The organism is Paenibacillus sp. USHLN196, from assembly GCF_037144955.1.
In the GTDB taxonomy this organism is placed as follows: Bacteria; Bacillota; Bacilli; order Paenibacillales; family Paenibacillaceae; genus Paenibacillus; species Paenibacillus xylanexedens_C.
Genome location: NZ_JBBCYH010000011.1, coordinates 115025 through 172695, shown reverse-complemented (window position 1 = coordinate 172695; position 57671 = coordinate 115025). Strand labels below are relative to the sequence as shown.

45 protein-coding genes and 1 pseudogene (1 of these 46 cut by a window edge) are annotated in these 57671 nt (G+C 46.0%); 14 read left to right on the top strand and 32 right to left on the bottom strand.

What is annotated here, in order from left to right:
* The 4 genes from WFI24_RS24325 to WFI24_RS24310 form a co-directional block, all read right to left on the bottom strand.
* Positions 1 to 317 carry the 5' portion of a metallophosphoesterase gene (locus tag WFI24_RS24325; RefSeq protein ID WP_336764656.1) on the bottom strand. The gene continues 658 nt to the left of window position 1, outside the view, so the window shows 317 of its 975 coding nt (coding positions 1-317); it begins with the start codon at positions 315 to 317; its stop codon lies off the left edge, out of view.
* A gap of 175 nt (positions 318 to 492) precedes the next feature.
* Entirely contained in the window at positions 493 to 1257 is a 765-nt protein-coding gene (sdhB, locus tag WFI24_RS24320; RefSeq protein WP_062837919.1) for a succinate dehydrogenase iron-sulfur subunit, read from the bottom strand.
* A 414-nt stretch (positions 1258 to 1671) separates the two neighbouring features.
* Positions 1672 to 3414 (bottom strand): succinate dehydrogenase flavoprotein subunit, encoded by a 1743-nt coding sequence (gene sdhA, locus WFI24_RS24315; protein ID WP_036673387.1) that lies wholly within the window; start codon positions 3412 to 3414, stop codon positions 1672 to 1674.
* Positions 3415 to 3457: 43 nt separating this feature from the next.
* Positions 3458 to 4126 carry a succinate dehydrogenase cytochrome b558 subunit gene (locus WFI24_RS24310; RefSeq protein ID WP_336764655.1) on the bottom strand — a complete coding sequence of 223 codons (669 nt, stop codon included), beginning with the start codon at positions 4124 to 4126 and terminating at the stop codon, positions 3458 to 3460.
* A gap of 295 nt (positions 4127 to 4421) precedes the next feature.
* Here WFI24_RS24310 and WFI24_RS24305 point away from each other — a divergent pair, with 295 nt between their 5' ends.
* A complete protein-coding gene (locus tag WFI24_RS24305; RefSeq protein WP_336764654.1) occupies positions 4422 to 5345 on the top strand; it encodes a LysR family transcriptional regulator in 924 nt (307 codons plus the stop codon).
* A gap of 49 nt (positions 5346 to 5394) precedes the next feature.
* On the opposite strand, the gene WFI24_RS24300 is transcribed toward WFI24_RS24305, so the two are convergent.
* Together WFI24_RS24300 and WFI24_RS24295 are read right to left on the bottom strand one after the other, a co-directional pair.
* Positions 5395 to 6066, bottom strand: a complete 672-nt coding sequence (locus WFI24_RS24300; protein WP_091020848.1) for a potassium channel family protein — start codon at positions 6064 to 6066, stop codon at positions 5395 to 5397.
* Positions 6067 to 6083: 17 nt separating this feature from the next.
* Positions 6084 to 7403 carry a TrkH family potassium uptake protein gene (locus tag WFI24_RS24295; protein WP_442956261.1) on the bottom strand — a complete coding sequence of 440 codons (1320 nt, stop codon included), beginning with the start codon at positions 7401 to 7403 and terminating at the stop codon, positions 6084 to 6086.
* Between the two features lie 627 nt (positions 7404 to 8030).
* Between WFI24_RS24295 and WFI24_RS24290 the strand changes: the two genes are divergently transcribed.
* Positions 8031 to 9728: a CPBP family intramembrane glutamic endopeptidase gene (locus WFI24_RS24290; protein ID WP_336764652.1), complete on the top strand. Its 1698-nt coding sequence runs from the start codon at positions 8031 to 8033 to the stop codon at positions 9726 to 9728.
* On the opposite strand, the gene uvrC is transcribed toward WFI24_RS24290, so the two are convergent.
* Positions 9697 to 11784: an excinuclease ABC subunit UvrC gene (gene uvrC, locus WFI24_RS24285; protein ID WP_336764651.1), complete on the bottom strand. Its 2088-nt coding sequence runs from the start codon at positions 11782 to 11784 to the stop codon at positions 9697 to 9699. The genes WFI24_RS24290 and uvrC overlap by 32 nt on opposite strands.
* A 471-nt stretch (positions 11785 to 12255) precedes the next feature.
* Positions 12256 to 12573, bottom strand: coding sequence for a thioredoxin (trxA, locus tag WFI24_RS24280; RefSeq protein WP_017692451.1), 318 nt, complete (start codon positions 12571 to 12573; stop codon positions 12256 to 12258).
* Positions 12574 to 12837: 264 nt separating this feature from the next.
* On the opposite strand from trxA, the gene WFI24_RS24275 reads away from it, so the two are divergent.
* On the top strand, positions 12838 to 12993 hold the full coding sequence (locus tag WFI24_RS24275) for a YqzM family protein (protein ID WP_105409852.1): 156 nt from the start codon (positions 12838 to 12840) through the stop codon (positions 12991 to 12993).
* A 179-nt stretch (positions 12994 to 13172) separates the two neighbouring features.
* Here the strand turns inward: WFI24_RS24275 and dnaI are convergent, their stop codons facing one another.
* From dnaI to WFI24_RS24220, 11 genes are all read right to left on the bottom strand, one after another.
* Positions 13173 to 14123, bottom strand: coding sequence for a primosomal protein DnaI (gene dnaI, locus WFI24_RS24270; protein ID WP_336764650.1), 951 nt, complete (start codon positions 14121 to 14123; stop codon positions 13173 to 13175).
* Positions 14124 to 14410: 287 nt separating this feature from the next.
* Entirely contained in the window at positions 14411 to 17206 is a 2796-nt protein-coding gene (locus tag WFI24_RS24265; RefSeq protein WP_336764649.1) for an alpha-mannosidase, read from the bottom strand.
* Positions 17203 to 20382 (bottom strand): beta-galactosidase, encoded by a 3180-nt coding sequence (locus tag WFI24_RS24260; protein WP_336764648.1) that lies wholly within the window; start codon positions 20380 to 20382, stop codon positions 17203 to 17205. The genes WFI24_RS24265 and WFI24_RS24260 overlap by 4 nt, the downstream gene beginning before the upstream one ends.
* A complete protein-coding gene (locus tag WFI24_RS24255; RefSeq protein ID WP_336764647.1) occupies positions 20379 to 21698 on the bottom strand; it encodes a glycoside hydrolase family 125 protein in 1320 nt (439 codons plus the stop codon). The genes WFI24_RS24260 and WFI24_RS24255 overlap by 4 nt, the downstream gene beginning before the upstream one ends.
* Positions 21699 to 21953: 255 nt before the next feature.
* Complete coding sequence (locus WFI24_RS24250) at positions 21954 to 25178, bottom strand: alpha-mannosidase (RefSeq protein WP_336764646.1); 3225 nt, start codon at positions 25176 to 25178, stop codon at positions 21954 to 21956.
* A gap of 4 nt (positions 25179 to 25182) precedes the next feature.
* Positions 25183 to 27483 (bottom strand): glycoside hydrolase family 3 N-terminal domain-containing protein, encoded by a 2301-nt coding sequence (locus WFI24_RS24245; RefSeq protein ID WP_336764709.1) that lies wholly within the window; start codon positions 27481 to 27483, stop codon positions 25183 to 25185.
* A 36-nt stretch (positions 27484 to 27519) separates the two neighbouring features.
* Entirely contained in the window at positions 27520 to 28440 is a 921-nt protein-coding gene (locus tag WFI24_RS24240) for a carbohydrate ABC transporter permease (protein WP_062837930.1), read from the bottom strand.
* A 24-nt stretch (positions 28441 to 28464) separates the two neighbouring features.
* On the bottom strand, positions 28465 to 29394 hold the full coding sequence (locus WFI24_RS24235) for an ABC transporter permease (RefSeq protein ID WP_145325134.1): 930 nt from the start codon (positions 29392 to 29394) through the stop codon (positions 28465 to 28467).
* 77 nt (positions 29395 to 29471) lie between these two features.
* Entirely contained in the window at positions 29472 to 30944 is a 1473-nt protein-coding gene (locus tag WFI24_RS24230; RefSeq protein ID WP_336764645.1) for an ABC transporter substrate-binding protein, read from the bottom strand.
* Positions 30945 to 31225: 281 nt separating this feature from the next.
* Positions 31226 to 32740, bottom strand: a complete 1515-nt coding sequence (locus WFI24_RS24225) for a response regulator transcription factor (protein WP_336764644.1) — start codon at positions 32738 to 32740, stop codon at positions 31226 to 31228.
* A gap of 1 nt (position 32741) precedes the next feature.
* Entirely contained in the window at positions 32742 to 34571 is a 1830-nt protein-coding gene (locus WFI24_RS24220; RefSeq protein WP_442956258.1) for a sensor histidine kinase, read from the bottom strand.
* Positions 34572 to 35010: 439 nt separating this feature from the next.
* Here WFI24_RS24220 and WFI24_RS24215 point away from each other — a divergent pair, with 439 nt between their 5' ends.
* Positions 35011 to 37791 (top strand): endo-beta-N-acetylglucosaminidase, encoded by a 2781-nt coding sequence (locus WFI24_RS24215; protein WP_336764643.1) that lies wholly within the window; start codon positions 35011 to 35013, stop codon positions 37789 to 37791.
* Between the two features lie 506 nt (positions 37792 to 38297).
* On the opposite strand, the gene WFI24_RS24210 is transcribed toward WFI24_RS24215, so the two are convergent.
* Positions 38298 to 39032 (bottom strand): MBL fold metallo-hydrolase, encoded by a 735-nt coding sequence (locus WFI24_RS24210; protein WP_336764642.1) that lies wholly within the window; start codon positions 39030 to 39032, stop codon positions 38298 to 38300.
* Between the two features lie 192 nt (positions 39033 to 39224).
* On the bottom strand, positions 39225 to 39908 hold the full coding sequence (locus WFI24_RS24205) for an NAD(P)-dependent oxidoreductase (protein ID WP_336764641.1): 684 nt from the start codon (positions 39906 to 39908) through the stop codon (positions 39225 to 39227).
* Between the two features lie 291 nt (positions 39909 to 40199).
* On the opposite strand from WFI24_RS24205, the gene WFI24_RS24200 reads away from it, so the two are divergent.
* The 6 genes and pseudogenes from WFI24_RS24200 (at position 40200) to WFI24_RS24175 (ending at position 44461) form a co-directional block, all read left to right on the top strand.
* Entirely contained in the window at positions 40200 to 40760 is a 561-nt protein-coding gene (locus WFI24_RS24200; RefSeq protein WP_336764640.1) for a TetR/AcrR family transcriptional regulator, read from the top strand.
* A 620-nt stretch (positions 40761 to 41380) separates the two neighbouring features.
* Entirely contained in the window at positions 41381 to 42268 is an 888-nt protein-coding gene (locus WFI24_RS24195) for an NAD-dependent epimerase/dehydratase family protein (protein ID WP_336764639.1), read from the top strand.
* Positions 42269 to 42302: 34 nt separating this feature from the next.
* Positions 42303 to 42542, top strand: a pseudogene (locus WFI24_RS24190) (FAD-dependent oxidoreductase); the annotation flags it as partial.
* 361 nt (positions 42543 to 42903) lie between these two features.
* The gene (locus tag WFI24_RS24185; protein WP_336764638.1) at positions 42904 to 43308 is read left to right on the top strand and encodes a VOC family protein; all 405 of its coding nucleotides are present in this window, start codon (positions 42904 to 42906) and stop codon (positions 43306 to 43308) included.
* Positions 43309 to 43600: 292 nt separating this feature from the next.
* A complete protein-coding gene (locus tag WFI24_RS24180) occupies positions 43601 to 43861 on the top strand; it encodes a hypothetical protein (protein WP_336764637.1) in 261 nt (86 codons plus the stop codon).
* Positions 43862 to 44077: 216 nt separating this feature from the next.
* Positions 44078 to 44461, top strand: a complete 384-nt coding sequence (locus WFI24_RS24175; RefSeq protein WP_336764636.1) for a RidA family protein — start codon at positions 44078 to 44080, stop codon at positions 44459 to 44461.
* A gap of 340 nt (positions 44462 to 44801) precedes the next feature.
* Here the strand turns inward: WFI24_RS24175 and WFI24_RS24170 are convergent, their stop codons facing one another.
* Complete coding sequence (locus WFI24_RS24170; protein ID WP_336764635.1) at positions 44802 to 45632, bottom strand: SDR family oxidoreductase; 831 nt, start codon at positions 45630 to 45632, stop codon at positions 44802 to 44804.
* 46 nt (positions 45633 to 45678) lie between these two features.
* Positions 45679 to 46431, bottom strand: a complete 753-nt coding sequence (locus tag WFI24_RS24165; protein ID WP_336764634.1) for an SDR family oxidoreductase — start codon at positions 46429 to 46431, stop codon at positions 45679 to 45681.
* A 117-nt stretch (positions 46432 to 46548) separates the two neighbouring features.
* Here WFI24_RS24165 and WFI24_RS24160 point away from each other — a divergent pair, with 117 nt between their 5' ends.
* Positions 46549 to 46992 (top strand): MarR family winged helix-turn-helix transcriptional regulator, encoded by a 444-nt coding sequence (locus WFI24_RS24160; protein WP_336764633.1) that lies wholly within the window; start codon positions 46549 to 46551, stop codon positions 46990 to 46992.
* A 377-nt stretch (positions 46993 to 47369) separates the two neighbouring features.
* On the opposite strand, the gene WFI24_RS24155 is transcribed toward WFI24_RS24160, so the two are convergent.
* The 5 genes from WFI24_RS24155 to WFI24_RS24135 all read right to left on the bottom strand — a co-directional run bounded on the left by WFI24_RS24155 (position 47370) and on the right by WFI24_RS24135 (position 52099).
* Positions 47370 to 48353, bottom strand: coding sequence for an alpha/beta fold hydrolase (locus tag WFI24_RS24155; RefSeq protein WP_336764632.1), 984 nt, complete (start codon positions 48351 to 48353; stop codon positions 47370 to 47372).
* Positions 48354 to 48815: 462 nt separating this feature from the next.
* Entirely contained in the window at positions 48816 to 49277 is a 462-nt protein-coding gene (locus tag WFI24_RS24150; protein ID WP_336764631.1) for a hypothetical protein, read from the bottom strand.
* A 566-nt stretch (positions 49278 to 49843) separates the two neighbouring features.
* The gene (locus WFI24_RS24145) at positions 49844 to 50164 is read right to left on the bottom strand and encodes a hypothetical protein (RefSeq protein ID WP_336764630.1); all 321 of its coding nucleotides are present in this window, start codon (positions 50162 to 50164) and stop codon (positions 49844 to 49846) included.
* The gene (locus tag WFI24_RS24140) at positions 50109 to 50780 is read right to left on the bottom strand and encodes an alpha/beta hydrolase (protein ID WP_336764629.1); all 672 of its coding nucleotides are present in this window, start codon (positions 50778 to 50780) and stop codon (positions 50109 to 50111) included. The genes WFI24_RS24145 and WFI24_RS24140 overlap by 56 nt, the downstream gene beginning before the upstream one ends.
* A gap of 401 nt (positions 50781 to 51181) precedes the next feature.
* Positions 51182 to 52099, bottom strand: coding sequence for an alpha/beta hydrolase (locus WFI24_RS24135; protein WP_336764628.1), 918 nt, complete (start codon positions 52097 to 52099; stop codon positions 51182 to 51184).
* A gap of 164 nt (positions 52100 to 52263) precedes the next feature.
* Between WFI24_RS24135 and WFI24_RS24130 the strand changes: the two genes are divergently transcribed.
* Complete coding sequence (locus WFI24_RS24130) at positions 52264 to 52812, top strand: TetR/AcrR family transcriptional regulator (protein ID WP_336764627.1); 549 nt, start codon at positions 52264 to 52266, stop codon at positions 52810 to 52812.
* 422 nt (positions 52813 to 53234) lie between these two features.
* On the opposite strand, the gene WFI24_RS24125 is transcribed toward WFI24_RS24130, so the two are convergent.
* Positions 53235 to 53399, bottom strand: coding sequence for a hypothetical protein (locus WFI24_RS24125; protein ID WP_157284412.1), 165 nt, complete (start codon positions 53397 to 53399; stop codon positions 53235 to 53237).
* Positions 53400 to 53906: 507 nt separating this feature from the next.
* Between WFI24_RS24125 and WFI24_RS24120 the strand changes: the two genes are divergently transcribed.
* Positions 53907 to 54482: a hypothetical protein gene (locus tag WFI24_RS24120; RefSeq protein ID WP_336764626.1), complete on the top strand. Its 576-nt coding sequence runs from the start codon at positions 53907 to 53909 to the stop codon at positions 54480 to 54482.
* A 505-nt stretch (positions 54483 to 54987) separates the two neighbouring features.
* Here the strand turns inward: WFI24_RS24120 and WFI24_RS24115 are convergent.
* The 3 genes from WFI24_RS24115 to WFI24_RS24105 all read right to left on the bottom strand — a co-directional run bounded on the left by WFI24_RS24115 (position 54988) and on the right by WFI24_RS24105 (position 56518).
* Positions 54988 to 55455, bottom strand: a complete 468-nt coding sequence (locus WFI24_RS24115) for a phage tail protein (protein ID WP_336764625.1) — start codon at positions 55453 to 55455, stop codon at positions 54988 to 54990.
* Between the two features lie 23 nt (positions 55456 to 55478).
* The gene (locus WFI24_RS24110; RefSeq protein ID WP_336764624.1) at positions 55479 to 55958 is read right to left on the bottom strand and encodes a GyrI-like domain-containing protein; all 480 of its coding nucleotides are present in this window, start codon (positions 55956 to 55958) and stop codon (positions 55479 to 55481) included.
* A gap of 137 nt (positions 55959 to 56095) precedes the next feature.
* On the bottom strand, positions 56096 to 56518 hold the full coding sequence (locus tag WFI24_RS24105) for a DoxX family protein (RefSeq protein ID WP_336764623.1): 423 nt from the start codon (positions 56516 to 56518) through the stop codon (positions 56096 to 56098).
* Positions 56519 to 56634: 116 nt separating this feature from the next.
* Between WFI24_RS24105 and WFI24_RS24100 the strand changes: the two genes are divergently transcribed.
* Positions 56635 to 57600, top strand: a complete 966-nt coding sequence (locus tag WFI24_RS24100; protein ID WP_336764622.1) for a helix-turn-helix transcriptional regulator — start codon at positions 56635 to 56637, stop codon at positions 57598 to 57600.
* The last annotated feature ends 71 nt before the right edge of the window (positions 57601 to 57671 follow it).

The window sequence follows — 57671 nt, the reverse complement described above, 5'->3', positions numbered from 1 at the left end:
TCTTTCACTCCGGTATGAAAACCAAGATGGGCATCACTGAACTGAACTACACGCAAGCCGTCAAATGCCTTTGGAAACTTCGGAAGTTTCAGCTCCACTTGCTTGATCTCCAGACGACGCGGTTCCCATAGCCAGGCATAACCTCCTGTAAGCAAACTGGCACCCGCTGTCATCAAAACCATGCGCAATAAGAAACTTCGACGAGAGGGATCATGATCCTTTTCTTCTCCAGGAAACACAGACTCTGTTGCACCTGGTGCTTTGTGCGAGTGCTGGGACGGCGAGTTGTTGCTGCCCTGACGCGGTGTCTCTGCCATATCTCCCCCTCCTTCTACGCTCTATATCCATCCCCTTAGTATACCATATTCTGCATGGATAGCCCGGTTCCTCTGCTTCCTCACAAAAAGAAGCCGGGATCTCCGGCATGTTGCTGCACGGGATCACGACTTCTTCTAAGTTGCAGATTACACTTCTGCACATGCTATGACGAGATTATACACCCAACCAGCGTTTGAACATATGCTTGGTCGTTTGTTTGTTCATTTCGGCAATGGAGGTTGTCAGTGGAATACCTTTTGGACAGGATTGCACACAGTTCTGCGAGTTACCACAGCCCTCAATGCCTCCATCTTCCATCAACGCTTCCAGACGATCGTCGGCGTTCATCTCCCCTGTTGGGTGAGCGTTGAACAGACGCACTTGGGACAGTGCTGCTGGACCGATAAAGTCTGTTTTCTCATTGACATTCGGGCATGCCTCCAGACATACACCACATGTCATGCACTTGGACAGCTCATATGCCCACTGACGCTTCTTCTCAGGCATCCGTGGACCTGGACCGAGGTCATAGGTACCATCGATCGGAATCCATGCTTTTACGCGTTTTAGAGCGCTGAACATACGGGTACGGTCGATGACCAGGTCACGTACCACCGGGAATGTCTTCATCGGTTCAATGCGAACGGGCTGTTCGAGCTTGTCGATCAGGGCTGCACATGCTTGACGTGGCTTGCCGTTGATGACCATAGAGCAGGCACCGCAGACTTCTTCGAGACAGTTGGAATCCCAGCACACGGGAGCAATGGATTTGCCATCTGTATTGACGGGGTTCCGCTGAATCTCCATCAGGGCGCTGATTACATTCATGTTGGGACGGTACGGAAGCTCAAATTCTTCGTTATACGAAGATGACTCCGGGCTATCCTGACGGGTGATGATAAACTTGACGGTTTTGTTGGCTGTAGCTTGTTCCGCCATATCGTTGTCCCCTCCTCTGGTGACGATGATTGTATTGCTGATGCGCAAAATGTTTTGGTGCACGGGAGACGCTTCGTCAGCGGAATGCCTCTCTGACCGCTGTTGCTCCCCCATTTTACGGAATGGATTTCTATTGAATAAAATGGGGGAGCAAAGGCGGACGCTTCGCTTCTTCAGGTCATTTCCGCTTCCTCCGCTACGTCGTGCAGGCAGAGTCACTTTGCTGGAAACTGCACTCCAATTCATTCTGGTGGCAGTATTACAGTTCTGAAGCATTGCTAGGCGCTTTGCTTCTTTTGGACATTTCCATCACGTTGATGGCAGTAACTTTGAAGAAGCTCTGCTTCTCCAAAGTTCTCCTGCCTTCTCGTTCAGGTGTTTAACTATTCATTCCATCAATATTGTGAGATTTACTTAATCCTTGGAGTAGTCCCGGATACGCGGTGGGATCAAGGATACGTCTACTGGCTCGTACGAGATTTTCGGGCCTTCTTTCGACCAGCTTGCGATGGTCGTTTTCAGGAACTCTTCGTCATTACGTTCCGTGAATTCCGGTTTGTAATGCGCGCCGCGGCTTTCATTACGCAACAGTGCGCCCAGCGTCATCGCTTCTGCCAATTCAATCATGTTCCATAGTTGGCGAGTGAACGCTGCGCTCGGGTTGTTCCAACCAGAGCTGTCATACATGTTGATTTTGCCATAACGCTCTTTCAATTCCTTGATCTTGCCAATCGTAGCTTCAAGCTTGTCGTTGTAACGCACAACCGTCATGTTGGCTGTCATCCACTCGCCAAGCTCTTTATGAATGACATAGGCATTTTCCGTGCCCTGCATTTTCAAGATGCCTTCGTATTTGTCGCTTTGTTGTTTGGTGTGTTTCTCGAATACGGAAGATGGGATATCGGCGGACGATTTTTTGAGTCCTTTGATATATTCAGCCGCTTTCGGTCCAGCCACCATACCACCATAGATCGCGGATACCAGTGAGTTTGCACCCAGACGGTTCGCACCATGGTATTGATATTCACATTCACCAGCTGCAAACAGCCCCGGAATGTTAGTCATTTGATTGTAATCTACCCACATGCCACCCATGGAATAATGGACTGCCGGGAAGATTTTCATCGGGATTTTACGCGGGTCATCACCCATGAACTTCTCATAGATCTCAATGATTCCGCCGAGTTTAACATCCAGTTCCTTCGGATCTTTGTGGGACAGGTCAAGATAAACCATGTTCTCACCATTCACACCCAGACCCATGTCTACGCAGACGCTGAAGATTTCACGAGTCGCGATATCACGCGGAACCAGGTTACCGTAGGATGGATATTTTTCTTCAAGGAAGTACCAAGGCTTGCCGTCTTTGTAAGTCCAGATCCGTCCACCTTCACCACGCGCGGATTCCGACATGAGACGCAGCTTGTCATCCCCTGGAATCGCTGTCGGGTGAATCTGGATGAACTCCCCGTTGGCGTAATTTACACCTTGCTGATACACGGCACTTGCCGCTGTACCTGTGTTGATGACCGAGTTGGTTGTTTTACCGAAGATGATACCCGGACCACCACTCGCCAGAATAACCGCTTCTGCCGGGAAGGTCTGTACTTTCATCGTTTTCAGATCCTGAGCTACGATCCCGCGACATACGCCTTCATCATCCAAAACTGCCTGCAGGAATTCCCAGTTCTCATATTTCGTAACCAGACCTGCTGCTTCCCAGCGACGTACCTGCTCGTCTAATGCATAGAGCAATTGTTGCCCTGTTGTCGCTCCGGCAAACGCCGTACGGTGATGCTTCGTTCCCCCGAAACGACGGAAATCAAGCAATCCTTCCGGTGTCCGGTTGAACATGACGCCCATCCGGTCCATCAGGTGAATGATGCCAGGTGCTGCTTCGCACATCGCTTTAACCGGAGGTTGGTTCGCGAGGAAGTCACCGCCGTATACCGTATCATCAAAGTGTACCCATGGGGAGTCACCCTCACCCTTGGTGTTTACCGCTCCGTTAATGCCGCCTTGTGCGCATACAGAGTGGGATCGTTTAACAGGAACCAGTGAAAATAAATGAACATGGACTCCGGCTTCAGCCGATTTGATCGCCGCCATCAAGCCTGCGAGACCGCCGCCCACAATAATTACATTCGTTGATGCCATTGCTGTTCACTCCCTTATAAGTCAGCATTTATACGCTAAATGCTTAAATTAGAACTGTTTTAACTGCGTCAATCATCGAAGTAGCTGTCTGGAAATCAATGCTCCGGAAAGCAAATAGTGAAGCAATAAACATGATGGAAACGATAGCGAACAAGCTCATACATACGTAAGAGGATACACGCTGCGCACGCGGACCAACTGTAATTCCCCAGCTAACGAGGAATGACCACAGACCATTGGCAAAATGATATGACGCCGCAACCACACTGATCATATATATTGCAAAGGTTATCGGATTCGTCACCGCATCATGTATGACGCCGCCAATCTCTTCATGTGATACATTACCCAGCGCAATCTGTACACGCGTCTCCCATACGTGCCAGATGACGAATACAAATGTAATGACACCGCTTACCCTCTGTAGCGTGTAGCGCCAGTTACGCTCATTGCCGAAACGGCCCACGTTAGGCTTGGCCTGATAGGCAATGTAAAGACCGTAAACACCGTGATAGAACAACGGCAGCCAGATAAGTAACGCCTCGATCACAATAACAAGAGGCAAACCGTTCAGAAATGCAACGGCACCGTAAAAAGCTTCTTTGCCGCCTTCAACTGCCGTGAAGTTCGTCACCAAATGCTCGGCAAAGAACAGACTGAGCGGAATGACGCCAAGCAAGGAGTGCAGCTTTCTGGAGTAAAACCCTTTCATAAAATGTCGATCCCCTTTCGCTAAATACAACGTTTTCATAAATGATTTCACTTATCATGACACGAATCCTTTTCCATGAAAAGGTTCGACAAATTGTTCCGTTTTCGCCAGGTGTGAACAACTTGTGTCACGATTCATGTTACTCCTTTTTTTCTTATAAGGGAATTGCAATATAATTATTAAATGTTATAACCTATAGGTATAAGCAGTGAAACATTGGGTTTACAGGCTATACAACATGGAAAACGATTAATCAAGGGCAAGAATCACACTCGCAGAAAAGAGGTTGTTGTTCATGTTCGAGGAGTTAAACGCATTTGCGGCGGTTGTAGAGCAGTCCAGCCTGAACCGCGCATCCAAGTTACTGAACTTGTCCCAACCCGCACTCTCACGCAAAATTGCCAAGTTGGAGGATGAACTCGGGGTTGCCTTGTTCCATCGCCGGGGTAAACGGCTCGAGTTAACCAGTGTGGGTCAGTTCGCCTATACGTTCGCAGTGGAACAAAAACAGCAGCAACAGAAATTCCTGACCTTGTTGGCCCAGTATAAAGACGAAGAACAGAGCACCATTACACTTGGCGCCAGCCTGACGACACTTCAAACCACATTACCACCTCTGGTTAATGCCTTTATGGAGAAACATCCGAATGCCGAACTGAAATTATTGACGGGGAAAACGCATGAGATTGTCTCTTTTGTGCGTGATAAAAAAGCCGATGTGGGCATTGTCGCCTCCTCCATCAGCGAAGTGGGTCTGAACTGCGTACCGCTATTTGACGATCATCTGGAGCTCGTTGTACCGCTCACGCACCCCTTATCCGGCAAGGAAGCCGGGATGGAGCATTTGCAGGATCTGCCGATGATCACGTTCTCCAAAGGCACCTGGTACCGTAAATTAACGGACGACCTCTTTCAGCGCTGTGCCGTGATGCCTGACATTCGTATGGAGATTGATTCGTTTGAAGCGATTATCCGACTCTTGCCTTCTGCCAAAGCCGCTGCTCTATTGCCCAAGTCGTATCTCCGTCCACAATTGCTCGCGGACAATGATCTGGTCTCCGTCTATTTGCCACAACTACAGGAGACCCGAAGAACAACCTGCATGATCTATGGGGACAAAGAAGATCTCAGCGAGACCTCCAGACAATGGGTCAAGGAGACAGCTGCACTCTTTACAGCAAAGGCGCCGTTGCCCTCACGGAGAACCACGTCGCCTTAGTCTATACCTTAATCCGCTAGACTACGTCGCCTAACTTCCTTGTAACTTATCAGCTTTCCTGGCTGATAACCTCTTCCTCAAACCGGTCAATGTCTGCATTATTACCGATAATGACCATGATATCCCCCATTTGAAGCGAATCCAGTGCAGTAGGAGCAATAATGACCCCGGCTTCCTTCTGTAACGCTACAATGCTGCAACCAAAACGTACACGTGCATTCAGGGTCGAAAGAGTTTTGTTGTGCAGACAGGCAGGAACCTTCATCTCGACAATACTGTAATCATTGGAAAGTTCAATGTAGTCCAGCAAATTCGGGGTAACCAGCTGATGGGCAACCCGAATGCCCATATCCCGCTCGGGATAGACGACACGATCGATGCCCAGCTTATCCAGCGCTCGACCGTGAAGCACGGATATGGCCTTGGCCACGACCGTCTTGACGCCCAGCTCTTTTAACAGGATCGCGGTGAGAATGCTCGTCTGGATATCATCCCCGATGGCTACGATACCACAATCGAAATTTCGAATACCCAGTGAACGCAGCACTTCTTCATCTGTGGCATCGGCTACAACGGCATGGGTGACCAGTTCACTCATGTCTTCGACGACTTCTTCATTTTTATCGATCCCGAGCACCTCGTAGCCAAGTTCCATTAATTCCTGTGCCAGACTTGAGCCAAACCGTCCAAGCCCAATCACCGCAAACTGCTGTGTTTTCATTGTTCTTCACGAACCCCTTATCCAATAATCATTTTGCCTTCCGGATACCTGTATAACTCTTTACCCTTTTTCTGCCCAAGTGCATACGCTAATGTGATCGGCCCAAGCCTTCCTGCAAACATCGTAAAACAGATCAGGAGCTTACCCAATGTAGTCAGCTTCAGCGTCAGTCCGAGCGATAATCCGACAGTACCAAAGGCCGATGTCGTTTCAAATAAGATCATCATAAAACTGGCTTCTTCTGTGGTACTCAGTGCCATCGTTACAGCTATGATGAACAAAAGCGCCAGCAATGTAATGGTAAGCGCCTTGAAAATCCGTTCCTGTACGAGCCGATAGCGGAAAAACACGATATCTTCACGTCCACGCATCATGGCGATGACCGCTCCAGCCATAATCATAAATGTCGTTGTTTTGATCCCGCCCCCGGTAGAACCCGGGGAAGCACCAATGAACATCAAAATGATCATAAAGAACTGTGTTGCCTGTCTCAGCCCGGCAATATCTACCGTATTGGCTCCTGCTGTTCGCGGCGTAATGGATTGGAAGAATGAACCGAGAATTTTGCCACCCCAGTTCAGACCGCCGAGCGTACGCGGATTGCTGAATTCGAATACGAAAATAACAAGTGCACCAAATATAATTAGTAGTCCTGTTGTCAGCAACACCACTTTGGAGTGCAGGGAAAGCTTCCGCGTTTTGCGGTAATCCACCAGATCGGACAGCACTACAAACCCGATTCCCCCAGAGACAATCAGGAACATGGCTGTAAAATTCACCAGCGGGTCATACACATATCCGGTCAGACTGCGGAATTCCCCAAACATATCAAAGCCCGCATTGTTGAACATGGAGATCGCATGCCAGTATCCATAATAGATCGCCTGTCCGATTGGCATGTCGAACGACCACCGAATGGCAAACAGTGTGCCACATATGCCTTCGAGAATGAGTGAGTAGATCACAACTTTGCGGATCAGCCGGACAATGCCCTCCATCGTACTCTGGTTCATTGCTTCCTGTAGAATCAACCGTTCCCTAAGCGAGATCCGCCGTTTGAACGCAATCGCAACCAATGTGGACATCGTCATGAAGCCCAGTCCGCCAATCTGAATCAGAATGGCGATCACAACCTGACCCAGCATCGAAAAGTGAGTCCCTGTATCCACCACTACCAAACCCGTGACACAGACCGCAGAAGTTGCGGTAAAAAGCGCATCAATAAATGCAAGACTGTCACCGTTTCGACTGGATGCCGGAAGCATTAACAGCAGTGTGCCTACGAATATAATGCCGGCAAACCCTAACACAAGAATGCGGGGTGGCGATAATCGCATCCATTGAACATTCAGTCTCACTTGAGTATCATCCACCTCTGCTAAAATGAAAATAACTCCACACCCCGTGAAGCCTTCTTTACTTGAAATGCTGTTTCCAAACGTTAAACATGTATGATTCAGATAAAAACGACATATATAATGAAGTTGGAATATTCTATTCGTTCCCTTGTTGGGCGAAAGACATGCGAATCGTTGCACATTTGCTTCAAAATTATAAGCGCTGCGGCGATTACAGACAAAACGTTTTTTGTGTAAATCGGATCGAATTCAGCCAAAAAGGGAAAAACTCAGATATGGCGACGGATGGATCAGATTCTTTCGGTCCTTTTCATTCATTTTCAAGGATTTACACCTGTTTTCGTTACATGATTGGCATTCGGTGCTTGCCCTGTGCTATGTTTACTTTAATATCCATATGAGTGCGTGTTCAAAAAGGTGGGTTTTCAGTACCAAGAAGATGGGATGAAGCTAGAAATGGAGTAGCGGAGCGTAGATAGAGCTACGTGAGCAACGGACATTTCGGCTGAATCCCATATTCGATGCTGATGATGCCGCTAGGCACCATTCGTAATCAAAAGCGGACTTTTTGAACAACCTCTATTAATAAAGGAGGAACACCATTACATGAATCCCTTAGGGCAGCCTTTGCTACTCAAGGCTAACTTCAAGCGTCTGGGGTTGCTTGCGGCGATCGGCCTGATTCTATTTTTTGTATTTCAGATCTTTCCTGCTACCTCATCGCAAACAACTGAAATTTCGTCCACGTCTTTCATAACCAAGGAGCAGGCGACGCAATCCGCACGGTCTTTCGCAGCTTCTGTGGATGACTATACACTGCCAAATGATGGCGGAAACACCCTGGTAACCTACCAGACACATTCCGATATCTACGGGTATATGGCCAAAACCAAACAACTCGACACGTATAATCAGAAGTGGGAAACAAACTATCCTTACGATGTATACCGCGTTCGTTTGCCTGATCAACACAAAGGCGGTTATCTTAATGTTGACGTACATATGAAAACAGGAAAAGTCGTCGCTTTCAAACGAGAACTTCCTTCTTCGCTCTATACTGCCATTGAGGCGGAGCAGGTCAGTGGACGAGTGACCACATCGCAAGTACTTGCTGAAGGCAATATATCTCTGGACGAGAAACAACAGCTCGCGGCTGGCGTTCTGACCGAATTCGGTTATGAAGTACCGGCACTTCAACTGGAGACTCGCGATGGTGAAGCGGGACTGAAGTATGTGGATTCTGCAAAAGCCATTGGAGACTCCAAGCTTGAACTGAGCTTTACTTTTGAAGAGGGTGCGGTACGATCATTCGATCCTGGCTTCTCGGTCCCTGAATCCCATACCGATTATGTGAAGGCTCAAACGCGCCAAGCCAACTGGATGACTTATGGCGGCTATGCATTCCTGACCTTTGTTCTGGGTGTACTGGCCATCATCTATAGCATCCTGACCCGAGCACATACATCTTTCAAACGTGGAATCATTCTCTCGCTGGTGTATTTCGCAGCTTCGGTAATTGGTACGTTGAACATGATTCCACTCTTTCAGGCACAGGGACTCTCCAGCTTCATGCTAGCGTTCCTGATGTTAATGCAGACGGGAATTACGCTCGTTATGAGTGCAACCATCTATCTATCCCTGGTTGCCGGTGACGGCATGTGGCGGAAGATTGGTCTGAACCCATGGCCTCGTGCCAAAGAAGCTGGATACGGGAAATATGTACTTCACAGTATGGTTGCTGGTTACCTGTGGGCCTTCATTCTGCTGGGTGTGCAATCCGTCCTGTTCTTCATTCTGGAGCGAAGCATCGGCACATGGTCAACAACGTCAGCAGATCAATCTACATTTAATATGACCTATGCCTGGCTCTTCCCGATTATGGCCTGGATGGCCGGTATTGGTGAAGAAACCGTGTATCGACTGTTCGGTATTCGCATGATGCAGAAGATTGTGCGTAACACGTTTATTGCCTGTCTGATCCCAACCATCATTTGGGCACTTGGACACACATTGTATCCGATCTATCCAGTAATCACCCGTCCCATTGAGCTGATGGTGATTGGATTGCTGTTCAGTCTGATCATGCTGCGTCACGGCTTCATTGCCGTTGTATTCGCGCATGTGATCTTCGACAGCTTGTTGATGGGACTCAGCTTGGTCTTTATGGGCGATGCCCTGAATATGGCTGCCGGACTCTTCTGGATTGTACTCCCGGCGATCGTTGGATATGTGGTCTACAGATTCAATCCAAAACAAAAAGAGAAGCCGTATGTTACGACTCCTCATCCCGAAGTGCTGCAATAATTTGATTTGCCAATTTGTCACCAATAGAGAGAGGCCGGAAGTCTTCGACGCTGGCCTCTTTTATTTTGCGCAAAGAGCCAAAATGCTTCAACAGCAGCTTACGCCGCTTCTCTCCGATACCTGGAATGGCATCCAAACGTGAAGTCACCATCGATTTGCCGCGCTGCTCGCGGTGGAACGAGATGGCAAAACGGTGGACCTCTTCCTGTATCCGCTGCAACAGGTAGAATTCCTGACTATCCCGAGGCAGGGAGATGACTTCCGGTGGATTACCGATCATCAACTGTGAAGTCTTATGCTTCGCATCCTTCACCAGACCACATACCGGAATATATAGCCCCAACTCATTTTCCAGAATATCAACAGCAGCCGAGATCTGTCCTTTACCGCCATCGACCACAATCAGGTCAGGCTGAGTCAGGTTTTCTTTTAATACCCGCTCGTAACGGCGACGGATGACCTCTCTCATCGTTTCATAATCATCCGGTCCTTCGACCGAACGGACCTTGTACTTCCGATATTCCTTCTTATCCGGTTTACCATCCGTAAATACGATCATGGCAGATACCGGGTTGGTTCCCTGGATGTTCGAGTTATCAAACGCTTCGATACGGTGAAGCTGATCCAGTCCAATAAAACGTCCCAGTCCTTCGGCAGCTTTCGATGTCCGTTCTTCATTTCGCTCAATCAGGCGGAACTTCTCTTCCAGTGCCACACGTGCGTTATCCACGGCCATGGTGATCATCTGACGTTTCAATCCACGTTGCGGAACAAGCACTTTGATCTCCAACCACTCCTGTAATGCAGCAGCAACCTGAGTTGGGTCTTCCAACCCTGCAGAGAGTTTCTCAGCTGATACAGATGGATTAGTTACGAGAGCGTCCTCTTGCATACTTTCAGGTTGTTCACCTTCTACCTCAGCAGAACTTCCATAAGCTGCACGAGTCTCGGCAACCAGTGGCTGGGAAGCAGTATTTTGCTCCACTTGTTCCGTCTGTTCGAATTCCGCTGTAACAGCCGCAGGTACTGTTCCGTCAGTAACAGATTCCAAATTCTCACTGTCACGATCTGTTGCGAGGTCTTTAGGCATTTCCGGCAACAGAATCTCTTGAGGCAATGCTGGATTATCGCTGTAATACTGCGTCACGTAGGACATGAAGTCACTGTACGCCTCACCGTAAAACGGAAAAGTAGAGACGTGGCGTTCGATCATTTTTCCCTGACGCATATATAGAATCTGGACACACATCCAGCCTTTATCAATGGCAAAACCAAACACATCGCGGTCTCTGGCATCGGCCATCGTAATTTTCTGTTTTTCCATCATCGCATCGATGGCGATCACCTGATCGCGCAATTCCTTGGCACGTTCAAAATAAAGGTCCTCCGCAGCCTCTTGCATTTTACGCTGCAAATCCTTCTTAATCTCTTCGTGACCACCGCTCAGAAATGAACCAATCTCTTGTGAAATCTGGTCGTACTGTTCCTTCTCCACTTCCTTCACACAAGGGGCAAGACACTGTCCCATGTGATAATACAGGCACACTTCTTTGGGCATTACACCACATTTGCGCAGTGGATACATGCGATCGAGCAATTTTTTCGTTTGGTGTGCCGCATACGAGTTCGGATAAGGTCCGAAATATTTGGCTTTATCTTTCAGCACGCGCCGGGTTACTTCCAGCCGGGGGTGCTTTTCATTTGTAATTTTAAGATATGGGAATGTCTTGTCATCCTTAAGCAACACGTTATACCGCGGCATATGTTTTTTGATCAGGTTACACTCCAGAATGAGTGCTTCCATGTTACTGCCCGTCACGATATATTCAAAATCACGGATTTCGGAGACCAGACGCTGGGTCTTTCCGTTATGACTGCCGATAAAATAAGAGCGTACGCGGTTCTTCAGAACTTTAGCCTTACCTACATAGATAATGGTGCCTTCACTGTTCTTCATCAGGTAACAACCAGACATGTCTGGCAGCAAAGCGAGCTTGTGACGAATCTGCTCCAATGCCTTCTCCTGATCCTGCAAATCATTCATGAATTGATCCATAATTCGGTGAATCCTCCTTCCCGAAAAAAGTATAAATAAAAGGTTACACTAAGCCATTCTGATTACAGTACCGTCTTCCAATCCGTTATCGTATTGTCTCTGAGTCACCTTTTCTATAAGAAGAAACTAAAGATAATTCACACTGACACTACGATGACAGAACAACCTTCCAATCCCTGTTATCCCCAGATTTTTTTCATTCCCTTTTCTCAAGGGAAAAATCTGTTGATAAAGGGGAACGCTTCGCTTCTTCAGGTTTTTTCTGTCCTCTCCGTTACTGTGTAAATACATAGTTCCAACTATATCAGAGATGAATCCGGGATAAACGCGAGCACTTCGCTTCTCCAGATCGGTTCTGTACTCTACATTCAAGTGTAAAAAATATTTTTACTTTATATTGTCCTATATAAAGGTATTCGACGCAAAACGCCCCCGGCATGTAAACCGGAGGCGTATGTGTAAGCCTGTAAATTATTGGTGTTTTGCAATGATTCCTTTGAGCGCATCTTTCGAGTTCAAACCAACCACTTTATCTACCGGTTGACCGTCTTTGAAGAAGATCAAAGTTGGAATGCTCATTACGCCAAAGCGGGAAGCAGATTCCGGATTTTCATCCACGTTAACTTTAGCAATTTTCACTGCATCGCCAACCTCTGTGGACAGCTCTTCCAGGATTGGAGCGAGCATTTTACAAGGACCACACCAAGGCGCCCAGAAATCAACAAGAACCGTTCCTTCGCCTTCTACTTCAGCGTTGAAGGATTGATCGGATACGTTAACAATAGCCATGAAATTGTCCTCCTTATATATACTTACGGTTTATTTTAACCTGTAACGTCGTGAACGACACTTCCAGTATAACACAGGTACGTCAAACTTGTGAATTCAACGTTACAATGTTCATCTTCCCAACATCAAATCTTCACAATTACAGGATGTGGCATGCCAACTGCAAAATCTTTACAAACGCTTTCTTTTCCAAGTATACTAAAATTACTCCGGGTTTCAGCCCCCACATGGGCAAGCTGTCATACCCTATAAGGAGGCAATAACATGGACGCAAATGTGCGGATCAGCGACCCGCGTGAACATGTGAACGAGGAACCCCGCAACGATCTTTTTGATCTGATCGCGGGTGTTGCCGGCATGGCCGGCCTGATGACAGTGATCTTTTTCGGTATGGTGATCTTCAAATTCATCACCGAATAGGATGCTTCCAGGCTCACGCAGGACCAGAAAAGCCCGGTTTTCGCGACAATGCGAAAGCCAGGCTTTTTTTGGGACTACTTTAGCTTTTAGTTGCAATCAGCTCAGCTTCTAAATCGTAAGCTTCACCGATAATTTGAAGATTAACCTTGTCCAGAACCATTTCGTTCAATTAAATCGGTTCAACGCTTGCCGCGCTGATTCTCACCCCGAACGGAGATAACATCCACGAATGGACGAATACGGTCCATGAGACGCTGGCCTTTATTCATTTCCTCGCCGTCCCGATTGGTAAAGCTAAGGTGTTTTTCAAGCCCATCCAAATTGTAATTGGACGTATAGAACGTTGGTTTGCGATTCATCCGATAGTTCAGAATGGATCCCATTACATGATCCCGAACCCATGGGTTCAGATTCTCTGCACCGATATCGTCAAAGATGAGCAGATCACAACTTTTGAGAATATCCGTCATTTCCTTCAGCTTCTGCCCTTCACTAATCATGGATTTCAGATCCTCCACAAAGTCAGGCATATAGATAATGACACCCGTATGGCCTGCAACCGCCAGTTCATGCAGCAGATAACACATCAGGAACGTCTTGCCTGTCCCGAAAGTTCCTTCGAGAAACAGTCCTTGAGGAGATAATCCGTTCTCCTTGGTCTCCCTAATATACCGAAGCACCTGATTCACTGCCGGAGCACGCATGCGATCCTTGCCCATAATCTCCACATCGTTATATCCGGCACTGAGTGCACGCTCGTCCACATAGAAACTGCGAATTCGTTGCTTGATCACATGTTCATTTTGCCGGGCGGTATGTTTGGAACAAGGTGCTTTTATATCTATGATTTCGGGTTTACCGTTAAAATGTTCTACTTCCAGTTTGCAAAAGTGGCCCTGAAAATCGTTAGGGCAGTTGTCGAGTCCCGGACAATTCGCACAGTTCTTTGAGTCTTTGGCGTACTGAAACAGCTTGCTCAGATCGGTCATGAGCTGTGCATCTTTCAGTTCAGGATGACCTGCGCGGAATTCGCGTACGTACGGATCTTCCATCAAATCCGCCGCAATCCGCCGCGATTGCTCACGAAAGGCAGGGTTCAGCTGCTGAAGCAGTCCTCCCAAGGATTCCATGGCTTCAAGCCCCCTTAATGTTTCAATATAGAATGAACAATTGAAGTCGACCTGTGACCATCAGGATGGGATGGCACTTTCGATCTCTTGCAATTCTACTGTTCATTCTATAGAAAAACAACCAATAACTCAACAGATACATCTGGTAAATAGCGTAACCCTTCTACCATAGTACCTAATGCATAATGCCTACTTTGATAGTACACTTGCAGTCCTGTACATATTCGTGCGTGTTCAAAAAGTCTGTTTTTCAGTACCTAGAAAATGGAATTTTTGAACAACCTCTATTAGCGCCGTAAGCCGATCGTAATGATTTCGCATGAGCCAGTCTGTATGTTCCATTCCTTGCTGGCAAATGATAATGTTGATGCCTCTTCTATGCTGTGGGAATGAAGTTTTTCGCCCTCTTCCTCCAGGATGTTGCTCTTGTACGCCGTTTCGAATGGCTGTGGATTCGCTTGCGATGCAGCAAGCTTCAACGTGGCGGATTCGGTGGTCATATTGTACCAGCGAAGCATCACATCACCGGAATCTTCATTCACTTTGAGTGATGAAAACGCCAAGCCGTCCCCTTGCCATGCAAACGGTGTGTTACTAGGTGTCAGATAACCCGTGTGTACTTCGGTCTGTACCAACGTCCAAGGAACCTGGAACTGATAGGCCTCGATATATGCACCTGACGCTGCATCATTGCCATCATGCGGAATGATCTCGATCTGAAACGAATGTTCACCAAGACATTGTGCTTCCGGTGTCGGGAACAAGCCCCAATCTCCAAGTTCACCCACAGCACGAAGCAGCGTTACGGCGATGGTGTTACGCCCATCTTGAAGCACTTCATATTCATTCAGGCCCAGATTGGCAACGACCAATCCGGCGTCTTGTTCACTCACATCCACAAAATTCTGTTGATGCTGTGTATTGCTTGGATTTTGCCACTCCGGTGCAGGTTTGTTATCACGTGTTGCAATTTCGAACATGGAATCCACATGATGAACAGCAGATACGAGGTCCGTTGGGAAAAGAGCACGTACCCGATGATCCTTCGCCTGATTGTTGAAGGTTGTCTCCATTTGTACTCCTTTTCCACTACGACTGAGGGATACAACCGTGCGGATCTGGAGCGGAATCATTTTAGTTGAACGCTGGGCTTTGCGATGCGGATAATAAATCAGTTCCCGCTGTTCCTGATCCAGCATCTCATCTGCTGACTCCGGTATTTCCCATTGATGAATCACTTCGAACGAGGCCAAGTATGATGTATCTTCAAGGACCCGAATCTCAGCCTGAAGCGCTTGTGTTGTCCGTGCCACTTCATTCTCTGGCTGTTTGAACATGTATTCATTGCCGATATCGCCCACATTTTCGTACACGCCAAGCTCTTTATAAGTCCTGCCTGTTCGTTTATCTGTAAGTGTGAATGAACCATTGTCTGCAATCGTGACAATCAAATATTGATTTTCCATGCCACGTTCACCACGCAACAACGTAGTCGTTTTCGACGGAGTACCACTCTTAGCATGATCCACTGATTTCACCAAAGCATACGTCTTCAGGCCCAATGCAGCTACATGCTCTGTTTCAAAACGAATGCGAACTCGTCGACAGCTATATGGCTGACGGAAGCGATCATCTGGCAGATCATAGCCGAATTGCAGACCCAGATCCTCCACAGTACATGGAATGTGATTACCATCTTCATCTACCAGTATGCGATCTGACAGGTCAACGGCTTTCATCTGTGCCGCCATTTCCTCCAATGTATATCCATCCCGGAAATACAACCGAGCCGCGTCCAGTTCCATCTGAACTACACCGCTGCGTTCCCAACCCGTTGTATTAAACACCACAACAGGCCGGGCACCTTCGCCGTAACGCTCAAATATGGAGGTATCGACAGCTGTAGCAATCTGGCTGGTGCTCTCTTCAATTAAAGCCTCTGCTACATGACGGCTCTTATCAAACCGTGTTACCATCTCGCGGTGAACCTCATCCACACTGCATCCACAGATGCTGTCATGCGGGTGATTTTGCATCAGCGTTTTCCAGGCATAGGTCAGTTGATCATGTGGATAGGCATTTCCCAGCAGATAAGCGTAGGATGCCAGTGGTTCAGCCACTTTTTCCAGCATGGTCTGGCCCAGCTGGTTCATCTGTTTCAGATACACACGAGCCGAAGCAGTGTTCACCAGAGTTCCCCAGCCATCGGTACGTTGGCTGCGCAGTTCGCCTTTGACCGTGGACAGCTCATGTTCAGCCGATGCCCTCAGGGCAGTCAGATAATCTGGAAAGTTCGAGTGAACAAACTCGATATCGGGATATAATTGTTCAGCCATACGAATCGCTTCTGGCAGGTCTCGCTGAATCGGCTGGTGGTCACATCCGTTCATGTAGAGCAGCTCATTCGTTGATGCATATTTCTCAGCGTCTGCCAGCTTGGTTTCCCAGAACTTGCGGGCCGAAGCCTCGTCTACCGGAACTTCATTTCCGTTGGAGTACCAGTTCGCAAACAATACGCCGAGCACTTTCGATCCGTCTGGTCCTTCCCACATCAGCTCCGAGAAGCTTGATTCATATCCGGCATCCGATACCGTATTATTGAAACCTGTAGGCTTCACACCACGTCCAAAGAACACATTATCAATGCCTGATTGCTGCATCAGCTGCGGGGTCTGTCCGACCAATCCAAATGTATCGGGAAAATAACCAATTTTCGAAGGGGTGCCGTAACGTTTGGCGTCCTTATGTCCAACCTGCATATTGCGCACATTAGCTTCTCCGCTCGTCAGAAAAGCATCCTGCAAAATGTACCATGGACCAATCACAATCCGTCCATTGCGAATATGTTTTTCCAGTCGTTCCTTTTGTTCCGGGCGAACCTGAAGATAATCATCGATGATAATCGTTTGTCCATCCAAATAAAAGCTTTTGTAGTCTGATCCCTCATCAAGCTGATCCAACAGTGAATCGACGATCTGAATAAGACGCATATGATGCTTCTCATACGGCAAGTACCATTCCCGATCCCAGTGGGTATGCGAAATAATATGTGCTCTTTTCGACTTGTTTGTCCGTTTGGTCATCGTGTTATCCCACCTCTTTCGTCTTGTTGTACAATCTCAACCTCATCCGGGCGATACACCGCAGTCAGCTTTCCAGAAGCATCAGTGGCAAACAGCACCGAACGATTTTTCTCCAATTGGAACGAGTACGATACATCTGTACGTTGATCTCTCACATGAACTTCATGGTTCAAAGCAAATTCCGATACAAATACATACAGATTTCCTTTTGGAAAACTCAGCTTCCGGCCGTAGATCCCAGCGATATCTCCGCCAGATATCCATTCCAACTCCTGTTCGATGCCCGAAATCTCGGTTGCATAACGATATAATTCAGCTAGTGGCTCGTCCCGTCCGTTTAACTCCACCGGCAGCGGGGTCCAGATTAATTTCCCTTTACCCAAAGGCACTACGGTTACTTCATCTGCTGTACCATTATCCCCATGAAGCAACGTCTCCTTTGCCACCTCAGCGATCCGACGCCGTCCATAGGTCACCCGGTGATTCACGCCATTAATACTCAGCAGTTCTTCCCGCTGTACGTTACCCAGACTGCGTTTGCCTACGATATGATCTGCCCGGTCAGTTGCCTTCCAGTATGCATCCAGCCCCAGTGGTCCAGTGATGAGCAGACTTGTACCTTCCTTCTCCGCGAACGTGAGCAATTGTTGAAGTGCATCGCTGTCCATATTGTGCGGACTCGGCACGATAATCAGCTTCGGTGGCTGCTGCTCCAGCGCTTCCAGATGATATTCGGATAATGCACGGAATGGCAATTTCAGATCATAGGACATCACACGAGTAAGCTTTGTTGTGGCATCATAGGCCAGGGCACGGTTGGAGAAGTCATTGGAATACGGGAATACCACTGCAATATCCTCCAGCTCGCGGTCTTCAAAGAGATCACGAATGCCATGCATGAATCGGCCAAAATCATAAGACACATCCGCCTCTGGCTTCTCCGTACCATCTGCACGAAGGGCTCCGATATGAGACTCATTGGCATTATCCATATAGAAATTGGTGTTCCAGATCCATTGCACCGCTCCTGCGCCCCCTGTCGAGAAAGCATAGGCGTACTTGCGTTCGAGAATGCCACGAAGCTCTTCTTCCGTACGTTTGGCTCGCCCATCCGGGGTTTCCACATACATGATGCCTGTCTCCTGAATGAGATTCGGTTTGTATGGTGTTTTGGCGAAAATGCCATCCCAGATCAGATCATCATTCAACCACCAGGAATGCACGGTTGTATAATCCACTTCACGTTCATAGAAGAACGGCGAAGGACGCTGTGCACCAAGAGCTTCGTCCTGTCCCACGGTAACCAGATGATCGGGAACTAGATCCTTAATCGTCCCTACAAGCTCTCTTGCCCATACATTGTGCATCTCCATGGAGAAGAGACAGTAATCGAGCCAGCGTGTTCCTTTTTTGGCCTTGTGCATGTCCTGTACATCAAAATTAATCTCTTCAGGCTCCGGGATGACCGCGGCTGCAAAGTTCGGAAGCTGCTTCGGTGACATGTTCCATGCCTCCTGCAACGCTTCAATCGTCTCATGACCCTGCTGAAGCCAATCGACAAAGGCCTGCTGTTCATGCAAATCCCTCGCTGAGCGCGGACCAGCTGAGAAGATACGCACCGGATCAAACATTGATGGCTCATTAATTAGATCCCAGTCCACATGGGTTGTGTGTATGTGACGACTGACGATACTGCGAATAAAACGCTTCTGTGCTTCCACACTCTGCGGGTCCAGATACGGATTCGTTCCTTCCCATGTCTCCGGTGTAAAGGAGAAAAAGGTGAACGTGACCTGTAAGCCGTGCCGTTTCGCCGTTAAAATAAATGCATCAATGGCACGAAGCACATCCTCTGACATATGACCATCCACCTGCATCATGTTGCGATAGGCGGTCCAGATTCCTGTCCGAATCCAGTTAATTCCGGCTTTCGCCATCTGAGCCATGTCTCGATCCCAGACATCCGCATTTGGCAGAAACAGAAATTTCCTTGCCACATCGGAGGTCATGTAGGTCATGCCCACAACAGGCAGAGGACGTCCGTCTTTTACAAAATAGTCTCTGCTGCGGCTAATCACTTCTCCTTCTGCCAGCAATGCGGCATCCTGTCCCCAGAAGCCTTGACGCAAGGTCCGCACTTCCCCGTCAGGTGCCTGCGCGCGGCATACGATCCGATATAGCCCACTTTCAATGGAAACCGGAAGAAGTATGCGTTCGAAACGCTGCTCACCAGAAAGTTCCATCTCCAGTCGATGGTTCCATACCTTCTCCGTAATGCCGCTAGTACGGTTCTCTCGCTCAACGCTCAGATCAAACGTCCACAGTTCGGACTTCGCAAGTCTGTTGCCTGCTCGCTGTAAAATCTGGCCTTGCAGTGTGAGTACAGCCCGCTCATCTGGCTCATATGAAGCATAATTTGTTTTCAGGGATAACTCGGTTACACCTTGCGCACAGAATTGCGCCCACTTCACAATCTCGTCAGCGCCATCCTGCGTCCAGAATGAGGTGGTCAACGGCAGATGCACGAACATCCAGCGTGAACCCCTAAATGTACTCCGTGAATTCTCCCACAGGACGACCGGAGCAGCGATGCTGCGTCCATCCTTGCTCATGCCACGAAGTAACGGATGAATCTGTGTACTCATGGGTCCTGATGAACCCATTTGGTGAGGCAGATCACTTGTTTTGGTCGTATGTGGAACCAGATTCCATGTATCTGCTTTTTCGAATAAATCCTCTTTGCCCGCAAGGAGCGGGATATATTCAGATGAAGTGTAGGATTGCACGCCCGCAGAAGATACATTCAACGCCTCATGAATATACAGTTCCTGATGGTAAGCGGTCTGCTCTGACTCTACAACCCATGCCCCATTCTCATATCGAACCGGACGTTTAAAGGGCGCACCACCAACACTGATCAGGCTTCCGCCCTGGTGCAAGTAAGCTGCAATCTCCGTCCAGGCGGATTTTGGGAAATAAGGTGCATGCAGATTGACCAGACATCCCTCACCTGCTGTAGCTTTCAAAGCATCCGCAAGTTCATCGGCGCTTACTACGATCATCTCTTCGACTTCTCTCCATGCATTCAGAGCCTGTGGAGTTGGCAAAGTGCCTTCCAACGGAAACGCAGGATCAGTGAAGATAATCAGCTTGTTAACACGAGTTTGAGTACTCATAACAGGCCATCCTTCATCGATCTGTAGACCAACTGGGAGAACAGACTATTAGACCATGCAAACCATTTTCGTGTAAAAATCGTCGGATCATCGGCGTGGAAACCTTCATGCATGTAACCGGTATCCGCATCTGTCGCTTCGAGCATGCGAATAATCTCCATTTTCTCCTCGGCAGACTGCGCAGTGAGTCCTTGCATGGACAACCCCATATGCCAGATATAATCCGGTGGTGTGTGCGGGCTACCGATTCCTTTGGCAACCTTGCCCTCATAATAGAACGGGTTCTCTTTGCTCAGAGCGAAGCGGCGGGTATTTTGGTAGATCGGATCATCCGCTGTGACATAACCAAGATACGGGATGGACATGAGTCCCGGTGTCCCCGCATCGTCCATGAGACAGTGGTTGCCATAACCGTCCGTCTCATACGCGTAGATCGGTCCAAATTCCGGATGACGATATATACCGTACAACTGAATGCCGTGATCCACGTCCTGCTCCAAATCCTTCAGTTCCTGCAAAAATTCCATATCCCGGAACACCCACTCGGCAAACTCCTGCATCTGACGCAAAGCGACAACCGCGAACATATTGCCTGGAATATTGTAGTGGAAATCACACGCATCATCACTGGAACGGAAGCCGGACCAGATCATACCCGTATAATTGACTGGCATGCCCTTTCCGTGATTGCGAAGGGAATCTGTTGGGATACCGTTATTGCGAGTGAAGCGATACGGAGATCGTTCCATGTGATGCTGTTCGACTTTGAACAGGTCCACAATTTTACGCATCGCTGCCTTGAAACTGGAATCGAAAATGTCGGTTAGCTCGGTTTCCTTCCAATATAAATAGGCCAACCGTACAACAAAACATAATGAGTCGATCTCAAACTTGCGTTCCCACACCCAAGGTGACATCTCGGTCTCGTCCGTGGTATTCCAATGCCAGTCATTCGCCGTCTCATTGAAGGCATTGGCATATGGATCGATATGGACATACTGGATATGACGTTTGATCAGCCCGCCAATAATGCGCTGCAGGTCCTCGTCTTCTTTTGCAAATGGAATGTAATGTACCACCTGCTCCACGGAATCACGCAGCCAGGAAGCTGGAATATCTCCGGTGATGACAAAAGTGGTGCCATCCTCCATCAACTTCGTTGTCGTTTCAATGGTATTGGGGAAGCAGTTTTTGAATAGCTGAAGCAGCTTCGGCCGGTGAGCCAGCTTCTGTTCTGCTTCTTCGAGCACGGCCTGAATGGATTGTGGTAACGCGACAGGCGGCATGGGTATTTTGGGTAATCTGAATTGTTCCATGGATGAGTGCAACTCCTTAAACAAATTGAATGGTGTAGCTATAGAAGATCAGCTGAGAACATTCACACTAGCCACTACGATGACAGAATAACCTTCCGATCGCTGTTATCCCCAGATTTTTTGATTCCCTTTTCTAAAGGGTAAAATCCGGGGATAAAGGCGAACGCTTGCGCTTCTTCAGGTTATTTCTGTCCTCTCCGTTAACGTGTGAATAAAGAACTGGACTTATATAGCTCAAAAATATTTCAAAAAGGTTTACCGCAGTAGCACGGTTTGTATTTCGTAAGGTTTAAAAGATAATGTAATCTGGCCATTGGTGTGGGCCAGTGGTTTGATCGGTTCTTCCAGGGCGTTGGAGTGATAGGCTTGCTCAAAGGCATGCGGCCATTGCAACATGATGTTTTCGCGTTTGCCTGAGGATTCATAGAAACGCAGCACGGTGCCCTGTCCATCCTCTGCCATTTTGACGGTATCCAGAATGACATGATTACTATTAAAGTTAATCCAGGAGCCTGTTGCTGGACGTACAGGTGCCGCATTTGCAGTTGCATCTGCAATTGGATCGACTCCAGTCCCTGTGCTTTGCTGTACTTCTTCCCTCTGCTGTACCTGCTTTATCTGCTGCTCTTGTTGTATCTGACCCTTTTGTTGCATTTGGTTCACCTGCTGTACTGTCACTTCATGATTCAGTTCGGCAGCCTGACGTACGGTGTGTGCAGTTCGCCAGTCACCGTCGTGTGGGTACAGAGAATAAGTGAATTCATGTTCTCCCAGATCAGCGGTGCGATCAGGCCATTTGGGTGCACGCAATAAGGACAAACGAATGGTGCTTTCCTGTACGTCGTACCCGTATTTGCAATCATTCAGTAGGCTCACGCCGTATCCATATTCGGATACATCCGCGAACCGATGTCCACAGACCTCATACTGAGCTTGTTCCCAGCTTGTGTTGCGATGCGTTGGGCGTTCCAGAGCGCCAAATGGAATCTCAAATGTGGCCTTGGAGGTCACCACATCAATTGGAAAACCAACTTTCAGGAGCTTGTGATCTTCATTCCAGTTTACCTGTGTCTGGAAATCAATACGGCGTGAATCGTGGTAAAAGACGATATCTTGCGTGATCACTGATTGATGAAGCTTCCAGCGGAAGCGCAGGACATCCTTCGTTGTACCGGCCAGCACCAGCTTTTTCTCCAACAGCTCCACTTCGCCAGCAATCTGTTCTTCATAACGACTGTCGATATCCCATGCATCCCAGAGTGTCGGACGATCGTGGAAGAAGTGAAGCTGATTGCCACGTTCACCCCGCTTCAGCATCTCACGCTCCGCGCTCTTATCCCACAGACGAGTGATCTCTCCCCGTTCGTTAAACTGCACATGATAAAATCCGGTATCCCATGTATCATTGAAGGTTGGTTTCGCGGCAAGGTTGGCCGTTTCCCGCACATTCGTTTCCCTTGTATTTTCCGGTACCAGCCAAATTGTCTTATATCCAAACGCCGGAATGTCCGTCACGAGAATAGACATGCTGCCATCCTCCCGATCCATCCGCAGGCGCTGGCCTTCTTCATCGATGCCGTAGCGATCCAAGCCATCATGCAAAGGCAACTGAACGACTGCACTGCGTTTCCACCCCAGGCTGTTGAACACAACATAAGCCACTGAACCTTCTGGGCCTTGCGTGTTGATGCCCGTTGTCAGTGTTGCTACACCTTGATCCAGTCCAGTTCTGCCCAATTCAAATACCTGTACATATTCCTCATTCGAAGTGACGTAGGACTCCGTAATCGCCGATCCCGGTATAATATCGTGGAATTGATTCAGCAAAATCAGTTTCCAGCCGTCATGCAGATTCGACCGCACGCCAGCTTCTGCATCCGCGCCCATCTCAGGCAGAGCGAGTGTGTTCCACAACTCAGCTTCACGATATAGAACTTCCGCTTTCCGATTGTTACGTTTGTTGCGTGCATGTGTCGTGTAGGTTCCCCGATGTAACTCCAGGTACAGATCACCATGCCACTTCGGAAGTACAGGCTGCTCCTTTTCAATTCCGGCAAAGAAAGCTCCCGCCGTACTATAACGGCTCGCAGGCTGTCCTACCATCAGGTCTGCGCGATCCACATACTCCAGCATCTCTCGTGTTACTCCACCGCCGCCATCTCCGTGCCCGTACAGAAGCATGTGCTCCGGATGAGCCGCCTTCTCACGATAGGACTGCCAGTGATCATGAATGTCCTTCGGCAGCGTATGCTCGTTGACACCATGATTGAGGTAGGACAGGATCGGTGTTCCATCAATGCCCACCCAGTGGAAGAGATCATATGGAAATACATTCGTGTCATTCCATCCCAGCTTCGTCGTCATGAAATATTCCACATTGCCATGCTTCAAAATCTGCGGCAGGGAAGCACAGTACCCGAATGTATCCGGCAACCATTCAATCTGTGATGTCTTGCCGAACTCCTCCATATAGAAACGCTGACCATACAACATCTGGCGAATCAGGGACTCCCCGCTCGGGATGTTCAGATCCGGCTCCACCCACATGCCGCCAACCAGTTCCCAGCGGCCTTCTGCAATCCGCTGCTTCACTCGTTCATAAAGCTCAGGATCATGCTCCTTCAGAAATGCATATAATAAGGGCTGACTCTGAGAATAGACATAGTCGGGATATTCATTCATGAGTGCATCCACGGTGGAGAAGGTACGGCTCGTCTTACGTACAGTCTCACGCACAGGCCATAGCCAGGCAATATCGATATGGGACTGTCCCACCATATGCTCCAGACCTTCTGCGTTGCCGCCAATCTCACGCACATGGTGCTTCAGATTATTCTCAATTTGTCGAATACCCTCTCCCTGCTTAATCTCTTCTGCTGACATGCCTACGAATTGGTCCATCGCACGATACACCAGTTCTAACAGGCGAACCCGCCTGAAGTCACTTTCCGGCAGCAGCACAGCCGAATCACGCACAATAATGACCGTATACATCAGACTACGAACCGCTTCATTTGGTCTGACCAGCAGGCTCGTAATTGATGTGATCGGTGGCTGAATAACGGCCTGTTGATTCAACGGGTCCACGGGTTCAGGCACCGGATCGAACATCTCGATCTCCAGTTCCGGATGGGTTCCAACTTTGGACGGATCAAGCGTGACGTACGTGTGATTGCGGTCCAGACCCTGATAAGAGTGTCCATTTACCCGCAGCAAACCTTCTCCGCCTGTTTCAAATACAAGCCCATAAGGCGCTTGCTGCCATGTAGCAGGCACTTCCAAACGCGTTCGAAAGAAGTAGGTTGTTCCCTGTTTGCTCGGAAAACGTTCAAAATCCTGCCCTTCGGGGTATTCACCCTGATCCTCATAATGTCCTGGCACGTTATAATAAGCGCGGGTAATGTCCCAGCTGCGCAGCTGCAATTGCTCCAGCCACTGATGTTCGGACAACTCGCGAATAAATCGTCTAATACGTTCCAAGCTCTTACGCCTCCCTTACGGTCAGTTCGGCCATTTGCGTATCGTTTACGCTGCTGCCGATATGAATATGGAATTGTCCTGGTTCAACGACAGGCTTCAAGTTACGTCCGATATACTGCAGCTGCTCTGCCCCGATCTGGAACTCCACGGTCTTTGTCTCTCCTGGCTCCAGGCTCACTTTCGCAAAACCCTTCAGCTCCTTGGCGGGACGAGTTAGCGAGCTGACCACGTCGGAGATATACATCTGTACAACTTCTGCACCTGCATAACGGCCGGTATTGGTCACAGTCAATGATACCGTTACTGAATCACCAGTTGTCATGGACGCAGCACTCAACTTCGGTTCACTGTACTCAAATGTGGTATAACTCAATCCGTATCCAAATGCATAACGTGGCTCCAAGTCCTCTTCGAGGTAACGCTTGCCTCGGGAACGTTTTCCGTTATAATAGATCGGTAATTGGCCTACATGCTTCGGAATGGAGATCGTCAATTTACCTGACGGATTCACATCACCGAATAGAATATCTGCAATGGCATGACCGCCTTCTTGACCCGGATACCACGCCTCCAGAATTGCATCGACATGTTCATCTACCCAAGGTTCAGTGATGGGACGACCATTGATGTAAACAACGATAAGTGTTTTGCCAAGCTTGTGAATCTCCTGAATGAGTTCCAACTGTACTCCGGCAAGCCCCAATGTCATACGGTCAATCCCTTCGCCGCACTCCATATCATTCCAAGAGCTATCCGACACATTGGAAGCACCCGTCTTCAGATCGATCGCTCCTTCTCCAAAGTCACGTGCACTGGAACCGCCAACCACCATAATGACTGTATCTGCCTGGCTGGCAACTTCGATTGCACGCTCGAATCCTTCTTTGGAATCACCTTTAATTCGGCAGCCTGGTGCATAGAGTACCTGCTCCACTTGGTTAGCCAGTTTACTGCGAATGCCATCCAGCACCGTTGCCACTTTGGATTTAGGTTGTGGTGACGTGTAATCGCCGAGCTGATTGTATGCTTGATCCGCATTTGGACCGATTACGGCAATCTGGCCCACATCTGTTATCGATAGAGGTAGCGTATGAGCCTCATTTTTGAGAAGCACAACCCCTTCAGCAGCCAACTGGCGTGCCAACTGAACATGCGCCTCACTGCCAATCACTTCTGCTGTACGATCCGCATCCACATAAGGCTGTTCGAATAAGCCCAATCTGAACTTCAACGCCAGCACGCGAGAAGCAGCCTGATCCAGCACCTGCACATCAAGCTTGCCTTCTGCCACTGCCTGCACCAGATATTGCCCGAACATTTCACCGGACATCTCCATATCAATCCCTGCCTCAATGGCCTGTACGGAAGCTTCCAGTCCATCTGATGCGACATCATGCCCACTTGCCAGCATATTGATCGCGCCACAATCCGTAATGACCAGACCGTCAAAGCCCCAATTCTTACGCAGTACATCTTCCAGCAATTCCGTATTCACGGTGCAAGGCGTGCCATCAATTTCGTTATATGCCGGCATGATCGATGCCGCGCCAGCTTCCACCGCTTTGCGGAATGGATACAGATCCACTTCCAGCAGCTCACGCCAGCCCATGTGCACAGGTCCTGCATTGCGTCCACCTTCCGAGCTGCCGTAACCAACAAAATGTTTCAGCGTTGCCGCTACTGTATCGTCCCGATCAAGACTTTCACCCTGAAGTCCTTCCACGGAGGCAACTGCCAATTCTCCAATAAGAAAAGGATCTTCACCAAAACATTCCTCCGTACGTCCCCAGCGCGGATCACGCACAACATCCAGTACCGGAGAATAGGTGACCGCACCACCTTGGGCACGTGTCTCCCTTGCTACTGCTTGGCACATCTCCCGATACAGATCCACATTCCAGGTGCTCCCCAGTAAAAGGGGGACAGGATAGACCGTTCCGTCAATGGCCATATGACCATGCGAGCACTCCTCCCCAATCAGAATGGGAATCCCAAGTCTGGAATGCTCCACCGCATAGCGTTGAATCAGATTAACTGCCTCAGCACCTTCTCTCGCGGATAGTCCATTTTCTAGCGTAACGCCAGTCCAGGGATCTGCCCGAAGCGCACCGTAGAGGGAGCCGATGCCCCCATTTTCCACTTGCTGCTTAAATGAATCGTTTAACGTGATATTCCCTTGATCATTCGTATATGTCTGCCAGCCAAAAGGCTGAGTAAGTTGGCCTACCTTTTCTTCCGTAGTCATCAGGCTCAGCAGATGCTGCACCCGTTCCTCTACGGATTTGCTCTTGTCCTTGTAAGTCATCAATCTGCATCTCTCCAATCCTATAGCGTGATCCGGTTATTCTTTGACCGCTCCCACCGTCAGACCCTGTACGAAATAACGCTGGAAGAATGGATAAGCGAATATAATCGGCAACGTGGCAAGCACGACCATCGCCATTCGGGACGTATCCTGCGGAATGGACTGCATGGCTGCCAGACTCATTGAACTGTTAGCAGAGTTCTGTTGAATAAACTGGATGCTCGATTCAATCCGCATTAACATGGATTGCAGGGGCACCAGATTGGGATTATCAATATATAAGAGTGCGTTGAACCAATCGTTCCAGTAACCGAGTGTGCTGAACAACCCGATGGTTGCAAGTCCCGGCAAGGAGAGTGGAATCACGATTTTCATAAAGGTATAGAACTCACCGGCGCCATCAATTTTCGCCGATTCAATGACTGCATCCGGTACACTGGTGGAGTAGAATGTACGCAGGATCATAATATAGAAGGCATTCATCGCCAGCGGCAGAATCAGTGCCCATAACGTATCTTTCAATCCAAGCAGCTGGGATACGACCATATAGGTCGGAATCATCCCGCCGTTAAACAACATGGTCAGAATGGCAAAGATGGAGAAAAATCTCCGATATCTGAAGCTTTTGCGAGAAATGGCATACGCGTACAGCGACATGAGAATCAAACTGATGATGGTACCGAGTACCGTCACCAGGATGGTAACCCCGTACGCACGGAGCAGCGTGTCTCCACTCTGCCAGACAAACTGATATGCCGCCAGGCTCCATTCTGCCGGAATCAATCGATACCCATCACGGGCCAGTGCTTTCTCGTCCGTAAACGAGATGATGACTACAAATATAAAAGGAAATACACAGATCAGAGCGAATAGACCGGCAATGATGTTCATGATCACGTTCCAGCCGCTGGATACATGGTGGAAGTCGCGTTTTTTAACGAGCCCTGCTTGAGCCATAGTGGTTCACTCCTTTCCCTTGTCCTAGAATAGGCTGCTGTCTTTATCGACTTTGCGCACAACATAGTTGGAGATAATGACGAGCACAAAGCCCACCACGGATTGATACAATCCGGCTGCTGTACTCATGCCAATCTCACCGCTTGTTTTCAAACCACGATATACATACGTATCAATAACATTCGTAACGGAATAGAGCGTACCCGAATCCCTTGGTACCTGATAGAACAGTCCAAAGTCGGCATAGAAAATGCGGCCTACAGCCAGCAAGGTCATGATTGTAATGATGGGCGATAACAAGGGAATTGTAATATTGCGAATTTGCTGCCATTTGCTTGCTCCATCGATCATGGCTGCTTCATACAGCGATTTATCAATCCCCAGAATGGAAGCCAGATAGACGATACTGTTGTAACCAATTGTTTTCCATAGTGCGACAAAAATCAGAATATACGGCCAATATTTCGCCTCGGAGTACCACTGAATTGGTTCCATCCCGAACCAGCCAATGATCTGATTCAACATACCGCGATCCATACTCAGGAAGCTGAATGCGAAGTATCCAACGATAACCCAGGATAGGAAATACGGCAGGAACATGCCCGTTTGATATATTTTGGCGAGTCGTTTATTGATCAGTTCCGAGAGTAAGATCGCCAATGCTACAGCGAATACCAGGCCCAGGAAAATAATAGCGATGTTATAGAAAAGCGTATTGCGTGTAATTAGCCATGCATCACTTGTGCTGAACAGGAATTTGAAATTGTCCCAGCCTACCCATTCACTCTTCATCAGACTTGCCCAGAACCCTTCGCGGCTGAATCGATATTCCTTAAAGGCAGCCACGGTGCCCACGAGTGGCAAGTAGGAGAAGAAGAAGAACCAGATGGCGCCTGGTAGCACCATAAGCAGCATGACTCGGTTTCTAATCAGGTTTTTCAAAAATGTAGTCATTGTGGAGATCCTCCTTCAGGCTTGAATGAAAAAGGACCGGACGCGATAAACAGCCGCCCGATCCTTACGATGTATCGTTACTTGTTTTCCGCTCTCCAGGCATCCAGTTGGCTTTGGGCTTCAGCCATTACTTTCTCCAGTCCGGCTTGATTGAACTTCTCAATCACTTGATCCAGATTGGTCGCCGGGTCCAGTGTACCTGTCATCAGTGCTGCCCAATATTGCTCTTTCACGTTCTGTACCGCCGTCAGTTCGGAAGATACATTGCTTGCATCGAAGTTGAAGCTGAGGATTGGAGAATTGACACCTTCAGCGTTAAACTTCTTGAACTCATCCCATTTGTTGTCCGGGTCATTGCTGTTCAGGAAGAGCAGCATGTTGTTCCCCAGGGAGTATGAAGGCATATCGTAGTTTTTCGATTCAGGCAGATTTTCCATATGCGTGTCATCCACTTTTTTGTAGTGTGTGCCCTCGATACCAGAATCCACCATATTGCGCAGCACAGGATCTGTATTCAGCAGGTTCAGGAATTCCATCGCTTTCTCCGGATATTCGGAGTTGGCAGAGATCGCCATGATGGAGCCTTGTACAGAAGTATTTGTGATGATCGCATCACTGGCTGGAGTTGAAACGACCTCATAACCGTAACTTGCAGACCATTGATTATCCGCGAGCGGCTGGGTCTGTGCACGATCCAGGAACCAGTTGCCCGATGTTGTCAGGTCGTTCGTGGAACCTGTTGTTGCCGCTTCTGCCGATACATAACCGGCTTTGTAGTATTTGTGCATCGTGGTGAGTGCTTCTTTCATTTCAGGCGTTTCCAGTATGTTCACGAGCTTATAGTCTGTCGTATCCAGTTTGATTGCCATCGGCAGGTTCTGGATGACATAGTCATAAGGCACGTAAGGAACATAGTTCTTATCCATGGCAAATGGCGTTACACTCGCCTCGTTTTCCTTGATCGTTTTCAGTAAAGGCTCCAGACTGTCTAACGTACGGACGCCAGAGATGTCCAACTTGTATTTATCAACCAGCATTTGGTTAAACCGCCATACCTCTTGTTGAGGCAGTTCTTTGTTGGCTGGAATTCCGTAATTGTGTCCGTCTACCTTCGAACCACTGAGGAATGCAGGATCAATGGTCTTGGTGAGATCCTGACCGTATTCAGCAAGCAAGTCATCCAGTTCGAGGAATGCGCCTTTTCTGGCATTTTGTACATAGTCGAATCCACCAGATGAAGTGAATAGAATATCCATTGGCTCACCGGAAGCTACGTTAACCTGCATCTTCTGTGGGTAATCACCCCAGTCAACCATCTTCATCGTTACCGTGGCATTAATTTTCTCTTTGGTATACTTGCTGACTTCTTCCATTACTTTATTGACGTCTTTCTGAGGGGTACCGATGGTATACCAGATCAACTCGACCGCGTCATCTCCCGCTCCCCCGGATTCTGAAGCATCTTTGCTTCCTCCACAGGCACTAAGAACAAGTGTAACGGCCATTAACAATGCAAGAACGAGTGAGAAGCGTTTTCTTTGTTTACTCATTTCTTTGATCCTCCCTTTTCGTGTTCCCTTAGGCTCTACTTACTAACTGCTTTAACCTTATCGAATGAAAGCATTTACAAAAAGAAGATAAACTTAAGTTTTCGAGGTACAAATTAAAGAGAAATCGTCCTAGGACAACTATTTTGTACCTATTTAATTAAATCGCTTACATGAAAGAGACATTCCGGGTAACGTATGCCATGATTTTCATCCATGCCATTCCTGTTCCCGATATGTCTCTTGGCTCGCTGTCCGCATAGTTGGATCTCCCCGTCACCGAATTAACCAAACACCTTGAAATCCGTCGGTGAAATGCCCACATATTTGCGGAACTGTTTATAGAAATACCCTGTCTCCCAATACCCCACATTTCGGGCGATCTCATGTACCTTCAGATTGGAATTACGTAGTTGCTCCTTTGCACGTTCAATCCGGTATTTGTTGATATATTCGGCAAACGTCTCCCCGGTCTCCTTATGGAACAATTGTCCCAAATACACCGGATGAAGATGATAATGGGTACCCAGCAGCTTCAGGGAAAGCTCTTCTGCGTAGTGTTTGTCGATATGCTGAAGCACCTGGTTCACAATCGGATTTTTCAGATCCTGCAATAGGGATTGGATCGTCTGCGACCCAACCTGCTGAAGTGCCCGCACGAGTTCATCAAAAGTGCCACTGTCCAGTACAAGTTGAAGCCCTTGTTGGTATATGGCAGACTCATCCGAATGTTTGATGCTCTCCAGTTCCATTTTGAAGCGAATCACAACTTCCAATGCGGTATTCTGTAACTCCCCAGGTGTAAGCCCATCGCGATGCTGTTCAAAATCCATGCGAATCCGGTCGGCAAGTTGTTCTGTATTGCGGGATAGAATGAGTTTGGCATACTCCCTCCATTCAATGAAAAAGGTCGCCGTTGAATTTCCGCACCTTTCCAGCATGGCATGGTCGATGACTTTAAGGTCGGGATAAATCATCACATACTGGAGTGCTTTTTTGGCCTCCGCATAACTGGTCGGCGCATGGTATAACCCTTTCATCAATCTGCCTGCTCCAATGCGTGCCGCCGGATGGGTTAGGGTTATCGCATCAGATAATACCTGAAGGCCATCCATTAGCTCCTGTTCCTCGTCACTCGTACCCTGAATATTGGCAATAATGACGATGTCTCCATCGATATCATGAAATACGTTCAAATGGCGTTTGTCTCTCATCATTTCCTCAACGCGTTCAAACATGCCAGCTGTCTGCCCTTTGTCCCGCAAGACAGCCACAGCAACGTAAGGTGCATCTAGCGAAAGGTTCATAAACTGGGCACGTTCTTCGAATTCAGTAGCTGCAATCTGTCCCGTAAGCCATCGATGAAGAATGTTATCTTTCAGAATCTGGATGCCATACGCATCATCGGCTTGAGGTGATACTGTATGATCCAGCTTGGACGCCGTGTTGCTCAGCGTGGATTCCAGTTCCTCCACATTAATCGGTTTGAGAAGATAATTTTCGATACCCAGCTGCATGCCTTCCTTCAAATATTCGAACTCGTTGAAACCACTCAGGATAATGACCTTAATCTCGGGCTGCAACCGCCTCGCTTCTCGAATCAGGTCGAGACCATTCATGAGTGGCATCGATATATCCGTAATCAGAATGTCCACAGGCTGAGAAGAGAGCGCATGTAAAGCCGCCTGCCCATTGCCCGCATGACTCACAATTTCCATTCCAAACGATGACCAGTCCACAATATCGTATAAGCCTTCAATGATGAATGGCTCATCGTCCACAATAAACACCTTGTACATGTTAAACACCTGTCCCTTCTGTATGTGGATAACGCACCCTGATCCGTGTTCCTTCACCAAGGGTGCTCTCTATGGTAATGCCGAACTCTGGTCCGTACAGGAAACGTAATCGACTATGAACACTGCGCAGCCCGAACATCTGACCGGACTCTTCGGGACGTTCCAGTTCTTCAAGGATTTCCGTCAGGCGTGCCGGTTCAATGCCTTTACCATTATCTCTGACCTCCACCTGTACCACATCATCTGTCTCTTCCACAACAATGGATAATCGGTTATCTGAACGTTCTGTCTGAATGCCATGTACGACATAATTCTCAATGATGGGTTGCAGCGAAAGCTTCACCACAGGGTGTTGATAATGGGCAGCCTCGATCTGGATCGTATAGATGAAAATGTCCTTATAGCGGATTCGGAATAACTCCAGATATAGCCGGCAAGCTTCCATCTCATCCCTCAGTGTATAGTTTTTCTTCTGTTGCACCAGGCTCTTGAACAATACGGATAGACTATAGATCATCTCACCGACATCCCTCGCCCCTTGAGATATCGCTCTCATCCGAATTACTTCAAGCGTATTATAGAGAAAATGCGGATTGATCCGAGCCTGTAATGCGACCAGTTCGGTCTCCTTCTGTTTGATCTCAGCTTTGTAGACCCGTTCAATATACAGATTCAGCTCGTCCAGCATATCGTTGAAGCTATGGGAGATCTGCCCCAGTTCATCATCACGCGGATCGTCGATGCGAGCCGTTAAGTTGCCGTACTTCACTTTTTGGGTGAAGCGAATAATTCGGCGGGTTCGTTTGGCAAAGTTAATAATGAAAAACGCCGGAACCAGCACGGCAAACAAAATACATACGATACTGATGGAGATGATGGTATTGCGAATGCCCGCATAGGTTTCAGCCATCTCTTCTACCGGAACGGTCCCAATGACCACATAACCCTGATCCGCGGAAACAAACTTGTTCACGTACATGTTCTGCTCCTTTTTCATCGAATCCATATCGGTCTGATCAAACAGGGAATCGGCCACATTCACGTAGGGATACTTATTCCCGTAATAATGATTGTTGGAGTCAAATAACACTGTCCCTTTCGCCGATAACACCACGATTTCTCCCTTGATATTACTCTCGTAGTTATCCAGGGCATTGCCGATCCCCTCCGAGTCAAAGAAGACAAGAAATTGGCCCAGATTCCGAAGAGTCTGTGTATTGTTAATCGGTACGCGGATGGAGTAAAGCGCAGGGTCCCATTGATTAATCTCTTTGCGTATCCAATAGTTGGGTGCACTGATATTGGGCGTTTCCATCGCCATCACGTCCGGAATATAGGAATGAGCTACATTGGCGTCCAGCTTGCGGAACTGCTTGTGTTGATTGAAGGTAGACAAATCCTGCTGCTCAGCGCTATATAACATGAGTTGGTTAATCTGCGAATTGCGATCCATAATGTTCTGAAAATGTTTCAATACATCGGCCGAATAATCGTCCTGATTGGCGTAATATCCATTCGTCATGTGCTGAACATATTCAGCGTACGAGTGATTCATCAGATACGTAATGTTCGCCGAGAGCGCCTCATTCTGATGCATGTCCCTCACCATGTTTTGCACCGATTCATACTGCTGATGAATGTATCGGTCCACATGTTCCATCGCCGCTTTCTGGATCGCCAGTTCCCGGCGAATCGTGGAGTCGGACACTGACAGGAAGATAATATAAGACAACGTAATGATCGTGACAATCGAGATCATCGAGAAGATCAGGAGCATTTTCATAAACATATTATTTTTGAAGAAATTATTGTAAACGCTAACAATTTTCAAGTTGCATGTTCCCTCCGATGCTGTTTTCCTGACTATATAAGTTGAACTAAAGATTATTTACACTGACACTACGATGACAGAATAACCTTCCAATCGCTGTTATCCCCATATTTTTTCGATTCCCTTTTCTTAAGGGAAATCCGGTGATAAAGTATGCTTCCGATGCAGCTTTCTTTCAGAAAGCTTTTAGGCGAACGCTTCGCTTCTTCAGGTTTTTTCTGTCCTCTCCGTTTTCGTTTAAATGATTAGTTTAACTTATATAGAATTATATCATTAGGCTTCTGACATTAACTTGTCACCTACAACTTTTCTTTAGTTTATATCTGTGTTTCTTTAATTTCACCCTATTTAAAAACGCTTTCATCCACTATCGTTAACCATAAGTTTAGCTTTGTGTAAAAGAATACCTTACATTCATTCCACTTGAAGGAGGAACAGCATGACACGCAAACTCAAACCGAAAGGCCTCATTCCCAAGGTCACTGCCATGGTCCTGACCACGGCTTTGCTTGGACAAGTTGTTGCATCATCCGTTTATGCCGGAGACACGCTCCCTTACACCGGTGAAAGTGCCAAAGGGGTGAATCAGCCCTATCAACACGGATACACCTCGGCCCAGATTCTGAACTGGACACCGGAAAGTGATATCCATGGTGACCTGCTTCGTGCCCATGTTCCCTTGCAACCCCGTAATGAAGCGTTCGCTGCTACACAGGCTTATCCTGAGCTTAGTCCGAACACCCAGCTATTCACGATGAGTGGCGATTACGGCAATGCATTCTTCGATAGCACACCTTATACCAATGAATTCAGCCAGTACCTCTTTAATTATTGGCAATATACAGACTACTACAGCTATTGGCACGGTATGGCCTCTGCAGGAGTACCTGAGGAGCTGTATGACCCGAGTAAAGAGTGGACGGAGAAATACTTCGAGTTCGGCATTCTGAACATTCCGAATCCTGCCTACACCAATGCAGCCCACAAAAATGGCGTTAAGTCCATTGCCAATATCTTTTTCTCGGACAATGACCGTGGACCACAGACTTATAAACAAATGCTGATACAGGATGAGAACGGCAACTTCCCTGTAGCCGAGAAACTGGCCGAGATGGCGAAGTACTACAACTTCGATGGATACTTTTTCAATCAGGAAGAGGTTGCCCGGGGTGTAGCCCCTGAGGATATCGCTTCCTACAAGAAATTCATGAAATATCTAAGAGATGAAGGCCTGTACGTTCAGTGGTATGACTCCACCATCAATACAACGGGCAAGATTCAATATCAGAACCAATTTAATGGGCTCAACAGCCCCTTTGTACAGGATTCCGTTCTCGGCAGAGTCTCCGATTCCATCTTCCTGAACTATGTATGGAACCACAAGATGCTCCGCGATTCCCGTGATCATGCCCTTAGCCTGGGACTGGATCCACTGGAAACCGTATTTGCTGGTGTCGAAGGTGGACATGACAAATTCGGCCGCTGGAAGCAATCCTATGACCTGCGCCATAATCTGGATGAGAACGGTCAACCTATGAACAGCATCGCGACATTGGGTGCCGACTTCACCCACAACGCTCTGGATGAAGAGATGGGCGATGGCAGCACCAATCACCGAGCTGAGGATGAGTACCAGTGGATGACCTTTGTACGTGATCGTGCCTGGTGGTCTGGTCCAAATCAGGACCCGACAGATGCACGTCGTAATGCGTCTGCCGATCTGTCAGATGTGTATGCTTCCGGTGCGAATTGGGATGGAATCGCCGCTTATCTGACCGAACGCTCCGTCATCAACGGCTCTAATTTTGCGACCAGCTTCAATACGGGCCACGGTCTGAAATATTATGAAGACGGCGCTGTCTCGAACGATAAAGAATGGTCGAATATCAACATTCAGGATATCCCTGTCACTTGGCAATGGTGGATGGATAGCGAAGGCGACAAGCTCAGTGTTGATTTTGACTACGGTCCATCTTATGAGAAAGGCGCAAGGTACAACTATGACTCCATTGGCGCGTTCAATGGCGGCAGCTCTCTCGTGGTGAACGGTACACTGAACGCGGACAACTTCCTGCGCCTGTACAAGACCGATCTGTCCGTCAACGGACAATCCAAACTGGAACTGACCTATAACAAACCGTCGACTAGTGACGCTTCCTCCCTGCATGTTGGGTTAATCTTCGAAGATGATCCATCCAACGTGGTCAACGTAAATGTGCCTAATTCAGGCCAGCATACGGAAGGCTGGAAGACAGCTACACTGGATTTAAGTGCTTATCAAGGAAAGAACATTGCTGCTATAGGATTATCCTTTGACCCTAATGGCGAGTCTATCGAGAATTATCAGATAAATATTGGCGAGATCCGCATGTTCGACGGTTCAGCGGCTGTACCGGATGCACCTACCGGATTCCATATTGCCAAAGCACTGACCAACACCGACGAACTTGTTGTCGCATGGGACATGAAGGACTATTCAGAGGTCAAGCAATACAATTTATATGAAAATGGCGCCTATGTAGGCGGCGTGTATGATTCCACTTTTTATATCAAATCGCTAAAACAGCCGTCTGGTGAACTGTCTATACGTGCTGTTGGTGCAGACGGTACCGAAAGTGAAGCAACCGTCTTGCCTTATGATCTGAATGCATCCGTTCAGAATATTGATGTGAAATTCAAAAAGAATGGCGATGCTATTGTAAGCTGGAAAAACCCGAAGAAAGCGAAAGATTCGGGCAAAGACAAAGATAACGGCAACGAGTCTATTCAGCTCACACTAGAAACCGAATACACGAAAGAACCTTTCACCAAGTCACTTCAGGTCAAAAAAGGAAAACAGTCTGCCGTCCTGACCGGACTTCCGACCAACGGTGAGAATTACATGCTGAACATCGCTATTGGCGGGCAGACTCCGGTTACCCATACCGGACAGCTCGCAGATCTTCAGATTACACCATACGCCAAGGAAAAGGTGACGGTAAAAGATGGAAAGTACACATTAGCCCTCCCGGATCTGGAGGACTGGTACAAGATCTATGTATATGAAAATGGGGTGGCACGCGAGTTCGGAGTCACTTATGTTTCGCAGAAATTCCCGTATATCATTCGGGGAAGAACGAAGCTGAATGAACTGACCTTCACGCCATCGTCCAGCAACAGCTCATTGAAGCTGGTCATTGAAGATTATGCGGGTAACCAGGCTACTACGATTTTGAGGTAACACTGCAAGGCATTTTCGCGCCCGCCTGCATAACAGAAAAGAAACGTACAGCCCTTCACTTCCAAAAGGAAGTTGAAGGGCTGTATTTGTTGATCTCGGAGTATGTTAGCGACTGAGATTTAACGCATGAGTTTACCAAAGTTGCCGTAACCTACATTCTAGCTTAATTGGCATCATCATTCTCGTCCCGAAATGTATACAAAAGGATCGTTCGGATTTTTGCAACGTTCCGTATTGTCAGTCAACTAGATGTAATCAACAGCTTATCACTTTGATGCCATTTTAAGTTTTGTTCAACTAACGTTTCCCGTTAGTTTAATCGCTTTGTGAATACACACGAACATGTTCCCCGTAACAATAAACTCTATCGCAAAGGATCAAAACATACAGACAGCCAATTAGATCCCCCCATTTGACAAACCTGTTTGCTGTTCCCAAAAGAGGCTCATCCCCTAAAATAAGTTTGAGTATGATTATATTGGGCATATAAAATCTCCATTGTTCAGTTATGATTTAACTCTCCACCATGGAGTTAGTGGTACATTAGGTAAACTTATTTCGACTGTTTCTCCAATACAAGGCGTAGCAATGAATACGTTTCTTTCATGAGCAGCTTTTAGAGCACGTTCAATGGGTTCATCCCAGTCATGGATCGCCAATGTAAAAGCACCCCAGTGGACAGGAAGTAACAGGTTACCCCGGAGCTCAATATGGGATTGTACCGTTTCTTCAGGGAACATATGAAAAGGCCACCAGCCTTTATTGTCATATTGTCCGGATTCGATTAGTGTCAAATCAAATGGGCCATATTTTTCACCAATCTCTTTAAAGTGTGGACCATAGCCGCTATCCCCACTGTAAAACACATTTGTATGTCTTCCCTCTATGATCCACGAAGACCACAAGGTTAAAATCTGACCAAATCCTCTTCCCGAAGAATGCTTTGCCGGTGTGCAGCGGAACTTCAGGTTAAAAACCTCCACTTCTGCCCACCAGTCAAGTTCAACAATCCGCTCAGTATCAACCCCCCATCTCTCAAGATGGCTGCCTACTCCGAGAGGGACAAGAAACTTTCTTACTTTGTTTCTTAATTTCTTGATTGCCCGATAATCTAGATGATCATAGTGATCGTGTGATATAAGTACAGCATCAATTTCTGGAAGTTCCTCAATTCCGATCGGCATTTGTTCACTATAACGCCTGCCACCAAATCCGAACCATGTAACCGATGCATTATCCATGCTTCTTGAGAAAAAAGATTTTGTTATCCTTTGAACTTGAAGCGGTTCTTTAGGTCGCGCATTAGGATTTCCTTTCGCGATTTCACAAAGTAGTGGTAGTAACACCTTTAGTCTATAGTCGACACGCGATTCAATATGAGAAATATCAAAATTAGAATAACGAAAACTAACGTTCCGTTTAAGACAACCCCATTATCGCCCAACGTTAACGACCTTCCTAACCCAGGTTGGCTCATTCGTTGCCGCCCTTACGAGGCAGTCGGCGCAGTCAGCGAAGGAAAGTGGCCGGAGCGGAGAAATGCGGGTCGAGGGGCCTGCCGTATATTTCGAAGTGGCGGCTACGTCGCTAAGAGCTGGCGGTCGTACAATGATCCAATCTAATTCGCTCCGTTGTACTGCACGCTCGGCAATGGCCTTGTCCTCAACCGCCTTCGTGAAAATACGACCCGAAATGTTTATGGCCAAGCGATTTAGTGCTGAAAGTTCTTTTCCATCGCTCAGACCAATGCCACTCTGCATGACGAAGCGCTTAACTCCGGCGCCCTGACAGGCTGCCAGGATGTTCGTAATGCCCACCGACATGATGGTTCCTGGCGAAAAGTTTTTGCGGATGTTCGAGATCCCCTCCGATATGACGGTACCCTGCGAAAAGTTTCCGGTAGGACCTATGCAACTAATTACCACATCTGTATCGGCCAAGGCCTTGGCAATGCTCGGCATATCGAGTACATCTCCCTGTCGGACGCTGAGGCGCGCTGTGGGGGCGATGACTTCCGGCCGGCGAGCCACGGCTACAACCTCGTGCCCCAAATCAAGTGCTCGCTCTATCACTTTCCTGCCAGTCGCACCTGTCGCTCCTATTACTGTTACCTTCATTAAGTAGTTCCCCCTTCGAATGTGATAATTATTACTTCTATTCATAGCTGCTTTACTAGACAGCACCGGTGGCTGCCAAAGCTTTGACGCAGCTTGCCAACCGCGAAGAAGATCGGCTCCTACTGGTTAATATCCAAAGAAAAATGCACTCTGGAGTATTAGGTAACAACTGTGTATAATCATAAACAAAAAAATAATGCGTCAGCAATTACCAAATAACCGTAATTCGTGCATTTATTCACAAATCATTTGAAGTTGTGTAATTTATATCAGAAAGCATGGTGACTCACAGTGTCTAAGGTGGATAGAAGAATAATCAAATCTCAAGAAGCGATAAAAAAAGCTCTGATTGAACTGATGATTGAAAAAAAAATCGACCAAATTACTATACAAGAAATTTCCGATAGGGCAAATGTTAGCCGAAGAACCATCTATCTTCACTACATAGATAAATTTGATCTTCTAGATAAGCTAATGGAAGAACATATTTACGAACTACGGAAACTCTGTGAATTAGCAGCTAATAATACCGTTTTTTATGATACGGTATTGTTATGGTTCGAGTACTTTGAGAGTCATTATTTATTCTTTTCAACGATGTTGGCGAATCAAGGAGGTCCTTTTTTTCACAGTCGGTTCCTTGAGTTTGTCCTCCAAGAGTTAAAGAATGTTGAAAACATAACCGAAGGAGATTCTCAAGGATTAAGTGACGGTGACGCTGAAGATGTGATTATTCAATTTTTTGGAGCTGCTATCGTAGGGGTAGTGGAATGGTGGTTCAAGAATGGAAAGCCCTCCCCCCCTCACTATATGGCACAACGAGTGGGGGCGTTGTTAGAAAGGAATTTATAATCGATCTTGAATCAACACACTTTATTTCGCTATACTGCCTGTTAGCATTAACAAAAGCAGCCGATCACATGGATCAGCTGCTTTCTTAGTTAAATTGAGCTATCGTTTCTTCGTTAGTTCAATATCCTTTACTGCTAGGAGGTCAGCAATCACTTCATTTTTTCAAAAGGAAACCGAAGTAGAAATTTATTGAAATAATATGCAGAGGATTTCCTAATGTTGATAGCTTCATCGGCCGAGCTGAGATAATTGCAGAACGAAAAACCGGATTCGTTGTTAAAAACATTTGGCACGAGAACGATATAAAACTAACAAAGAAATTGCGAACAGCTTTGAAGTTTTATGCCGGTTTAGACGAGCTCGGTACTTGACATATGTAATGCGTAGCCCTAAAATGAGCTAAGTCGTCGATTATGGACTCGATGAGTCGATAATAGGAGCGCAAATGAATTATTCTTAACTCGACTTTGTGTGAATGCAAGCTGAATCACGCACCTTTTTTTACCCCTATTATAGACATAAAATATCTATAATATCTTATTATTAATGTAAGTATAGGAGGCAGTGACAGATCGTATCACTTTACTTTTTATGAACTTAGATTAGGGAGATGACGAACGATGAAAATATTTATGACAGGCGTTACCGGATATATTGGAAGTTCTGTGGCTAAAGTATTGCTCGATGCAGGGTATTCTATCTATGGTCTGACCCGGAACACCAGCCAAATAAACGAGCTGAAAGAGCTTGGAGTGGAGCCTGTCGTGGGCACACTTGGAGATACGGAAATACTGGCTGATTACGCAAAACGGAGCGATGGAGTGATCCATACAGCTGACGTTGCTCACCGCAAGGCTATTGAGACGTTTATTAGCGCTTTGCACGGCACAGGAAAGCCGTTTATTCACACATCCGGTTCAGGCAACGTTGGGGATGATGCCAAGGGCGAATTCCAGAGCGAGCAAATCTATAACGAGGAAACACCTATAACAAGGGACTTGGAATCGATTCGAGTCAATGAGCTGGTGCGTAAAGCAGGGGTCGATCAAGGAGTGCGAGGTATTGTCATCGTACCTTCCATGGTATATGGAACGTCTCTTGGACTTCAAAGAGACAGCATTCAGCTTCCAATGATTGTACAGAAATCGAAAGAAATGAAGGCCGGAGTATATATTGGCAAAGGTCTGAACAGATGGTCGAACGTCCATATTCGTGACTTGGCCCAATTGTATCTTCTTGCCCTAGACAAAGCGCCATCCTCCTCTTACTTTTTCGCAGAAAATGGCGAGGAATCGTTCCGTGATCTAAGCCGTTACGTTAGTGAGGCGCTTGGATATGAGGGACGCACGGTGAGCTGGTCTCTGGAAGAAGCGGTTGCTGAATTTGGCCTTCTGGCTCAATATACACTTGCGACGAATTGCCGAATTCGTTCTGTGCATGCTCGAAACTTGCTTGGCTGGAAGCCTGAAGCCGAATCCGTGCAAACTTGGCTTGCCAATAGCTTTTGAAGATTGTGATGTTGATCAGGGAGGTAGAAGGAAGATGACCAAGATTGAGGCCGAAATATATGATGTTGCGATTGTTGGCGGTGGCCCTGCTGGACTGAATGCCTCCTTGGTGCTGGCTCGTTAACGCAGACGGGTACTGGTAATCGATAAGGAGATGCCAAGAAATCATGTGACAAAAGAATCTCATGGCTTCTTGATACGTGATGGGATTACGCCATCTGAATTTCGGCGGATTGCAAGGGAAAAGATATTGAAATACCCTTCGGTTGTATTCCAATCTGGGTATTAACAACGCTTTCAGTCAATAAAAGTTACACCTGTAATTCGCAAGATGGCATTGAGTTAACCTGCCCGTTAGCTTAAAGCGATCAAAGTATAAGTCAATTCGACATTCAGTACATGTTCTTGTCCTCTCAATATCCGGAAGGGTTCCTAGTCAGGATTCTCTTCTGGTATCCACCATTCATAAATAAAAGCCGGGTTTCTTCATAAAACACTACTGACATACAGTTGTCAGTAGTGTTTTTGTATAGTCGGAGTAAGAAATCGTAAAGGAGTAGGAGATAAATGCGAAGTATTTTGGTTCAAAATGATACGCTACGTTGTATCACTTATTATGGGAAGGATGGTATCTCGTGAATTTTGCTTCTGTACGCATTATTACCGACGACGTAGATCGTCTCATCGAGTTCTATGAGAAAATAACGGGTGTTTCGGCCGAACGCCCCGCGCCCGTCTTTGCCGAATTCGTTATGCCATCGTGCACCCTGGCGATCGGCCACTCCCAGACGGCGAAACTGTTCGGTGATGGTTCCGCAGTGGCAGCCAACAATCACACTGTCATTATCGAATTCCGCGTCCATGATGTCGATGCCGAATACGAGCGTTTGAAGCCGTTTATCGACGAGTGGGTAAAGGAACCTACTACGATGCCGTGGGGGAACCGTGCCGTTCTGTTTCGCGATCCCGACGGTAACCTTGTTAACCTCTTCACGCCGGTGACCGAGGAAGCAATCAAACGGTTCAGCGGTAGGCGTTGACGGAAAGTTGAAGTCAGTGAGGCGAATTTCGTAAGTAACTATTTTACTGAACGCATAAAGAGACCATAGCGACGAGCTATGGTCTCTTCATTATATCTAGGTTCTTCATTAATCATCGAATAATGGAACTATTTCGCGATCTCGAAGGTGCTGGCAACCTGTTTGTAATTGAGCTATCGTTTCCCGTTAGTTTAATAAAGTGGATTAACCTGCCTCTATGAATCTGCGTCTAAGCAATTAAAAATTTGTTGACATGAAGTAAATAAGAATAGAAGAGTGAGAGGTGTAAAGTATGCCTATTCAATTTTTAGATTCACGCATATCCCTTAATAATACCTTTAGTTCGGGTACTACAACTTTAGTAACAACCCCTACGTTACTGGGTGATATCAGTCTGCAAACTGTCGCTGCAATAGGAACCCCAAACGAAAGTGATGTGCGTATTCTACTTTGGGGAACAGTTGGGGTTTTTAGATCTGCAACAAACTTAGTCAACATCTATGTTGAAAGAGGAGGTACTGGTATATTCGGTTCAGGATTACAGCGACTTTAGTCACTTCATGGTAAATAATCAACGGATCAAATTGCATCTGTAAACGTCGAGTTCGTTATTTGGGTAGTTTGATGCCCTTCATTCGCCTTTATATTAAACATACTCATATATACATACACTATCCTTTCTGATAGTAACTATCAATAAAGTGCGTACTTTTTTTAAGTAAGTATTTATTTTATACTAGCCTTACTTTGAAGAAAAGGAGTCAAAACAATGACTAAAGTCAAAACCTACAGTCACGATCTTTGGGATCACGGCATCAGCCAGGGCTACAGCGTCAACGGCACAATTTACATTTCAGGACAATTTTCCCACAATATAGAGGGTGAATTTGTTGGTGAGGGCGATATTGAAGCACAGACCCGGCAGACGCTAGAGAATCTCGATCGCGTGCTGGCGGAATTTGGTGTCACAAAATCAAACCTCGCTTATGTGGAGATCTATCTGACAAACGCACAAGAGCATATAGAGCCGTGCATCGGGTTGTTTAGGGAATACATGGGACAACACCGGCCTGCGGGAAGCTGTATCGGTGTGACATACCTGGCGTCACCTGAGCAGCTGATCGAAATCAGTGCCGTTGCACACACAAACTAACTCCATTACTGTTTTTATACTGTCACTCTAAAACTAGAAGTATATTGCCGTTAGCGTAAAGAAACTGCAGCCGATCAATTGCTTGGTTGCAGTTTCTCTTTATTGAACTATCGTTTACGTATAAATCACCAGCGATCCTTGTTTGCTCGATTCCAATTTGACTATCTTCATCGACAGCCAATTTTAATTTAGGATCTAAGATGGCTTCAACCTAACTCCGCCCGTCCCTCTTCCAGTTTTGCGGAGATCATTTTCCCTCCTGTACATTAATGGGGGGTTATTGTCTATTAAATGAAAAATGCTCCCCTACCTGTGGCTAAAATGTACAGGAGCATTTTAATTAGCTGTTGAAGTAGTGCGATTGTTCGAGGTCGGGAATCAGTGCGGGTTGTACAGGCCGCCATCCCAGAAGTTCCTGAGTTGCAATGCTTGATCTTGGGATATCAAGCATTGCAAGTGTGCTGAGGAAGCCGAAGTGGGCCTCTGCCTCTTCACGTGAAATACTGACTACAGGTACGTTCAGTTGCTTACCTATAACACTCGCGATGTCGCGGAATGGCACACCTTCATCTGCGACACCATCTAGTCTCGCACCGGCGGGTGCCTTTTCTAACGCAAGTCGGTATAAATGTGCGGCGTCAAGGCGGTGCACAGCTGGCCACCGATTGGTCCCCTCTTCTATATAAGCTGAAAATCCCTTTGTTTTGGCAATATTGATTAGTCTTGGTACAAATCCTGTATCCCCCGCTCCGTGTACCGACGGACAAAGCTCTATGATCGATGTCCGCACTCCGCGCTCTGCCAGCGATAACACTACGTTCTCTGCTGCCACTCCATTTGCGTGCGTAGTGATTACGAAGGGCTTACCAGATCCTTCAAGTGCCGCTCCCATCGCTTCTACGGCATGCAGATCTGTTGTGAGTGCTCCAGCGAAGTTCGAGAAGTCGTGGTTGAAGGCCAGATGAATGACGCCTTCCGCAGCAGCCGCGCCACTGCGAAGGCTGTCGAGATCCTCGATGTCACCGCGGTGAACTTCAGCCCCAGCCTCTTTTAGTTTCGCTGCGCTATTGTCTGAGCGCACAAGACCGATGACCTGATGTCCGGCATCAATGAGTTCGCGGATGACAGCGGAACCGATATAACCTGTTGCTCCTGTTACGAAAACACGCATTACGAAATCCCCCTTAAGCTACTACCTATAATTGTATAAACTATAATTACCACGCAATGGGTCCATCCTCATCTGAAAATGTTCCTGTTGGACCGTCTGCTCCAATCATGGCAAGCCGAACCGCCTCACGCGCCCCTTGTTCCACACTTCGAGTACCAGCAAAATTATTAAGCGCAGTCGATGTGAAGCCTGGACATGCCGCATTGACCTTGATGTTAGTTGATTCAAGCGCAAATGCAAAGGCAAGTGTCACCGCATGAACAGCCGATTTGGATGCCGAATAGGCACCAAACATCGCACGATGCGAGTTTTCCGGAATAGAGTTCCAGCTAAGTGAGCCGCTGGTACTGCCCATATTGACGATACGTGCTGCCGGGGCCTCCCGCAAAAGTGGCAACATCGCCTGCGTGACAGCAATAACACCAAAAACATTAGTCTCATAAACTGTACGAATATCTTCAAGCGAAGCAACGGTCAAAAGACCACTCGTCGCGCCACTGTTCGGAAACGGATCCCCCGATCTGCCTGCGTGCGAGATCCCCGCATTGTTCACAAGTACATCGAGACGACCGAATTCGTTCCGAATACGCTCTGTTGCAGCAGCAATGGAGCTCTCATCTGCAACGTCGAGCTGGAGAGCGTGTGCATTCGACCCGATACTTTTTGAGGCAGTTTCTCCATTCTCGAGGCTGCGAGATCCGACGAGCACGGTGAATCCGTGTTCCGTGAGCTCCTTCGCAATTTGAAAGCCGATACCTTTGTTAGCCCCAGTGACTAGAGCGACGGGTTTATCCTGCATAGTTATAATCTCCTTTTTTTTGCGATTGGTGGGCAAATACGACTTAGGTTGACGTGTCAACCATGGATCAAATTTAGCACATTGAAGTTGACACGTCAACCATGTTATTATGCACCTATGGATAAAAACGAACTTAACGAAGAAGAAATGCGAATATGGCATATGTGGAAAGGTTCCTTTCAGAGCATCTTCGGTCGTGTTGTCAAAGATATGTCCGATCACTCAGGACTGTCAGAGGGTGATTTTGGGGTATTGGACCGATTAGTCCTTTTTGGCGACGGTAGCCTTCGCCAACAGGAATTAGCCGACTCTATGGACTGGGATAAAAGTCGGTTATCTCATCATTTGAAGCGTATGGAAAAACGAGGACTAGTGATGAGGAAACCATTAGACAACGATCGCGGAGTACAAGTCAGTATCACTTCTTCTGGAAAATCAATGTTAGATGATGCCCGTCCCTTCCTCTCCAAGGCAATTCGCAAACATTTTTTTGAGCAATTAACCGAACAAGATATTGAGTTGATTACTAAGTTGGCGGAAAGGACAAACGCAGGGTCTTAGCTTAATATGGTATAAAGCCCCGCCATTTCGACCACGTTTAATACCATGAAATGAAGAATGGATAGGAATTCAGCTGTATGCTGAGTACCTATCCATTTTTGTTCCTACATTTTCATCAGCCAGAATTCAGGTATCTCTGACATGACCCTCTTCAAATATCAGAAATATTATACACTCACAGTCAAATGAATATATCGAGTTTATCATGCAGTTGAATCTTGTGTTCCTCAATCTATCTTTACTATGGAATGAAGTACTTTCTTTGTTCCTTTTTATAATATTTGAAAATTCAGAAAGAATATTCAGTTTTTTATTGTGAGTATATATCCATTTATCGTGTTGCAAATACCGATTTTATCGTAATGATAGAACTATTGTTATTCCTTATCTTTAATATCTTCCATGAAATTCAGGGCAGCTTCACTTATCTCCTTGTATTTGGTCCAATGAAGGTAATGATGACCTTTTAAAGGAATGATTGTACTTAAAGGATTATTCGTAAGCTGTGTTTGTAAAAAAGTAAATTTTGATCTCCCGTCCCTACTCTCCCTGCCATCGTCTCTTGTAAAAAATAATACGGGCAGATCTGAGGGGAATGACATACGAGCAGTTTTTTTCACATTATCACCCAGTTCATTTGCCTCTTGAACAACATTATTATTGTAACCGTTCCATGCCGTCATGGCTTTTGTGATTGCTAAATTCTCTTCCGAGTAAGTACCCTCACTGTCAAGGGGAAGATAACCACTACTATTCAAGGATATCACGAGTCTAGTTAATCCGATGGGCGCCGCATATCTCATATAACGCGGCATAGTCGGAGGGGATTCATTGAAATAGGCAAGGGCCGCCGGTAGCGTCGCATCTATTCCTACAACCGCTTCAACTTCCTCAGGATACTCATGAGCATAGTACATACTGTAAATTCCGGAAATTGAATGCGGCATTAATACATATGGTCCTTTTATATTTAATTGCTGCAACGCACTTCTTAGTTCCTCAACGATGTGCTCCACCGTTCTATTCTTATCCGTCATATCACTCCAGCCATAGCCGAATGGCTCTATGGCGACAACTCTGTTATGCTTGGACATTTCATTCATTAAAGGCTCAAAATCTAGCACAGGTGACGCTGTTCCCAGTCCGGTTAATAATACAATGGTTTTTGGTCCGTTACCTTTTGTGTAGACATGCATCCGTTTATCCTCAATTTGGATATACTGCCCTCTTGCCGGGTATTTATAATGTTCTACCAGCTTCATGATATGATGAAAGCCAATCCAGACGATCACAGCGGACAACATGAACAGAAGCAGTCTCTTAAAGATGGTTAGAATCTTATTTTTCTTTTTGACACTCACGTAGTATTTTTCTCCCATCCATATTTTCTCGTCTTGAAATGACCTATTAGAGCACATACGGTGCATTGCATTTAAATTTCTTCCGCTTGATATACAGGCTCACTGAAAACATTGTTGTTTTCCGGCTCCAGTGGGATCCGAAAAACCGCAATCCCCCTTTTTATTTGCTATCTGAATTCTTTTAACAGCAGATTTTCCACACCAAGTATTCGAAACACCTGCCTTTCCAATCATGTGTTGTTCATTTGATTATCATATTGGAACATCATATGATTCCAGGTTTAAGGTGAAGTATCGACCAAGTTTAAGTTTAGTTTAAAGTTTTAGTTTTTTTGTTGTCTATGAGCACGTTTAGAATTTGATCGGTGCCGAAATTATTCTTAAAAGTGCTTGTTCTCAGATATGCCTGTTAGTTGAACATGAATTTAGATATGGCTCATCATTAATCAGTCTTAAATCCACTTATAAAGGGTCTGTTGCCCATAGGATTCCAATATTTATATTGTCCACTGCAACTATTCCCGTATCAAACGTATGCCAATGTGAGTTAGTTATCGTTGTCCAAGAGTAGAGCTTAAAGTAACCAGATTTCGAGTCAAACCTTGCGTTTGTATAGAAAATGGCTTCTTTCTGAAATTGATCTAAAAAATATTCACTTAATTCATTTGCCATCGGTTTTGTCTTCAAATCAATATCATGGGTCATGTTTTTTGAAAGAACATAAATTAAAATTTTTTTAGCATAATCTTTATCAACCATTCTCCAGTTACCCTCTATCTTATCTGCATTATGGCCCATTCGTGTCAAAAATGCCTCCAATATACTTCCTTTCTCAATATTATTTTTTAATTCTATACCGTATGTAACTTTACCTGAATTCCTCTTTGATAATAAACTCTCGAACTCGTCATCATTTTTTATCATATTCCTACCCGTTACCTCCTTCTTTGGAACCTCTAGTTAAAAAACCTTCTATGAGAAGTTTGAAACTCCTCCTTCAACTAACCTGCCCGTTAGTTGAAGGAAAAGTCGTCCTAATGGGGACTCACGGCAACTTTATGCTTCCAATTTCGACTCATGGCAACTAAAAATATCGATTGCGGGATTCAAAATGCACAATTTGAGTTAGAGAAAGTATAAATGAAATCTTTAAAGTCAAAAAAGCCAACCACTATTACGATTGACTTCACCTGTGTTTATTGAGCTAACGTTTCCCGTTAGTTCAGCAAATTGATTTATAAACCTTATCTAAATGATCGAGATGCAAGTGTTGGCCCAATGTTATATATGTTATATGCATCCAGCTTCAGTTCTGCTTGCTCCTAAAATACTCTGCTGTTTCAAGAATTTCATCATTTTCTGAGAATAATCCTCGATCAATAAATACATTTAGTAATTCTGGAGCTACCTCTCGTGTCACTTCTAGTAATCTAATGTATTGCCATTCGTCCGCCCAATCAATACTTCTATTGACAACTTCAGGACAATTTTCAAGAGGTAATAATGTTGCGCTGTTCCATGGCGTCCCGGGTTCCTCTGGAAGCCTCATTCGTGAAGGCAAACAAGGCGTCGGAAAAGTCACCGTGAGTCACATTGTCAATAATGACGAAGTATGTTTCCTGACTGTTGGTTTCAAGAAGAAATGCGTTCGTATTATAAGCAAGCGCAGTACTGAGCTGCATGAAGGGTTTCTTAAGATCGCTGTCCAGGGCACCTATCATATTACCGTCAAGATTTACACCGCCGACAAATCGGTCATCGTCTCGGGTAACAATAGTCGCTGTCGTTCCTCCAAACGAATGTCCAAACATCCCCATACCGATTGATTTTAAGGTGCAATCTACCTTTAAAAATCAATTCCATGTCACCACTATTCATTTTGTATAGATGGTCTGCGATATGTCTAACATCCTCACTCTGTAACACAGCATATTTTGAAAAATTGACTGTTGCAGGGGCCGAAGTCAATGTACGAGAGATCTCAATGGCTTTTTCTTTCTCGAGCTTTTCTGCCACAATTTGAGGCATAAGTGGCATAAGTGGCGTAATTAGCGTGGCGAATTTTTGTCCATATTTATTTAAATCATCGATGAATCTCTCTGACATCCTAGCTACTCGTCCATCCTTGAGTTTATACATACCACTTTCCGCGTGGCCAATGGATACGACAATATAGCCGGAGCTAGCCAGGTCTTGACAGTACAACGTGCCTTGCTGCGGGTAAGCGCCTGCACCATGAGAATAGAATAAAACCGGATATTGATCTTCCTTTTCAGACAAGGCCACATCTTCGTAAGACAATGTCTTAACATTGGAGTCAAATAGTTTCTCACCCGCTCCCCCCCCCCCGATGTTAACCAGAAGCTCATCTCTAAGAGAATGAAATTCCGGAAATTCATCACCTATCAGGTACCATTTTAAAAACATTCTCCCTGGACACAAAAAAACGGTACATTATTGTACCGATCATTGACTCACTCCATCTATGTTAATGTACAAAACGTCTCTAAGTCCAGCCCCAGAAGAAACCGTTTGTACAAACAATGGCAGACGTCATGAAGATTGAACTTGATTATGAAGATACTCTCGCTAAGTCAATAAATGCACATTAAAGCAAACAAGTTTCAGGCGGCTCAAATTCCGAATTGTTCGGAGCTCAGGTCGCCTGTAACTTGTATTTTATCTTGGTATTGAATTGGATTTTCTTTTCTTAGACAAATTTATTCCCATGAATGATGACGGAGTGCCTCTTAGGGAGATCAGTATAGTCTCTTACATTCATGCGCTGAAATCATAGTCTATTGTCTGAGGGTTGTCCGTAAAGCGCATTAAAGATACTTTTTATAGAAAGCGTCCAATCTGTCAACAGCTTTCTTCACTGGTTCAGTCTTATCGTACAAGTCATAATGACTGGCTCCTTCTACAATAAACAGATCTTTATGTTCCGAGGCTGCACGTTGATACAGATCATGACCATCATGGTAAGAACCAAACGCTCCCTGTATACTACCGACAATGATCTGCAAAGGTTGGGTTAACAAAGAGTCTGCCAGATGAAACGCGTCAAAGGCAATAATGGAATCTACACTTGTAAATTTCAAACGGTTAGGTGAGTTCGGATGCTGACCTCTGGATGTGCGGTAGTAATCCACTGCTTGTTTAATATCAAGTTCATTCATCCCTGCTGCTTCTCTTTCTTCGTGGCTTCCAGGAATCCATGGGTTAGTCAAAGGTTCTGCCCCGCGTGCCTCAGCCGTACGTTGCTGAGCAACCTGCTCCAACATTCCAATTGGATCGTTTTCACGATATCCGCGACCTATGTTCGCAACGGAAACTGCAGCCACTGCCTGGATGCGTCGTTCCGTCATTGCAGTATGTACTGCATATCCTCCTCCAGCACATACCCCCAGTACACCAATCCGATGCTCATCGACATATTCCAGAGTAGTCAGGTAATCCACAGCAGAGCGAATATCTTCCACACGAGCGGACGGGTATTCGGCATGACGAGGCTCGCCTTCACTTTCTCCCTGATACGATGCATCAAATACAATCGTCACATAGCCCAACTCGGCAAGTTTCTCTGCATAGATGCCTGCTGTCTGCTCTTTGCAGCTACTACCCGGATGAACACAGACAATAGCCGGATTACCTTTCTTTTCTTCAGCGTGCTCAGGTATTCGGAGAATTGCAGCTAAAGCCAGACCCTGCGCTAGGAATTTAACGTTCTTTTGGATTACTATCATCTATAAAACCACCTTTTCTATTTATGACACTTGTGCGTATTATTCGCCTTATGTATATTTAGGTTAAAATAATCAAGCATTAGATTCAATAACCACATCACTTCACATGTGTGTTAATACACACACCACATACAATGTGTAGAAATGTACAGGAGGATGACGCTATGGATAAAATAGACCGCAGAATCATAAAGTCCAGACAAGCAATTCAATCAACTTTTTTGCAAATGATCATTCAGGAAGGGTTTGATAACATCACAGTTAAACATCTGACAGAGAAAGCCAATGTAGGTCGAAAAACATTTTATCTACATTATCTTGATAAATACGATCTGTTGGATCAAATGGTGGACGACCATATCGCACAACTGCAAGAAATATGTGATCAAAAAAAGGATATCGGCATAACTGAAGGTTCACTTATGTGGTTTTCTTACTTTGAGCTTCACAAATCATTCTTTGCTGCTTTATTTCAAAGTGACAGTGCTTCATCCTTTCGCAAAAAACTGTTGTCCTTTACTATGGGAGAGATTGATAAAAAGTTGAATGATGAAACACTTCCGATCATCGATAAGCGTATTTTTTTGAAGTTTTTGGGGATGGCAACCATGGGTGTACTTGAATCTTACGTATTGGACGAAATAGACAGTGATATCGAGGCTGTGTCAGCGCAAGTGGTTCAGTTATATATGACACAATTAACTACTAGCTAATGAGATCTATTATATGTCTTCCTGATTGTAAAATTAAAATATCCGCTTGCTGGAGAGCAAACGGATAAAACAAGAACATTGTACCATTTCAATTAGACAATTAGACATTAATGATGCATTTATCATTATAAAAATAAATTCGGCTTCTCCATTATAGTTTGGCTTGTTTTGAATTGTTTATTATATGAAGTGTTACATATTATAAAAACTTGGAAATCTCAACACAAACACCCAGTCGCGTTCCGTTTGACTTCACGATTCTTGTGAAAGAAAAGGATCATTTGCCTCAAAACCAGGTCTACTCTTGGCATGGTTCTCGTGATACATAATCAATTCACTTACGTTGGCCACTAACTTTGAATCGGAACTCCTCTTGTAACAAAGTCATTAAATTGGTGTTATCAGCGCAGCAGGAGTAGCAATTAAAATTTCAAAACGATGTTGCCTTTTTTTTCAGGCGCACTAACAACTTTCACTGCAAGGTGAATTTCCGATAAATCAAATTCCGTGTAGCTTGATAACATCGTTTTCGAATTGGTCCCTACCTCAATAGCTGCTTTCATGTCTTGCATACGCTCTTCTGCCATCGCATCTTCCTGCCAGGTCAGGATTGTTACCCCAGCGTAAGCGCCTTGACAGAAAGAGTAGTCATATCTGACGGTCCATTTGCTAAAGAACCGTATGAAACGATGCCGCCTTATTGGGCTAACGTTTCCCGTTAGCTTATTTCTTATCTCTAAGTAGTTATCATCTACCCTATAGCCGTTAAAATCATTTCGATGCACTGAACTGTTTATGGCTGCTCTCCGTTCATCACCGTCATTCCCACTCAACTTAAACTCCAGAGTATCTGAATCTTAGATATGTAACACATGAATGTTCATGAATTAATTCCCTATTCGGCTAATCCTGCTGTGATTGACTTCTTATCGGTGATACTTATGGAGACCTGAGCCGATTAAATTGGGCATTACCTCCGGATCGGCTTATGACTGGAAATTTCCTAGCAGGAATTGAGCACCCTGAATAAAAAGTCGAGATAAACAGATAAATAACTCAAACAAAGGGTTTGATTAGTTGCAAGGAGGATGTTTATGAAAAGATTAATGACGAAATGCTTATTAGTCCTTATTGGGTTTGGGATAACAGGGATAATCCCTTCCATTAGTGCTTATTCTGAAGCTGTATTACCTAAAGTTGATAAGGAAGCTCACTATCCAATTACGTATTTTGATTCACTAAGTGAAGCAGTTATAGAATATCAAAATTTAACATCCACAAATCCTGTATTACTACCAACTTGGTTACCCAGTGAATCATATTTGGAAAGTATACGCATTCTTGGTGGTGGCGATGTTCTAACAACGGAATACGTAGGTGAAGATCTCAAAGTTCGAATTCATGTTAATCCACAAATAAAACGATCAGATTTTAGCAAGCGTAGGACAATCACCATAAATGATAAAACAAAGGCTGAGTATAAGGAAAACCATTTCCTTTATTCATTGAATTATGATAAGGAAGGAAGAAATTATATGATCCTTATTGAAAGGAAGAATATTAAATCAATCAATAATGTTAATCCAATCAGTGTTATCAGTAAAGATAAAGCAATAGAGTATATGGTTAAGATCGGACAATCCTTAACCCCATTTAAAGGGGATAGTTAATTCAAGAAAAGAACTGTTCAACTAGATCCTGGTCACCAAATATATATTGGATAGGAACTAAAGGTTGATCAGATTTGCTCTGAAAGTCACTCTAATAAGTTTAATGAAAAGTCGTCCTAATGGGGACTCACGGCAACTTTATGCTTCCAATTTCGACTCATGGCAACTAAAAATATCGGTTGCGGGATTCAAAATGTACAATTTGAGTTAGAGGAAGTTTAAATGAAATCTTTAAAGTCAAAGAAGCCAACCACTATTACGATTGACTTCACTTGAATTTATTGTGCTATCGCTTCCCGTTAGCGTTGTATTAGGGTTCAGCTTAACGGGTCTATCAGCGAAAAGGGTACCTTCATAGCAGGCAGGTACTCTTGGTGGATTAGTTCATCATGTCCTCCCGACGGAACCAACACAATTAAGAGAAGGCCTCGATACGTAGTGCAAAATGTACAAGAAATCGCTCAAATATAACGGAATGGAATTGAACTTATGGGTGATGTTTGCTTCAATATTCTCCTTTTATCACAAAGAACGTACCTCGAATTGTCCCAGCCAGTTTGGACTTCTGTCTGGCAAATTTAAACTTCTTTTCTTCCAGCTCTTGAGGCACTTCCATCCCCTCTGAAAGCTTAAAACCAACGGCCCGCTTTTTGGGGTTATCCAATGTATACATGACGTTGACCGCCAGACCATCTTCATAAAAGACGTAGGCCCATCTAATATTATCCACTTGAAAGTGAGATGTTTCCAATGGTTTGGCCGCAAACTCAATACCACGTTCTTCTTTCAAAATTCGGCTCACATACGCAAGCGTCTCCTGGCTCTCGCCGGCTGGTACGACCGTAAATTCATGCTTGTATTTGTTCATAAAGTAACGGGCTTCATTCGCTCGCATACCAGCAAGCGCTTCTGCTACGGGTGAAGATTCCAGACCAACTGTGGACACATTTTTAAAACCAACGATAGGGGACATCCTCGTTCCTCCTCTGATTTCATTTACTTCTCCACAACCGGAATCCACATTTCCCCATATACTAGGCCGTCTCGCTGCCTCATCTCAACCGTTGCATTGGGCCCGCCAACATAAGCAAAATCGTCGGCTGCTGGCAAGACTTGACCAAAGGCAATACCAGTCAGCCTATTACTCAACTCATCAGCCGTCTTCCCTTCCCCTTTGACGACGAGGTATTGTCCTTCAGGGAATTGGATCACTCGGTGTTCTTCTGGTACCGATGCTTCGGTCATGACGCCGGCATAATACATCATCTTGTGATTTATCGCTTCGCTCACGGCAAAAATGTAGTCGTTCGCAGCGACGGCCTTTAAAGCGTCAAGCCTTCCATCCTGCGCCACGGATTGCCAAAAGTCTTGCTTCTCCTTGTTCATACCTGCATAATCCGTGTAATCGCTCTTCAGCTCCGTGCCAATACCTAGAACGATAAAGCTGTCTTTTTTTTCAAGGGTATACACTGCCATGATTAACACTCCTTTTTCTGAAATGGATCAAATGAATTGTTTTTTCACTTGATACGTCTATAATAACTATAAATCGTGTCAAAATGTGATACTGTTTATCGGAGCCATGCACGGCCTTGTGTTAATTTCCCTACCCATTACAGTTTGCGGCTTTTCGGACGCAGCGCCCAGGAGGCAATGCCAAGCAAGGCATATAAAAGCGGAAGAATAATATGGAATCCGTAATCGCCGTAATCGTTAGCGAACGCATGGGATAGGGCAGCACCCGTCATGAGAAAAAAGAGACCGCTATAAGCCCATTCCTTAAGCCGGGGGAAACCTGGCACTACGATCACGATGACTCCAAGCAATTTCCAACCCCCAAGAATGTTCGTGACATATAAAGGGAAACCAATATCGGTCACTAGATCGACATTCCCCCCATATCTCATCAGTTGCCCGATACCGCTTAATGCAATGGAGAATGCGAGTACTATTGTGACAACCCAATAAGCGACCATCCTTCCAATAGGACGGTATTCTTCTTTTGCAATTTTTTCATTACCGATGATCGTACTCATTTTCATTCCTCCAATGATCTCGTTTATTTGAAATGATCAAATGATTTGTTATTTCACTTGATACGTTTATAATAGCTTTAAATCATGTCAAAATATGATACTGTTTAGAGGGCCAAATGAAAAAAATTGAACGGATTAACATCATCATGCGGTACATCAATAACCGCGCTCAATTTACCATTTCTGAAATCATGCGAGAATTTAACATCTCTCGTTCAACAGCCATTAGAGATATTAGAGAAATTGAAGCAATGGGGATGCCTCTTGTCGCCGAGGTCGGGAGGGACGGGGGTTATTTTGTTATGAACAACTCTGTCCTGCCGACTGTCCGCTTTACCGATAATGAGATTAAAGCTCTATTTATTGCCTTCATGGCCACAAAAAATCAACAGCTCCCATATCTCAAGAGTCGCCATTCTTTAGCGGAAAAATTACTCGGTCTTATCTCGGAAAGCCAGCAAGATGATCTCGTTCTGTTAAATCAAACCCTGTTGTTCGAAGGAACCAACCCCCACAATCCCGACCTGCTTGATTTGTCAGATCTGCCCCATCCTATGTTAGAACAATTGATCCAAACCATTCTTATGGACAGCTATTTAATGGTTTCCGTCGAGGAATCGAGGCAAATAAAGTCTTATCCCATCTATTTGTTGCACCTTTACCGCGAGAAAAGCTCTTGGCAAATTGAAGGCTTTGATCTCGAGGAGGAAAAGAGACGGATTATTCCTGTCGACAATCTCACAGATGTCAAACCATACCCTAAGAAAAAAAGAATAAATAAGAAGAAGATTGTAGAACAACTAAGCAAGCAGGAAGAAGCCATCAACCTTGTCCTAGAACTTGGTCCAAAATCGATTGCCCAGTTCAAAAAATACCATCCCTTAAAAATCTCAATTTCATACACAAACCCTTTTCAGACTACGGCTATTTTAAAGACTTTCATCAATGTTCATCATCCGGATGAGTTGGCCGAAATAACAAATTGGCTGCTTTTCCTAGGTCGAGATATTAAGGTCAGGGAAATGCCGATAGAGGTTGTGGAACGTTTGCAGGAGAGTATAGCTTTATTAGGGAACTCTTGAAGATAAAATTGTCTGGAAAGGTGACAACATCACGATAACCGCGAACACCTTAAAGCAAGATGCTGCTGCCG

What these genes read in the sequence shown, in the direction of transcription:
- WFI24_RS24225 (WP_336764644.1), bottom strand. Translation starts at nt 32,740, where the DNA reads ATGTACAAGGTGTTTATTGTGGACGATGAGCCATTCATCATTGAAGGC.
- sdhA (WP_036673387.1), bottom strand. Translation starts at nt 3,414, where the DNA reads ATGGCATCAACGAATGTAATTATTGTGGGCGGCGGTCTCGCAGGCTTG.
- WFI24_RS24150 (WP_336764631.1), bottom strand. Translation starts at nt 49,277, where the DNA reads ATGATAAAAAATGATGACGAGTTCGAGAGTTTATTATCAAAGAGGAAT.
- WFI24_RS24215 (WP_336764643.1), top strand. Translation starts at nt 35,011, where the DNA reads ATGACACGCAAACTCAAACCGAAAGGCCTCATTCCCAAGGTCACTGCC.
- WFI24_RS24265 (WP_336764649.1), bottom strand. Translation starts at nt 17,206, where the DNA reads ATGACCAAACGGACAAACAAGTCGAAAAGAGCACATATTATTTCGCAT.
- WFI24_RS24115 (WP_336764625.1), bottom strand. Translation starts at nt 55,455, where the DNA reads ATGTCCCCTATCGTTGGTTTTAAAAATGTGTCCACAGTTGGTCTGGAA.
- WFI24_RS24275 (WP_105409852.1), top strand. Translation starts at nt 12,838, where the DNA reads ATGGACGCAAATGTGCGGATCAGCGACCCGCGTGAACATGTGAACGAG.
- WFI24_RS24145 (WP_336764630.1), bottom strand. Translation starts at nt 50,164, where the DNA reads ATGTTTGGACATTCGTTTGGAGGAACGACAGCGACTATTGTTACCCGA.
- WFI24_RS24120 (WP_336764626.1), top strand. Translation starts at nt 53,907, where the DNA reads ATGAAAAGATTAATGACGAAATGCTTATTAGTCCTTATTGGGTTTGGG.
- WFI24_RS24255 (WP_336764647.1), bottom strand. Translation starts at nt 21,698, where the DNA reads ATGGAACAATTCAGATTACCCAAAATACCCATGCCGCCTGTCGCGTTA.
- WFI24_RS24300 (WP_091020848.1), bottom strand. Translation starts at nt 6,066, where the DNA reads ATGAAAACACAGCAGTTTGCGGTGATTGGGCTTGGACGGTTTGGCTCA.
- WFI24_RS24130 (WP_336764627.1), top strand. Translation starts at nt 52,264, where the DNA reads ATGGATAAAATAGACCGCAGAATCATAAAGTCCAGACAAGCAATTCAA.
- WFI24_RS24230 (WP_336764645.1), bottom strand. Translation starts at nt 30,944, where the DNA reads ATGAGTAAACAAAGAAAACGCTTCTCACTCGTTCTTGCATTGTTAATG.
- WFI24_RS24235 (WP_145325134.1), bottom strand. Translation starts at nt 29,394, where the DNA reads ATGACTACATTTTTGAAAAACCTGATTAGAAACCGAGTCATGCTGCTT.
- WFI24_RS24135 (WP_336764628.1), bottom strand. Translation starts at nt 52,099, where the DNA reads ATGATAGTAATCCAAAAGAACGTTAAATTCCTAGCGCAGGGTCTGGCT.
- WFI24_RS24125 (WP_157284412.1), bottom strand. Translation starts at nt 53,399, where the DNA reads ATGGCAGAAGAGCGTATGCAAGACATGAAAGCAGCTATTGAGGTAGGG.
- sdhB (WP_062837919.1), bottom strand. Translation starts at nt 1,257, where the DNA reads ATGGCGGAACAAGCTACAGCCAACAAAACCGTCAAGTTTATCATCACC.
- WFI24_RS24310 (WP_336764655.1), bottom strand. Translation starts at nt 4,126, where the DNA reads ATGAAAGGGTTTTACTCCAGAAAGCTGCACTCCTTGCTTGGCGTCATT.
- WFI24_RS24100 (WP_336764622.1), top strand. Translation starts at nt 56,635, where the DNA reads ATGAAAAAAATTGAACGGATTAACATCATCATGCGGTACATCAATAAC.
- WFI24_RS24260 (WP_336764648.1), bottom strand. Translation starts at nt 20,382, where the DNA reads ATGAGTACTCAAACTCGTGTTAACAAGCTGATTATCTTCACTGATCCT.
- dnaI (WP_336764650.1), bottom strand. Translation starts at nt 14,123, where the DNA reads ATGGAATCCTTGGGAGGACTGCTTCAGCAGCTGAACCCTGCCTTTCGT.
- WFI24_RS24165 (WP_336764634.1), bottom strand. Translation starts at nt 46,431, where the DNA reads ATGCAGGATAAACCCGTCGCTCTAGTCACTGGGGCTAACAAAGGTATC.
- WFI24_RS24210 (WP_336764642.1), bottom strand. Translation starts at nt 39,032, where the DNA reads ATGGATAATGCATCGGTTACATGGTTCGGATTTGGTGGCAGGCGTTAT.
- WFI24_RS24105 (WP_336764623.1), bottom strand. Translation starts at nt 56,518, where the DNA reads ATGAGTACGATCATCGGTAATGAAAAAATTGCAAAAGAAGAATACCGT.
- WFI24_RS24110 (WP_336764624.1), bottom strand. Translation starts at nt 55,958, where the DNA reads ATGGCAGTGTATACCCTTGAAAAAAAAGACAGCTTTATCGTTCTAGGT.
- WFI24_RS24195 (WP_336764639.1), top strand. Translation starts at nt 41,381, where the DNA reads ATGAAAATATTTATGACAGGCGTTACCGGATATATTGGAAGTTCTGTG.
- WFI24_RS24305 (WP_336764654.1), top strand. Translation starts at nt 4,422, where the DNA reads ATGTTCGAGGAGTTAAACGCATTTGCGGCGGTTGTAGAGCAGTCCAGC.
- WFI24_RS24205 (WP_336764641.1), bottom strand. Translation starts at nt 39,908, where the DNA reads ATGAAGGTAACAGTAATAGGAGCGACAGGTGCGACTGGCAGGAAAGTG.
- uvrC (WP_336764651.1), bottom strand. Translation starts at nt 11,784, where the DNA reads ATGGATCAATTCATGAATGATTTGCAGGATCAGGAGAAGGCATTGGAG.
- WFI24_RS24240 (WP_062837930.1), bottom strand. Translation starts at nt 28,440, where the DNA reads ATGGCTCAAGCAGGGCTCGTTAAAAAACGCGACTTCCACCATGTATCC.
- WFI24_RS24175 (WP_336764636.1), top strand. Translation starts at nt 44,078, where the DNA reads ATGACTAAAGTCAAAACCTACAGTCACGATCTTTGGGATCACGGCATC.
- WFI24_RS24160 (WP_336764633.1), top strand. Translation starts at nt 46,549, where the DNA reads ATGGATAAAAACGAACTTAACGAAGAAGAAATGCGAATATGGCATATG.
- WFI24_RS24140 (WP_336764629.1), bottom strand. Translation starts at nt 50,780, where the DNA reads ATGTTTTTAAAATGGTACCTGATAGGTGATGAATTTCCGGAATTTCAT.
- WFI24_RS24295 (WP_442956261.1), bottom strand. Translation starts at nt 7,403, where the DNA reads ATGCGATTATCGCCACCCCGCATTCTTGTGTTAGGGTTTGCCGGCATT.
- WFI24_RS24245 (WP_336764709.1), bottom strand. Translation starts at nt 27,483, where the DNA reads ATGACTTACAAGGACAAGAGCAAATCCGTAGAGGAACGGGTGCAGCAT.
- WFI24_RS24170 (WP_336764635.1), bottom strand. Translation starts at nt 45,632, where the DNA reads ATGCGTGTTTTCGTAACAGGAGCAACAGGTTATATCGGTTCCGCTGTC.
- WFI24_RS24290 (WP_336764652.1), top strand. Translation starts at nt 8,031, where the DNA reads ATGAATCCCTTAGGGCAGCCTTTGCTACTCAAGGCTAACTTCAAGCGT.
- WFI24_RS24180 (WP_336764637.1), top strand. Translation starts at nt 43,601, where the DNA reads ATGCCTATTCAATTTTTAGATTCACGCATATCCCTTAATAATACCTTT.
- trxA (WP_017692451.1), bottom strand. Translation starts at nt 12,573, where the DNA reads ATGGCTATTGTTAACGTATCCGATCAATCCTTCAACGCTGAAGTAGAA.